This window comes from Nostoc sp. UHCC 0302 (genome assembly GCF_038096175.1).
Taxonomy (GTDB): domain Bacteria; phylum Cyanobacteriota; class Cyanobacteriia; order Cyanobacteriales; family Nostocaceae; genus UHCC-0302.
Genome location: NZ_CP151099.1, coordinates 7,558,810 through 7,616,480, shown reverse-complemented (window position 1 = coordinate 7,616,480; position 57,671 = coordinate 7,558,810). Strand labels below are relative to the sequence as shown.

General features: G+C 41.4%; 41 protein-coding genes, 4 tRNA genes and 3 pseudogenes (1 of these 48 running past the window's edge). 23 read left to right on the top strand and 25 right to left on the bottom strand.

Annotation, left to right across the window (positions count from 1 at the left end):
* Nucleotides 1-9: 9 nt before the first annotated feature.
* Both WKK05_RS32980 and WKK05_RS32975 read right to left on the bottom strand, forming a co-directional pair.
* A complete protein-coding gene (locus WKK05_RS32980; RefSeq protein ID WP_341527190.1) occupies nucleotides 10-1,896 on the bottom strand; it encodes a S9 family peptidase in 1,887 nt (628 codons plus the stop codon).
* Between the two features lie 159 nt (nucleotides 1,897-2,055).
* Nucleotides 2,056-3,498, bottom strand: coding sequence for an ATP-dependent DNA helicase RecQ (locus tag WKK05_RS32975; protein ID WP_341527189.1), 1,443 nt, complete (start codon nucleotides 3,496-3,498; stop codon nucleotides 2,056-2,058).
* A gap of 397 nt (nucleotides 3,499-3,895) precedes the next feature.
* Here WKK05_RS32975 and WKK05_RS32970 point away from each other — a divergent pair, with 397 nt between their 5' ends.
* Nucleotides 3,896-6,409, top strand: a complete 2,514-nt coding sequence (locus WKK05_RS32970) for a HEAT repeat domain-containing protein (RefSeq protein ID WP_341527188.1) — start codon at nucleotides 3,896-3,898, stop codon at nucleotides 6,407-6,409.
* Nucleotides 6,410-6,443: 34 nt separating this feature from the next.
* Here the strand turns inward: WKK05_RS32970 and WKK05_RS32965 are convergent, their stop codons facing one another.
* The 3 genes from WKK05_RS32965 to WKK05_RS32955 form a co-directional block, all read right to left on the bottom strand.
* Nucleotides 6,444-7,124, bottom strand: a complete 681-nt coding sequence (locus WKK05_RS32965; protein ID WP_341527187.1) for a SnoaL-like polyketide cyclase — start codon at nucleotides 7,122-7,124, stop codon at nucleotides 6,444-6,446.
* Nucleotides 7,125-7,591: 467 nt separating this feature from the next.
* Nucleotides 7,592-9,205, bottom strand: a complete 1,614-nt coding sequence (locus tag WKK05_RS32960; RefSeq protein WP_341527186.1) for a 2-isopropylmalate synthase — start codon at nucleotides 9,203-9,205, stop codon at nucleotides 7,592-7,594.
* Between the two features lie 101 nt (nucleotides 9,206-9,306).
* On the bottom strand, nucleotides 9,307-9,828 hold the full coding sequence (locus WKK05_RS32955) for an NYN domain-containing protein (protein WP_341527185.1): 522 nt from the start codon (nucleotides 9,826-9,828) through the stop codon (nucleotides 9,307-9,309).
* Nucleotides 9,829-10,568: 740 nt separating this feature from the next.
* Between WKK05_RS32955 and WKK05_RS32950 the strand changes: the two genes are divergently transcribed.
* Nucleotides 10,569-12,902: a CHASE2 domain-containing serine/threonine-protein kinase gene (locus WKK05_RS32950; protein WP_341527184.1), complete on the top strand. Its 2,334-nt coding sequence runs from the start codon at nucleotides 10,569-10,571 to the stop codon at nucleotides 12,900-12,902.
* A 116-nt stretch (nucleotides 12,903-13,018) separates the two neighbouring features.
* Here the strand turns inward: WKK05_RS32950 and WKK05_RS32945 are convergent, their stop codons facing one another.
* Together WKK05_RS32945 and gorA are read right to left on the bottom strand one after the other, a co-directional pair.
* Complete coding sequence (locus tag WKK05_RS32945) at nucleotides 13,019-13,450, bottom strand: pentapeptide repeat-containing protein (RefSeq protein ID WP_341527183.1); 432 nt, start codon at nucleotides 13,448-13,450, stop codon at nucleotides 13,019-13,021.
* 993 nt (nucleotides 13,451-14,443) lie between these two features.
* The gene (gene gorA / locus WKK05_RS32940; RefSeq protein ID WP_341527182.1) at nucleotides 14,444-15,790 is read right to left on the bottom strand and encodes a glutathione-disulfide reductase; all 1,347 of its coding nucleotides are present in this window, start codon (nucleotides 15,788-15,790) and stop codon (nucleotides 14,444-14,446) included.
* A 436-nt stretch (nucleotides 15,791-16,226) separates the two neighbouring features.
* On the opposite strand from gorA, the gene WKK05_RS32935 reads away from it, so the two are divergent.
* Nucleotides 16,227-16,406 (top strand): hypothetical protein, encoded by a 180-nt coding sequence (locus WKK05_RS32935; RefSeq protein WP_341527181.1) that lies wholly within the window; start codon nucleotides 16,227-16,229, stop codon nucleotides 16,404-16,406.
* Between the two features lie 73 nt (nucleotides 16,407-16,479).
* Here WKK05_RS32935 and WKK05_RS32930 read toward each other — a convergent pair.
* Nucleotides 16,480-16,588 (bottom strand) — tRNA-OTHER (locus WKK05_RS32930).
* A gap of 46 nt (nucleotides 16,589-16,634) precedes the next feature.
* A pseudogene (locus tag WKK05_RS32925) lies at nucleotides 16,635-17,003 on the bottom strand (TROVE domain-containing protein); the annotation flags it as partial.
* A gap of 50 nt (nucleotides 17,004-17,053) precedes the next feature.
* Here WKK05_RS32925 and WKK05_RS32920 point away from each other — a divergent pair.
* Together WKK05_RS32920 and WKK05_RS32915 are read left to right on the top strand one after the other, a co-directional pair.
* Nucleotides 17,054-17,554 (top strand): helix-turn-helix domain-containing protein, encoded by a 501-nt coding sequence (locus tag WKK05_RS32920; protein ID WP_341524716.1) that lies wholly within the window; start codon nucleotides 17,054-17,056, stop codon nucleotides 17,552-17,554.
* A gap of 2 nt (nucleotides 17,555-17,556) precedes the next feature.
* Nucleotides 17,557-18,123 (top strand): IS630 family transposase, encoded by a 567-nt coding sequence (locus tag WKK05_RS32915; RefSeq protein ID WP_341524715.1) that lies wholly within the window; start codon nucleotides 17,557-17,559, stop codon nucleotides 18,121-18,123.
* A gap of 10 nt (nucleotides 18,124-18,133) precedes the next feature.
* On the opposite strand, the pseudogene WKK05_RS32910 reads toward WKK05_RS32915, so the two are convergent.
* From WKK05_RS32910 to WKK05_RS32900, 3 genes and pseudogenes are all read right to left on the bottom strand, one after another.
* Nucleotides 18,134-19,384 (bottom strand): annotated as a pseudogene (locus WKK05_RS32910) (TROVE domain-containing protein); the annotation flags it as partial.
* A gap of 37 nt (nucleotides 19,385-19,421) precedes the next feature.
* Nucleotides 19,422-19,545, bottom strand: a tRNA-OTHER gene (locus tag WKK05_RS32905).
* Nucleotides 19,546-19,582: 37 nt separating this feature from the next.
* Nucleotides 19,583-19,707 (bottom strand) — tRNA-OTHER (locus WKK05_RS32900).
* A gap of 621 nt (nucleotides 19,708-20,328) precedes the next feature.
* On the opposite strand from WKK05_RS32900, the gene WKK05_RS32895 reads away from it, so the two are divergent.
* Nucleotides 20,329-21,054, top strand: a complete 726-nt coding sequence (locus tag WKK05_RS32895) for a hypothetical protein (RefSeq protein ID WP_341527180.1) — start codon at nucleotides 20,329-20,331, stop codon at nucleotides 21,052-21,054.
* Between the two features lie 5 nt (nucleotides 21,055-21,059).
* Here the strand turns inward: WKK05_RS32895 and WKK05_RS32890 are convergent, their stop codons facing one another.
* Nucleotides 21,060-22,196, bottom strand: a complete 1,137-nt coding sequence (locus tag WKK05_RS32890) for a quinone-dependent dihydroorotate dehydrogenase (RefSeq protein ID WP_341527179.1) — start codon at nucleotides 22,194-22,196, stop codon at nucleotides 21,060-21,062.
* 103 nt (nucleotides 22,197-22,299) lie between these two features.
* Here WKK05_RS32890 and WKK05_RS32885 point away from each other — a divergent pair, with 103 nt between their 5' ends.
* The 3 genes from WKK05_RS32885 to WKK05_RS32875 all read left to right on the top strand — a co-directional run bounded on the left by WKK05_RS32885 (nucleotide 22,300) and on the right by WKK05_RS32875 (nucleotide 26,597).
* On the top strand, nucleotides 22,300-25,164 hold the full coding sequence (locus WKK05_RS32885; protein WP_341527178.1) for a GAF domain-containing protein: 2,865 nt from the start codon (nucleotides 22,300-22,302) through the stop codon (nucleotides 25,162-25,164).
* 285 nt (nucleotides 25,165-25,449) lie between these two features.
* Entirely contained in the window at nucleotides 25,450-25,620 is a 171-nt protein-coding gene (locus WKK05_RS32880; protein ID WP_341527177.1) for a DUF2256 domain-containing protein, read from the top strand.
* A gap of 23 nt (nucleotides 25,621-25,643) precedes the next feature.
* Nucleotides 25,644-26,597, top strand: a complete 954-nt coding sequence (locus tag WKK05_RS32875; protein WP_341527176.1) for an isoaspartyl peptidase/L-asparaginase — start codon at nucleotides 25,644-25,646, stop codon at nucleotides 26,595-26,597.
* On the opposite strand, the gene WKK05_RS32870 is transcribed toward WKK05_RS32875, so the two are convergent.
* From WKK05_RS32870 to WKK05_RS32855, 4 genes and pseudogenes are all read right to left on the bottom strand, one after another.
* Entirely contained in the window at nucleotides 26,588-27,010 is a 423-nt protein-coding gene (locus tag WKK05_RS32870) for a DUF29 family protein (protein ID WP_341527175.1), read from the bottom strand. The two genes, WKK05_RS32875 and WKK05_RS32870, sit on opposite strands and share 10 nt — an antisense overlap.
* Before the next feature lie 59 nt (nucleotides 27,011-27,069).
* On the bottom strand, nucleotides 27,070-28,422 hold the full coding sequence (gene glmU, locus WKK05_RS32865; RefSeq protein ID WP_341527174.1) for a bifunctional UDP-N-acetylglucosamine diphosphorylase/glucosamine-1-phosphate N-acetyltransferase GlmU: 1,353 nt from the start codon (nucleotides 28,420-28,422) through the stop codon (nucleotides 27,070-27,072).
* A gap of 129 nt (nucleotides 28,423-28,551) precedes the next feature.
* Nucleotides 28,552-29,762, bottom strand: a pseudogene (locus tag WKK05_RS32860) (two-component system response regulator).
* Nucleotides 29,763-30,190: 428 nt separating this feature from the next.
* The gene (locus WKK05_RS32855; protein WP_341527173.1) at nucleotides 30,191-31,132 is read right to left on the bottom strand and encodes an MnmC family methyltransferase; all 942 of its coding nucleotides are present in this window, start codon (nucleotides 31,130-31,132) and stop codon (nucleotides 30,191-30,193) included.
* Between the two features lie 148 nt (nucleotides 31,133-31,280).
* Between WKK05_RS32855 and WKK05_RS32850 the strand changes: the two genes are divergently transcribed.
* Nucleotides 31,281-32,102, top strand: coding sequence for a sulfurtransferase (locus tag WKK05_RS32850; RefSeq protein WP_341527172.1), 822 nt, complete (start codon nucleotides 31,281-31,283; stop codon nucleotides 32,100-32,102).
* A 111-nt stretch (nucleotides 32,103-32,213) separates the two neighbouring features.
* Here the strand turns inward: WKK05_RS32850 and WKK05_RS32845 are convergent, their stop codons facing one another.
* Nucleotides 32,214-33,548, bottom strand: coding sequence for a hypothetical protein (locus WKK05_RS32845; RefSeq protein ID WP_341527171.1), 1,335 nt, complete (start codon nucleotides 33,546-33,548; stop codon nucleotides 32,214-32,216).
* Nucleotides 33,549-33,924: 376 nt separating this feature from the next.
* On the opposite strand from WKK05_RS32845, the gene WKK05_RS32840 reads away from it, so the two are divergent.
* The 4 genes from WKK05_RS32840 (at nucleotide 33,925) to WKK05_RS32825 (ending at nucleotide 39,302) form a co-directional block, all read left to right on the top strand.
* A complete protein-coding gene (locus WKK05_RS32840; protein ID WP_341527170.1) occupies nucleotides 33,925-35,388 on the top strand; it encodes a FecR domain-containing protein in 1,464 nt (487 codons plus the stop codon).
* Between the two features lie 348 nt (nucleotides 35,389-35,736).
* The gene (gene gor / locus WKK05_RS32835; RefSeq protein WP_341527169.1) at nucleotides 35,737-37,113 is read left to right on the top strand and encodes a glutathione-disulfide reductase; all 1,377 of its coding nucleotides are present in this window, start codon (nucleotides 35,737-35,739) and stop codon (nucleotides 37,111-37,113) included.
* 251 nt (nucleotides 37,114-37,364) lie between these two features.
* Entirely contained in the window at nucleotides 37,365-37,997 is a 633-nt protein-coding gene (locus WKK05_RS32830; RefSeq protein ID WP_341527168.1) for a YqiA/YcfP family alpha/beta fold hydrolase, read from the top strand.
* Nucleotides 37,998-38,153: 156 nt separating this feature from the next.
* Nucleotides 38,154-39,302: a histidinol-phosphate transaminase gene (locus WKK05_RS32825; RefSeq protein WP_341527167.1), complete on the top strand. Its 1,149-nt coding sequence runs from the start codon at nucleotides 38,154-38,156 to the stop codon at nucleotides 39,300-39,302.
* Nucleotides 39,303-39,311: 9 nt separating this feature from the next.
* On the opposite strand, the gene WKK05_RS32820 is transcribed toward WKK05_RS32825, so the two are convergent.
* Together WKK05_RS32820 and WKK05_RS32815 are read right to left on the bottom strand one after the other, a co-directional pair.
* Nucleotides 39,312-39,866 carry a hypothetical protein gene (locus tag WKK05_RS32820; protein ID WP_341527166.1) on the bottom strand — a complete coding sequence of 185 codons (555 nt, stop codon included), beginning with the start codon at nucleotides 39,864-39,866 and terminating at the stop codon, nucleotides 39,312-39,314.
* Nucleotides 39,867-40,894: 1,028 nt separating this feature from the next.
* Entirely contained in the window at nucleotides 40,895-41,512 is a 618-nt protein-coding gene (locus WKK05_RS32815) for a GNAT family N-acetyltransferase (RefSeq protein ID WP_341527165.1), read from the bottom strand.
* 1,058 nt (nucleotides 41,513-42,570) lie between these two features.
* On the opposite strand from WKK05_RS32815, the gene WKK05_RS32810 reads away from it, so the two are divergent.
* The 4 genes from WKK05_RS32810 (at nucleotide 42,571) to WKK05_RS32795 (ending at nucleotide 47,758) form a co-directional block, all read left to right on the top strand.
* Nucleotides 42,571-42,717 (top strand): hypothetical protein, encoded by a 147-nt coding sequence (locus WKK05_RS32810; RefSeq protein ID WP_341527164.1) that lies wholly within the window; start codon nucleotides 42,571-42,573, stop codon nucleotides 42,715-42,717.
* Nucleotides 42,714-46,313: a response regulator gene (locus tag WKK05_RS32805; protein WP_341527163.1), complete on the top strand. Its 3,600-nt coding sequence runs from the start codon at nucleotides 42,714-42,716 to the stop codon at nucleotides 46,311-46,313. Before WKK05_RS32810 ends, WKK05_RS32805 begins: the two co-directional genes overlap by 4 nt.
* Before the next feature lie 72 nt (nucleotides 46,314-46,385).
* A complete protein-coding gene (locus tag WKK05_RS32800) occupies nucleotides 46,386-47,630 on the top strand; it encodes a hypothetical protein (protein ID WP_341527162.1) in 1,245 nt (414 codons plus the stop codon).
* 57 nt (nucleotides 47,631-47,687) lie between these two features.
* A tRNA-Gly gene (locus WKK05_RS32795) sits at nucleotides 47,688-47,758 on the top strand.
* 70 nt (nucleotides 47,759-47,828) lie between these two features.
* On the opposite strand, the gene pepE is transcribed toward WKK05_RS32795, so the two are convergent.
* The 5 genes from pepE to pstS form a co-directional block, all read right to left on the bottom strand.
* On the bottom strand, nucleotides 47,829-48,545 hold the full coding sequence (gene pepE / locus WKK05_RS32790; protein ID WP_341527161.1) for a dipeptidase PepE: 717 nt from the start codon (nucleotides 48,543-48,545) through the stop codon (nucleotides 47,829-47,831).
* Between the two features lie 205 nt (nucleotides 48,546-48,750).
* Nucleotides 48,751-49,557: a phosphate ABC transporter ATP-binding protein PstB gene (gene pstB / locus WKK05_RS32785; protein ID WP_341527160.1), complete on the bottom strand. Its 807-nt coding sequence runs from the start codon at nucleotides 49,555-49,557 to the stop codon at nucleotides 48,751-48,753.
* 56 nt (nucleotides 49,558-49,613) lie between these two features.
* Nucleotides 49,614-50,495 (bottom strand): phosphate ABC transporter permease PstA, encoded by an 882-nt coding sequence (pstA, locus tag WKK05_RS32780; RefSeq protein ID WP_341527159.1) that lies wholly within the window; start codon nucleotides 50,493-50,495, stop codon nucleotides 49,614-49,616.
* Nucleotides 50,496-50,507: 12 nt separating this feature from the next.
* Nucleotides 50,508-51,458 (bottom strand): phosphate ABC transporter permease subunit PstC, encoded by a 951-nt coding sequence (gene pstC / locus WKK05_RS32775; RefSeq protein ID WP_341527158.1) that lies wholly within the window; start codon nucleotides 51,456-51,458, stop codon nucleotides 50,508-50,510.
* Nucleotides 51,459-51,646: 188 nt separating this feature from the next.
* The gene (gene pstS, locus WKK05_RS32770) at nucleotides 51,647-52,837 is read right to left on the bottom strand and encodes a phosphate ABC transporter substrate-binding protein PstS (protein WP_341527157.1); all 1,191 of its coding nucleotides are present in this window, start codon (nucleotides 52,835-52,837) and stop codon (nucleotides 51,647-51,649) included.
* Nucleotides 52,838-53,614: 777 nt separating this feature from the next.
* Between pstS and WKK05_RS32765 the strand changes: the two genes are divergently transcribed.
* The 5 genes from WKK05_RS32765 to WKK05_RS32745 form a co-directional block, all read left to right on the top strand.
* A complete protein-coding gene (locus WKK05_RS32765; RefSeq protein ID WP_341527156.1) occupies nucleotides 53,615-54,202 on the top strand; it encodes a biotin transporter BioY in 588 nt (195 codons plus the stop codon).
* 47 nt (nucleotides 54,203-54,249) lie between these two features.
* Nucleotides 54,250-54,384, top strand: a complete 135-nt coding sequence (locus tag WKK05_RS32760; RefSeq protein ID WP_341527155.1) for a hypothetical protein — start codon at nucleotides 54,250-54,252, stop codon at nucleotides 54,382-54,384.
* 24 nt (nucleotides 54,385-54,408) lie between these two features.
* Nucleotides 54,409-54,879, top strand: a complete 471-nt coding sequence (gene lspA, locus WKK05_RS32755; protein ID WP_341527154.1) for a signal peptidase II — start codon at nucleotides 54,409-54,411, stop codon at nucleotides 54,877-54,879.
* A 676-nt stretch (nucleotides 54,880-55,555) separates the two neighbouring features.
* Complete coding sequence (locus WKK05_RS32750; protein ID WP_341527153.1) at nucleotides 55,556-56,257, top strand: hypothetical protein; 702 nt, start codon at nucleotides 55,556-55,558, stop codon at nucleotides 56,255-56,257.
* A 498-nt stretch (nucleotides 56,258-56,755) separates the two neighbouring features.
* Nucleotides 56,756-57,671 carry the 5' end (the start) of a transglycosylase domain-containing protein gene (locus tag WKK05_RS32745; RefSeq protein ID WP_341527152.1) on the top strand. Its footprint extends 1,358 nt past the window's final position, so 916 of the gene's 2,274 nt are visible here — the first part of the coding sequence; its start codon is at nucleotides 56,756-56,758; its stop codon lies beyond the right edge, outside the window.

Genomic DNA, 57,671 nt, shown 5'->3' with positions numbered 1-57,671 from the left:
TTTGAAACTTTATTTAACTATTCCTGAATGACCAGGGATATCTGCCAAAGGTTCAAATCTGCCGCCTAAGTATTTGGCGAGAAACTCTTCAGCGATCGCAAAAAAATGTAACCGATTTTCTGGTCTAGCAAAACCATGTCCTTCATCGGGGTAAAGTACATATTGCACTGGTAAGCCAGCCTGCTGCATTGCGGTAACAATTTGGTCACTTTCTGATTGTTTTACTCTGGGGTCATTTGCGCCTTGACCGATGAGTAAAGGTTTTTGAATTCGGTCAACGAAAAATAAAGGCGATCGCGATTTCAAAAACTCTTCTTCTGTCTCTAAATTACCAACACGGTGATAAAGCATTGCCTTGAGTGGTTCCCAATAAGGCGGTATAGTTTCTATCAGAGTAATCAAGCTACTAGGCCCCACAATATCTACACCAGCAGCAAAAACTTTTGGTGTAAAAGTCAATCCCACCAAGGTTGCGTAACCGCCATAAGAACCGCCCATAATCGCAATCTTTTGCGGGTCAGAAATCCCTTGTTCTACTAACCAATTAACAGCATCAATCAAGTCATCGTGCATTTTGCCAGCCCATTCGCGGTTCCCAGCATTCACAAATGCTTTACCATAGCCAGTGGAACCCCGATAATTCACTTGCAGCACAGCATAACCCCGGTTAGCTAGCCATTGCGCTTCTGAATCTAAACCCCAAGTATCCCGCACCCAAGGGCCGCCGTGAACCAGTAGTATTGTTGGGAGATTTTCGCTAGGTATTCCTACAGGGGTTGTCAAATAACCGTGGATAATTAAACCATCCCGCGCTTCGTAAGAAATCGGTTGCATTGAAGCTAACTGCAACCCTTCTAGTTTGGGTTGGTTACTAAAGAGAAACGTGCTAGTTTTCGATTCTCGGTTGTAGGCATAGTAATAAACTGGAGCATCATCAGTGTTGTAAGCTACCAGCCAGGTTTTATCTTCCAAATCACGGCTAACTAAAAAGAACTCTCCTGAACGTACCTTAGCAAGTTCCTCAAAATCAGCTGCGATACTTTGGTCAATTACCTGCCATTCTTGTTTATCTTTGTAGAAAGAAACTGCTTGGATAACTCGCGTCACTGGCTGGAAAATTACCCCCACGACATCATACTGTTCATCTTCAGCGATGACGGTTTCTTGATGGGTTTCTAAGTCAACAGCTAGTAAACGCAGAGTGTTGGCGTCGTGATTGCCTTCAATATAAAGTGTTTTACCATCAGCCGAGAAGCTAACAGCGCTACCTTCTTCCTCTGACCCCCAATGGCGGAGAATTTCCCACTGTTGGTCTGGTGTTTTCAATAACAGGTCATAACCACCATCGGGGGTGCTAGCTGTGGCTGCACGTACTTGCAATTCGGCATCAGCTGTCCAACTGATAATATTGCCGGGATTGTCAGTATCGAACTCAACCGCGCCATTTTTTAAGTTGATGCGGTAAACGTCGAACTTTTGAGGATTATTTAAGTTCAATCCTACTAACAGTTGATCTGGATATTTAGGTTCTAGTCCGACTAATTCGGCTTTCACACCTTGGAATGGCGTTAGGTCACGCACAATCTTAGACTGAACATTAACTGAGTAGAGATGAAAGTTTTCGTCGCCGTCGGAGTCTTGCATATAAATCAACTCGTCGGCGTTATAAGTCCAGAAGAAAATGCGGACACCGCGTTTTTTATCCGCAGTTAGTATTTGATTGTCTTCTTCTCCCACTGTTTGCAACCACACTTGCAACACATTCTTTTCGTCTGGGGCGATATACGCCAAGTACTTGCCATCGGGTGATAGTTTTGGGCTAGTTTTTTCAGGATTCCCAAATAGAATTTCGCGCGGAATCAACGGTGGTAGTGCGGTTGCTTGTGCAGATGGCATATTTTCATCCTCTATTTGTCCTCCCTATTGTCACTTGAGTAGTGAAAGTGGTGATTCATCCTATTGGGGGATTGGGGATTGGGGATTGGGGACTAGGGATAATACAGGAAGGATGAGTCTTTAATACTCGTGCGAGAGTCTTTGATACTCGTTACAGATTTAGCGGCAATTGTCGCAGTGTCCACAACGCCAGTTAGCTGCTTCTTTGTCAAAACCAAAGGCATTTAACAAGAATTGCCAACGACACTGCTTGGTTGTCAAGTATTGATGCATTTGTTTGGCGGCGTGTAATTGCGTTGGTGATTGATTTCTTGGTTTTTGCTCAATACTGTAATGGAAAGGGTCAAGCCAATTTAGTTGACCGCTACTGTGGAGTAAAGCAAGCGCTGTAGCACCTTCGGGAAATTGTCGCGTCACTGCATTCACTTCTCCCTGTTTGGGTAGTTTTTTCACAAGTTGCTGCGCTGTTTGCTGTTGCGATCGCATTTTCTCCTGGAAAAACTGTTGTCTTTGCTTATCTTCAGAATCTAACCACCCCGTAGGTTCACTTACTAATGTCAGCGTCTCAGCTGGTTTTCCATCTCGTCCAGCGCGGCCAATTTCTTGCACATATTCAGACAGTAGGTGCGGTGCGTGAAAATGTATTACCCAACGGACATCTGATTTATTTATCCCCATGCCAAATGCACAGGTACAGACAACAAACGGCATTTTACCACTTAACCAACCAGCCTCTACTGCACGGCGTTCTGTTGCACCCAGCCCTGCATGATAACTAGCTGTGGCATAACCTATCTCTGCTAACCATGCAGCTAAATCTTCGCTATCGCGTCGAGTGCGAACGTAAATTAATCCAGATTGTTGTGGTCTGTTTTGAATGAATTTTAATAATTGCTGTTTCCTTCCTCGTGGCGTCCAAGCTATGCGGACGCTGGGATGCAAATTTGGACGGTAGGGATTCAAGCGAAAAATCTCTGGTTGCTGTAATTGTAAAACTGTTTGAATGATTTTTTGAGCTGATGGATCAGCGGTAGCAGTGAAAGCAGCAATGCTGATTTTTGTTCCTGGTGGTTTTGATGTGAGTAATGCTGGTCGCACTGCCCCCAGTCTGCGATAAGCTGGTCGAAATGTCTCTCCCCACTGCACTAAACAGTGTGCTTCATCCAAAATCAAAGCATTGATTTGCAATTGCGGATCAGTCAATCTTTCCCAAACTGGCGCACTCAACAAAGTTTCTGGCGATAAATAAAGTAATCTTAATTGTTGTTTTTCTAAAGCTTGCAGAGTTGCACGGCGTTGAGATGAAGATAATTCACTATGCAAAAGTGCAGCTTTTTGGTGGCTTTGTTGCAGTTCCTGTACTTGGTTTTCCATCAGTGCTACCAATGGTGAAACAACCAAAGTTAATCCTGTTTGTAGTAGTGCCGGCAGTTGAAAACAAATCGACTTTCCTCCACCTGTGGGCATGATAATCAGCACATCTTTTTGTGCTAATAAGCTGCTGACAATTTCTCCTTGTGGCGGACGAAAATCTTCATATCCCCAAATTTTTTGAAAGGCAGCGCGGACTTCTTGCCAAGATTTTGTTGTAGGCTGATGCATGAGCAGTGGTAGATAGGCGTGGTTTTGAATATAGGCGCTGTTACAAAACTAATGGTTCAGTAAATTTATCGGTTTCTGTTTTTGTGGTTCAAAATCTTTTACCACTAATACCAATCGTGTATGAAAATGGGTCAAACGATATGAGGAACGAACTGCAAAGAGCGCATACTCTACGGAGAAGCAAGCTACGCCTTGGTCTGTCTGCGACACGCTGCGCGAACGTAGAGAAGGACACAAAGAAACAAAGAAGGAAGAAGCCAAGAAAATTTGGTGCAGCCTCACAAAGAAATGGTGTGAGACACAAAGTTTTTTAAGACGAATGGTTATGAAGAGCGATCGCCTAGTTAACTAGTATAATCTTTAACCAAAGTAGAGCTACATTGACAGTCAGATTACAATGGGTATAGTTTCTCTGACTGGAGTTATTCATCGGATGATTCAATCCGATTCAATGACAAAGCACAGCAGGCAAATATTACTGGCTATGCTGAAGGTGTTTGTCTTATGCCTCACACTGTTTCTACTGTGGACAAACAACAGTTGGGCGCAAATTATCACCGACAGCAAAATTGCTCCTCTGATTGAGAAGCTGATAGATAATGATGCTCACATCAGTAGCATTGCAGCCGATACATTAGTTAATATCGGTTCCCCAGCAGTGCCATCTTTGATTGAGGCTTTGAAAAATCAAGATCATAATCTTCGCTGGCACGCTGCCTCTGTGCTTGGGGATTTGGGTGCAGAAGCAGCACCAGCCGTTCCCGCATTAACTACGGCGTTGCAAGATGAAGATGGACAAGTCCGGCTGTACGCCACTCTAGCTTTAGGAAATATTGGTACACCAGCAAAAGCAGCAGTTCCATCGTTGATGGCGGCTTTGCAAGATAAAGAGCAATATGTCCGCATTTATGTCCCCTCTGCACTCAGGAAAATTGGTGCAGAGGCAAAAGTAGCTGTTCCAGTATTAACTGCTGCCTTGAAAGATAAGAACCCCAGAGTACGTTACAATGCTGCCTACACTCTAGGAGCAATGGGTACAGAAGCAGCGTCATCTGTCCCTGATTTAATTGCCCTGTTGAATGATAGCCAATCTTATGTGCGTTTAGGTGCTGTCAAAGGTCTGGGGGGAATAGCGGCGGGCTTTCAAGACTCAGCAAATGTTCTACCTAGCTCAAAGTTGAGAAAAGTAATATCAGACTTTGATCAGGTTTTAGCAAAAATACAAGAACACAAAGATAAATTCACTGAGACGGACATTCGGCGGATACGTCGCCCTCTGAATGCTTTGAAATCTGAAAAAGAAACTCGTTTATCTGAGAGAGTTTTGGAATGGCTGTTTCAGCACAAATTACTTTTGGGAATTGCTGCTTACCTGATTCTATTACCTTCTGTGTGGTTAATTCTTTTGCGAGTAGCTCCTTTATGGTTGTTAAAAATTAACAATGCTCTCAAACCCTATACAGATTTTTCTTTACCATTTGTCAGTATCAATGTACCTCTGCGCTACGTATTATTTGTTGGCTGGTTTCATTACCATCCCAGAGTACTAGATGCGTGGGTAGCTAAATATATCAAAGCCGCCCGCGAACAATTCCCCAAAAAGGATACAGTTAGCAGTCGCGCCAGTTACATCCCGATTCCTGTTGTTCTTGATGGCACAACAGTTCCCCAACTTTCCGCAGAGAATTTGCGGTCAACCTTTGATAAACAACGTAGCTGCTTGGTAATTGGCGGGGAAGGAGGTTTAGGCAAAACCAGTTTAGCCTGTCAGATAGCTGGGTGGGCAATGGCAGAGACTGAGGAGAAACGACTCTGCAAACATTTGATGTTACCAGTACTGCTAGAAGAGGAGTTTCGGGTAACTGAAGGTAAATCGCCGTTACTGGAAGCCATCAGAGGACAGTTACAAGCTTTAATTGATGAGCCAGAACCGATTTGTCAAGAATTACTATTACGTTTGTTAAGAAAGAGACGCATTTTGGTGATTGTAGACCGCTTCTCAGAGATGAATGCCAGTACACGGGAGGCAATTCAGCCTGAGTCGCCTGAGTTTCCAGTGAATGCATTGGTGATTACTTCCCGAATTGAAGAGAAACTGGGGCGTGTTAATAAAACAGTAATTAAACCTCTGCGAATTGAGCCGAATAAGCTATCGTCTTTTATGGAAGCTTATTTGATGTTAAGAGGTAAACGCGATCGCTTTACCGATCAAGAATTTTTTGACGCTTGTAACCGCCTTTCTTTGATGGTCGGTCAACATAATATCACTGTGCTACTAGCTAAACTTTACGCTGAACAGCTAGTAACAAGTAGAGATGTTACTGCATCTAATGTTTCTACACTGCCGGAAAATGTTCCTAATTTGATGCTGGGTTATCTTAATGAACTCAATCGCGATGTCACAGATGATCAGCTTGATGACCGTACTGTTCACCAAGATGCAAAAACCATAGCTTGGGAATGTTTGCAGCAAAGTTATCAACCAGGAACGGCAAAGCGTGCAGATGCTGTTGCTGCATTAGCGGCTTTGGGAACTGATGACGCGGAAGCACACCTCGATTATTTGGAAAATCGCCTGCACTTAATTCAAACTATCGGTTCTGCCAAAGACCGCATCCGTTTCTGTCTTGACCCTTTAGCTGAGTATCTTGCAGCTTGGTACTTGGTAGATTTGCATGGTAATAATGATGGCAAATGGCGATCGCTTTTTTTCAAAAAGGCAGACGATTTAGTGAAAACAGGCGCACAGGATACTATCAAAGGCTTTTTATTGGCAGTGCAAGATTGCTATTTATCTGAAATTCAAGGCAGCAAAGTAACAGATTTTGTTCCCCAGAAATTGAGTAAGCTGACAGGGGTTACACCTTCACTCAACATATCAGCTACTCCTATACAAACAGTAATACCTTAAATATTCTCTCTGAGAGTATTTCTGCTGTGAAAATTTATTGATTATTCTGATTTGCAGAATGAAAAGGACAACCACCAGCAGTTAATTTTTGGAGAAAAGTATTATTATCAAAATAATGCTCCAAAGACTCAATCTTCAAATCATCAGTTACACGAGCAATACTCACACCCACAATTTCTATTGTTTCTCCTGTGGGTGCATAGTCTTTATAGGAACCGTTAAACGTTCCCCAATGCCGCCACTTAAAAGTCACATTAGGCGGGCCTGAAACTACTTCTGTTAATTCCCAAAGAAAACCATTCTGGAAAGCATTATGAAAAAGTTGAAATGAAGATTCAAAGGTTTCTGCTTTAGAGCTATACTCTGCACTTTCACCGATAAATAGGTTATAAGTTCCTTGTTCTGCTACATCCTGAGCAGTGTATTGCTGTCCGCCATTGCTACTCATTTTAAATTTATCAGTAACAATAGAAAGCCACTGTTGAGGATTAGATTTATTAGAGGCTTCCATCTCAAAAGTGCGGACTAAATTTTGAGCGATCGCTTCTAAAGAACCTTCTGGATGCTGAAATTTACTCTCTTGGTGGAGAAATTGATTTGTGTAAGAATAATCTGGGCGTGTTCCTTCTCGCCATTCTACATCCTGATCATGAGCAATCACCGTATCTCTATCTTGTACCCACAGTGGCAATTCTGTAGTTTTCTCGTTACTCATTGGAGCTTACGTAAGATAACATCACTGTTCAGAATAAAATACTAGGTATATATAGGTAAATGAGAAGCTTTAAAAAGTAAAAAATATTCATAATCAACTTAACGGCTGCCATTCAACTTACTAGCCGTTCAGATAATTTTTAGGTGTTGCCAATTCAAAATATAAATTTGTTTCACGCAGAGGCGCAGAGGCACAGAGAATTAAGAGTTGAGAATACCTGATTGCAGTTCTAAATTATTTGTAAAAACCTCTCTTTATTATTCTCTCTGCGCCTCTGCGTGACAACGGAGGGAACCTCCGCAATGCGCTGGCTCCTTTGCGTGAGATGAATTCCTAGTGTTGACTGAACAAATGCCCAACTTTCAGTTGTTCTATCGCTTTGCAATTAACTCAAATGCATATTTGCTTTCGGGTGAGCAAACAGCCCACCCTATTAGGTTCAACTGCAAAACACAACAGAGGTATTCTTACACTTTCTGTGCAGTCTGTGCAGATACTTCCTCTGGCTTCGCTTGACTTTGCAATGCTGCATAGAGCCTATTAAGCGCATTAATATATGCTTGAGCAGATGCAACTATGATATCTGTGTTCGCCGCATGACCAGAATACACTCTAGATTCATGTCGTAAACGAATCGTTACTTCTCCAATCGCATCAATCCCTGCGGTTACTGACTGCACAGAAAACTCAATCAACTGGTTAGGCACGTTTACCACACGGTTAATTGCTTTGTAAACTGCATCTACAGGCCCTGTACCAATCGCCGCATCGGTTAATTCTTCACCTTCTGGGTTGCGGATGGTGACTGTAGCGGTGGGACGGGCGTTACTGCCACAGGATACTTGCACCAATTCTACACGGAATAAATCGGGTGCTTGTTGGATTTCGTCATTAATGATTGCTTCCAAATCCCAATCAGAGATTTCTTTCTTTTTATCTGCTACATCTTTGAATTTGATAAAGGCTTTGTTTAATTCTGTTTCTGATAGCTCAAAACCCAATTCTTTCAAGCGAGTGCGGAAAGCATTTCTGCCGGAATGTTTACCCAATACTATTTGATTGTCTGCCAAGCCAATCAATTGGGCATCCATTATTTCGTAGGTGAGCTTATTTTTTAGCACACCATCTTGATGAATCCCAGACTCATGAGCAAAGGCATTTGCCCCAACGATTGCTTTATTTGGTTGCACTAGCATTCCTGTCAAATTAGAAACTAGGCGCGAGGTTCTATAAATTTGTTTAGTATCAATATTTGTCAGGGATTCTTGAGAATCAGCTGGTTTTCCAAAATAAGGATTAAAGTACTGCCGCCGGACGTGTAGTGCCATCACTAATTCTTCAAGTGCAGCATTTCCTGCTCGTTCACCAATACCATTAATTGTACATTCTAGTTGCCGTGCGCCATTTTTCACGGCTTCTAAGAAGTTGGCAACTGCTAAACCTAAATCATTATGTCCGTGAACAGAAATAATTGCTTGGTCAATGTTGGGGACATTTTCTTTAATCCCTTTAATTATTGCCCCAAATTCACTAGGGGTAGTGTAACCTACAGTGTCAGGAATATTAACTGTAGTTGCTCCAGCTGCGATCGCCCGTTCTAATACTTGATAAAGAAACTCTGGATCGGAACGTCCGGCATCTTCTGGTGAAAATTCTACATCATCTGTGAAACTTTTAGCATAAGCGACCATTTCTTCTGCGATCGCTACTACTTCTGCTTTTGTCTTTTTCAACTTGTACTTAAGATGAATATCAGAAGTGGCAATAAAAGTATGAATTCTGCCATGAGCAGCTGGTTTAATAGCTTCTGCTGCCGTTTTTATATCATCGTGCCGCGCTCTTGCCAAACTACAAATTATTGGGCCATTTTCTGTGCCGACAATTTGGGCAATCTTGCTAACTGCTTCAAAATCTCCAGGACTGGCAAAAGCAAAGCCTGCTTCTATTATATCTACACCCAGGCGGGCCAATTGTCTAGCTATAACTAGCTTTTCATCTATATTTAAAGTTGCTCCTGGACACTGTTCTCCATCACGAAGTGTCGTATCAAAAATAAGGATTCGATCTGTTGTGCTTGCCATTTGCTGCTTGTTCTTTATATAGTTAATTTTGAGTTCAAATATCTTACAGCTTAGTTTTTCTTTTACTCTTAACTTAAATTTGTAAATAATTACTAAGACTTTTAACCTTCTGTTTTTTCTATTTGATCTCTGATATCATTTAAATCTATATATCTGTCTGTAGCATTTCGTAATTCTCTAGCTATCATTCCTTCTGTAGAGACTACGGTAATATGTGTATTTTTTGAGCGTAATAGTTCAATTGCTCTTTCAAAATCTCCATCACCACTGAATAATACTACCCTGTCATACTGGTCAACGGTATTAAACATATCCACAACAATTTCAATATCTAAATTGGCTTTTTGTGAGTATCGACCGGAAGTATCATCATAATATTCTTTAAGAATTTTAGTTCGTACTGTATATCCTAAACTAATTAGAGCATCTCTGAAACCTCGCTGATCCTGTGGATCTTTTAAACCAGTGTACCAAAATGCATTGATTAATGTTGTTTCTGACTGCTCGTGTCTGAAATATTCTAAAACTCTCCGTGGGTCAAAAAACCAGCCATTTTTTTGTTGAGCATAGAACATATTGTTTCCGTCTACAAAAATAGACAGACGATTCATTGGAGAACCCATAGAAATTTACACCTAATATATAGAAATGAATTTAGATGGAACAATAGATTATAGCAATTCTCAAATGGCAAGTTTGCTAATATCTATAAAGTGGCTTTTTATCATATAGCTTTTATCTTACCTCTTTCAAAGCATAAAATTGGCTAATACATTGGAGTTGAGATCCTGGGATCTGAACCTTTTCCCCGCTGGTACTAGAAGAGCCACCCTGTGATCAAAATCTACCAATAAAATTGACTGAGTAACACCATTAGTAGCTGCATAACACTAAAGTTTACCCCTAAAGAGGTATGGCATAGGCTTATAGTAAGATATAGCTTGATGCTCATCTATAAGTTTTGCTGTCAATAGAATGACAGGCTTTGTGATGAGTACCAACATTATGCTGAACACAGAAGATGACCTTGGGACAGTTTCTAGTAGACCCCCAGTTAGGGATATACCTGTTGGCTAGGGTACGATAAAACCTTGCCGCAACCAAGTGCAGAGGCGGAACATCTTTGCCTCTAATCTGTGGAAGAATCACTACTTGGAACTCACTTACCAGAAAGAAAATAAGTTATGCAGTGCCTGAGTTGGGAACACCTGGATAATAGCTCTGCCAAGACAAATTTGTTGAAGAATAAAAGATAATTTACAAATGTATAAGATTCTCATTTAACTATAATTTCGAGGTGTTTACACTAAAACTTGGTTTGAATAAATAAAAATGTTGTTCCTAAATCAATCAATAACACGATATGGCAGAAGAGCCAGAGCCTACATCGACATTAGCCAAAAAATATTTTTCTAGTGCCAATAGAGTGTCAAGTAAACCTACGAAAACAAATTTGATAGTCTCAGCACATCAGTTTAAGCTGATGGCTCAGTTCGGCCATGTACTGACTGTTGCATTAGCCACTGGAGCAGCATTGCTAAGTGCTTCTAATTTGGGCTTTGTTCAATTGATAGAAAGTCAGGGGCTTTCCACTTTTTTTCAACTGCGTGGGCCAATTATGCCCCCAGAAGACATTGTGATTTTAGCAATAGACGATCAGTCAATTTCAGTTCCCGAACAGTACTATAAAACAGATCCGAAACAGTACACCTACTTAGAAACACTTAAATCTTTTCCTTACAAACGTGCAGCATACTCAAAGATAATAGCAAAGTTAGTCAATGCTGGTGTCCGCGCTATAGCAATAGATGTCATTTTTGACACACCGAGTAGTTACGGAATGAGCGACGATCGCCAACTCCAGGCAGTATTGCAAAAATATGGCAATAAAGTAACTATAGCCGCGCTTTACGAAAGTTTTGCGACACACCAAGGGACTTTCATGCAACTGACGGAACCGCAGCAAATGTTTCGTACGGGGTCAGTGTCTATTGGCTCGGTCAATTTTCCCTTAGAGGCGGATGGCAAAGTTCACCGATTAGCTAGTGAATTTCCCAAATTATTAGCTGAGGATGACATTTTAACAACGAAACTACCGTCGTTTGATGAGGCAGTACTAAGAGCAGCACAAGTCAATTATCCCCGTCCAAAAGGCGATCGCATTTATTTTTGGGGGTCTGCGGGTACATTTGAGACGATACCCTTGTGGTATGTATTCGAGCCGGAAAACTGGAACAATTATTTGCAGCAGGGAAAAGTTTTCAAAGATAAGATTGTCTTGATTGGTGCAACTAACAAACTAAGCAACGATTATTATCCAGTAGCTGCAACCAAGAGCATTGAGCGGATGTCAGGAGTGGAAATTCACGCCAATGCGATCGCAACTTTAATGAAAGGTAAAGCGATAGCTGAAGCAATTAAGAGTCCACCCTTGCGGGGTTTATTTGTACTAATTTTAGTTGGTGGTACAGCTTTTATAATTACCAGAAGCAGGCGTGGAATTAATAGATTTTTCTTGGGAGTTGCCTTCGCTAGCATTTGGGGAGGAATCAGCTATATATTATTTATCTATGGTCAGTTAATGTTTCCTACTAGTGTACCAATGGTAGCGATCGCTCTGAGTGGATTCTCATACCTGGGAACCGAAGTAGTTAGGGAAAAACTCAGAACACGTCAAATAGTAGACATTTTTCAAAAATATAAAACATCTCCCATTGTTCAAGAGATTATTAGCCAACAAGATGATCTACAAAAACTACTTCAGCAGAGGAATTTAGCCGTATCGGGGAGAGTCCTTACCGGACGCTACAAAATTGTTGAAGTTCTAGGTTCAGGCGGATTCAGCGAAACTTACATTGCCGAAGATACGCAGCGCCCAGGACAACCGCAATGTGTTGTCAAACAGTTAAAACCAGCCAACACAAAATCCCAAAGCTTAATACTTGCCAGACGCTTGTTTAACTCCGAGGCACAAACATTAGAAAAGTTGGGAACACATAATCAAATACCTCAGCTTTTGGCTTTTTTTGAAGAAAATAAAGAATTTTATTTAGTTCAAGAACATATAGTTGGACATTCTTTGAGCCAGGAACTGCCATCAGGCAAACCCCTCTTAGAAACCACAGTTATCGAAATTGTCAGGGACTTACTGCAAACATTAATATTTGTCCATAAAAATAACGTTATTCATCGGGATATCAAACCCAGCAATATTATCCGGCGATACGCAGATAACAAGCTGGTGCTGATTGACTTTGGTGCAGTCAAAGAAGTCACCACAAAACAATTTGATAATCAGGAGCCAACTTCCACCATTGGCATTGGTACTCAGGGTTATGCACCGACTGAGCAATATTTTGGATATCCAGAATACAGTAGTGATATCTATGCAGTGGGGATGATTGGAATTAAAGCCTTGACTGGTATTGCCCCTCATGAGCTACAAAGAGATACTAATGGAGAACTGCAATGGCGCAATCAAGCACAGGTTAGCTACTCCTTGGGTGAGATTCTGAATAAAATGGTGCAGAATGATTTTAAAAAGCGATATCAATCTGCGTCAGAAGCTCTCGAAGCCCTTAATGACTTGGCAAATTCTGAAGATAGACCTTTACCGGAAAAAGAGGACACAGCAAGAAATACTTTATCCTTAGATGATTCAGATACTCCTACCACACCTTGGCCAGGAGCATCCTAACTAAATTCCCTAATTACGAATTACGAACTTGTACTGAGCGTAGCCGTAAAGCCTGCGGCATAGCTGCGCTTAGGGCGCAGCCTCTCGTAGAGAAGTATTACGAATTACGAATTACCTTAGTCGTGAATAGTTCCGTTAGGCATTGTTGCTCCACAAAGAGATGCTTCAGCTAGGTTAGTCCTACGCAAGTATACTCCAAGTAAGTATGACCCATTCAGATTTGCTTTATACATATTTGCTCCAATTAGAAACGCCGAAATGTTAGCCTTACTAAGGTAAGCTCCACGAAGATCGGCTTCAACTAAGCTGGCATCACGCAGGTATGAGCCAGTCAAATCTGTTCCTCGCATACACGCCGAATTTAAGTTGGCTTGGCTCAAGTTTGTCAGACTCAAATCTGTACCAATTAAGTTAGCTCCACTCAAGTTGGCTTCGCACAAGTTAATTCCCGGTAAGGTTTTCCAACTTAAATCTGCTGCACTTAAGTCAACTCCAGAAAAATCTCGTTCTCCTGCACTATAACGGCGCATAAAGTCATTAACATTCATAGCATCTACCTCTTTATGTGTCTTTTTAGTACTTGGTACAATGAATATTCTCTACAACAAAGCAAAATTTTTATTATTAAAGCCTTGGATTAAATAATCAGGTTTTATATTTTTTGGTAAGTATGACAGCAGTTTGCTGATATGCTGAAAGTATACATTAAGCTTAGTTTAAGCTAGGCTAACTAAAAAAAACGTAACTAAGGTTAACTCAGGATATAAACAAAACTCAAATAACGAATGATATTAACCTTAATTATGAAGAATATTGAGTATAAAGTAAGCTAGTAAGTAATCCAAAATTAAAAACTTAGTATTGACAGCATTTAGACTGTTGACTGTATATAAATTAAATCTAGTACAGCTTACTTATATATGACATGTTTAGACGGTTTAGAGCGGCAAATTCTAGAAGTTTCATACAGACCAAACAAAATTAAAATTTGCATTAAAATACCGTAATTATCAAAAATTCCTTATTGGTAGCTACAAGTAGTTTTATATATTTATTTCCTTGTCTTATTGTGTTATTAATTCCACTTTAAAACTATTATTAAGTGTATAAATCTTTCTTACGTTAGATTATGACCAGCTATGCCAGATATTTGTGATCATGTAACTTGACAAAGCTAAATAAAAATGCACAATCCAGGCTGCCACTAGGTATTGTCATTTCTATTTTGCCATTTTTGATTCTTAATGACTTAAGTGAAACTGTACATTACAGTTAAAAATCCATCAACTTGTATAGTAAAAAAGTTTTTAAATTAGTACCAGAGAGAGTAGAAAAATGAAAATGCTTTAATAGGCGCTGAAAAAATTTCACTCAAAAGTAGTAGTTGATGTAAATGTTTAATTTTAGTAAGCAAGTAAAACAACTACCACAGATAAAAGGGTAACAGGCGCAACAGCAAAACTGCTCAAAATTTCTATTAGAGACGCCTGGCGAACAAGGCTGGACTCACCGCATCTTCTTCAGTGAATCCTACCCTTGATTTAATTTAGTGACAAAAATTCTTCTCCAACTGTAGGATGAATCCCTATTGTTTCATTAAGGTCTTGTTTGGTTATACCCTTGCGAATTGCAACGCCAAGACTTTGAATAATATCGCTAGCGTGTTCACCTACCATGTGAGCGCCCAAAATTCGTTGAGAATTGCCATCTACCACCAACTTTATCGTTATTGGTTCATCCTGTTCTGTGAGGCTATATAAAAGTGGCTGAAATTCTGTGCGATAGCATTCTACAGATTCACCGAATTTTTCACGTGCCTTCGCCTCTGTCATTCCGATACTAGCTGCTTCTGGACGGGAAAAAACAGCAGAAGGTATGTAATCATAATCCAATTTTTGCGGCTTGTTACCAAAAACCGTATTGGCAAAAGCAATTCCTTCTGCCTTCGCAACTGGTGTTAATTGTACGCGGTTAATACAGTCACCCAAAGCAAAAATGTTCTCTTGGGAGGTGCGATTGTGTTCATCTACTTTGATTGCACCTTGTTCAACAAGTTCCACTCCGGCTTTTTCTAAACCAAGATTCTGGGTATTTGGGGTGTACCCTATGGCAACTAAGATAGTGTCTGCAACAATAGTTTGTGGACGGTTGCCACTAGTCTTCAATAGTAAAGCATCTTCTGAAAGCTTGATTGTTTGAGCAGTGCTATTGGTGAAAAATCGAATTCCTCTTTTGCTCAAACCTTGTTGCACACTTGAGCGGATGTCATCATCAAAGCCAGATAAAATCATCTCATTTGATTCGATTACCGTGACTTGGCAGCCGAAAGCGTGCATGACGCTAGAGAATTCTGTACCGATATAACCGCCGCCAATAATTGCCAAACGTTTCGGTAGATAGGGTAAGTGAAACATTTCGCGGGATGTGATGCCGTATTCTATACCTGGAATTTTGGGCTTGTTGGGGCGTCCTCCTACAGCAATTAAGATTTTGTCTGCTGTAACTTTGCGTCCACCTAAATCTAAAGTATGGGCATCAATAAAAGTAGCTTGTTCCCGAACTAACTCAACTCCTGCTTTTTGTAACTCCTCAAAATGTGAGTAGTGAATTTGTTCGAGATGCTGATGTACCGACTTCATAAATAGCGTCCAGTCGAAATACCTTTTGCACTCGCTCCATCCGTAATAGTGCGCCATTTGATTGTCCTTGGCGAAGTCAGCAGCGTAGACAATCAGTTTTTTGGGAATACAGCCTCTATTTACACAAGTACCACCGATCGCTTCTTTTTCTGCGATCGCCACACGAACACCGTAGCTAGCTGCTTTTTTAGCTGCTGCCAATCCCCCAGGCCCAGCGCCAATGACAAACAAATCGTAATCAAATGTCATAAAATTCTGTTCCTTTTTTACTCTCTGGAAAGCAGAGCTATTTCATCCCTTATAGTTATTTCAGCAAAACTTCCACTACTGTCTTTGGGTGGACAAAGTAGTATGAAAGCGCTCTCATCTGTAGTAGAACGCTATTGTCTTCACAACTAGAGCCAACATGAACGGCGATGCCACGATTATTACTAAGTTATATTACATTTTATTGTGCTATGAGCAAGACGCCTATATTACAAGAGGCTGAAAAAATTAGGATGAAAGAGCGATCGCGCTTCTAGACAGCGACATTTAAGGTTATCCGCCAATTTGTACTGGGTTGAGGTTGTAAACTCGCCATTTATTTTTTCGCAAATGTAAAAAAACCAAAATTGAGGAACGCCAGAGGTAGGTTTACTTCTGATTTTGTAGGGGATTGGACTGGGTTAATTAACAAAGATATTTGCTCAACCAACTGTGCAATCTCAGCATTCTGTTAAAAAGCCACAAGCCGAAAAGCCATTTTCTCAAGTATCAATATCCAACAATTCTGATTTTGTGGGAAGTGAGGAAGCGATCGCACATCGAAGACACTTTACTCTTACCCATCGCCGAAATAGAAAAACGACCCTTCAAAAATTAAATTGCGTTCTTCTTTGCGTCTTTGCGCCTACCCTACGGGAAGCCGCTGGCGCGTCTATGCATGAGACAAAAAAAGGCGGGTGCGGGAATTGAACCCGCTAATCCCCAAAATGGTGGAGATGTTACCGATAACCCTAAATTCTCCGTCCCCAAAAGGCAAGTTGCAAACAAGGGTAACCCGCCATGAAGTAATGAAGGATAAAGTTTTTTCTTTATCCTCCAGCAATATCTACAACTCACCCGTAGCCAACATCTGGATAATGCGAGGTGTTCCCGGATCAAACCCTGCCAAATCCCAAGACAGCGAATCTTGAGGATCTACCAGCGTAATTTGGTAAGGTGCAAGAGTCACATACACCGCTTTAACATTCGGATTCACCTTTTTGCGGTACTCTGCCAATGCTTGACTAGGATGCTTATATCCAGCCCAACTTTCAGAATCAGTCCAGAAGCAGACTACATCAGCTTTGAACTTATTCTTAATCATCCAGTCGTAAGCGACAGACGCATCTGTTCCACCGAAGTTTTGGTTACTAGCTTTGCGAACCGCAGAACTAAAACTATCTTTAGCAGTGATGTCTAATACCAATTCTCTGAAATAAGGCTACAGATGAGATAATAAGATGAAACTAGATACAAAGATGAACAATGTCAGGGGTATATCAACTAGAAATTAAAGAGACTGTCGCAGAACTCAAAGATTTACTGGCAATACAAAAAACTGCGACGGCTAAAGAAAGAGTGCAGCTACTATATTTACTCAAAACAGGGCATGGTCAAACAATTTCTCAAACCGCAGAAATTATTGGTCGAAATCGAGTGACCCTACACAAGTGGATTCGACAGTACAAAGCAGGCGGTATTGAAGGACTATTAAAACAAAAATCTTCGCCAGGAAGACCAAGAACCATCCCAAACTGGGCAGAAAAAGCATTAGAGAAAAGATTGCAAGAACCACTTGGATTTAATGGTTATCAAGAAATTGTAGAGTGGCTAGAACAAAACTTGGGAGTCAATTCTTGCTACAAGACAGTTCACAAACTGGTTTATTACCGTTTGGAGTCATCGCCAAAAGTACCACGCCCCAAAAGCGTTGAACAAAAACAACCACAAGTAGAGGCATTTAAAAAAACCTTGCACACAACTTAGCAATGCTGTCTTGGTTTTGCTTAACAGTTTTATGCACAACGAAAACGATTCGTTTTTGGTGCGAGGACGAAACTCGAATTGGATTGAAAACAATCACAGGACGGAAAATCACAGGCAAGGGTGTCAAACCCGTTGGTGTACACCAGTGGCAGTTCAAAGCAACATATTTATATGGAATCATCGAACCACTGACTGGCGAAAGCTTTTTTTGGGAATTTTCACATCTTAATACTGACTGTTTTCAGATATTCCTCAATCTAATTTCTCAACATTTTACTGATTCAGTACTAATTATTCAACTGGATAATGGTGCCTTTCATAAAGCCAAACGTCTTCAAGTACCAGATAACATCATTTTATTATTTCAGCCTGCACATTCTCCCGAGTTAAACCCAATTGAGCAGGTTTGGCAATATATTAAGCGCCGACTGCGTTGGTTATTACCTAAAAAACTTGATGATTTACGTACTGCTCTCTACGCTGAAATTGGGAAATTAACCAAACAAATTATTGTATCTATTGCCCGAAGACAATATATTTTAGAGGCACTATCTGTAGCTAGCTTTTAGAGAATTGGTATAATTCACGGAATTGAGTAGCAAAACCGCGAATCATGTAGTTTTTCTCTGCCTTTGCTGTCACCAGCGCCATTGTGGTGGCAATTTCACAACAACTCAGACCCATATCTGCAACTAAGCTACCCATAGAACCAGAAACGTCTACGGCGTGCATGAACACTTTACCCGTGGGTTGCACAACATCAAAAGACAGTTCAACCGCCTTTTCTAAAATGTCCACAATCCGAGGAACTGGATTCCAAGTCTTCTGGCTGCGTCCTAATCTGCCACTAGATTGATAAGTTTTGAGAGCTTTCAAAACATCAATCGGATGAATGCGACCTTTACGCAGATGTTCTTTGTTGTTGAGAACTGCTTCTATCCGCAGCAAGTTGGGGCTTTCATCAGCTCGCAACACACCCAGTTCGGTTAAAGAACCCAAGTTACGCAGCATTGCGCCTATTGGCATTTCTTGAAATAGCAACTGCCAAGCTTGCTTATCCATTTTGCCCACAGGTGCAGCCATTTCATGAGTTAGGCGTCCTTGCAAAATAGCTTCATGGGTTTGAGTAGGATTTCTTTTGAGCCACTCATACCACCAAATCTGTGCCAACGCCTCTGAGGGGATATCTGCTGGTAAATCTTCCCAGCCTCTGACTACCCACTCAAATAGCTGTCGATGATTTTCTGTAGGTGGTTTAACGTGAAACAACCGCAATGCATCTCGATTTGAGAAGCCTTGACGCTGTTGATATTTCAACAGTTGATAAGCCAAACCCTTAATATCTTCTCGTGATAGCCAAGTTTTACCAGCTTCCCGCACCACTTTGCCAAATCCCCGCAGAGATTTGGTGTAGTTCAACCATTCGTAGAAGTGGCTACCAGTGCGGATAACTTGCCCAAAGATTTCACCAAAAGTCTGTTTTGCTTCTTGTGCCTCACCCATAGACAACAGTACCAAAGCAAGTATAGGCGCACTGTTGTTTATGGCGCGTCCATCGCTGGCATAGAGAATTTCTTCTGCAACACGACCAGGGTTTTCAGCAACAGCTTGTTTAACAACTGCCACAAAATCCTCAGTTAGTTCCTGCTTGCCAGCATAGTATGTGCTTTTTGCCGTGCCAATCAACAGACAACGACGCAGCATCTTCCAAATGCCAGCATCAAACATCCAACCGCCGGAACGTCCCTGAATCATCTCTGCTTCCCGTCCGGGGATAGGCTGAGATTGTGGTGTAGTTGTTTTCTTTTTAGTGAAAAAGTTGTAATTCATCGCTTCATCTCCCGGCCCTTGTGGGCAAAAATGAAAGGTGGCAGGGCAGGACTCGAACCTGCGACATCCCGCTTGGAAGGCGATAACCCTAATTCGTCGGCCTTTTCAGGCAAGGAGTGAACAAGGATGTTTTAGGCGTTCTACCACTGAACTACCTGCCACATAACAATTTAAAATTCAAAATTATGTTTTAAGTTTTGGGTGGCGGAGCAGGATTTGAACCTGCGACCTCTCGAACCCTATTCGATAACCCTAATTCGTCGGCCTTTTCAGGCAAGTTGTGAACAAGGATGTTTAGCGCTCTACCACTGAGCTACCCGCCACATAACAATTCAAAATTTAGGAACTCATATCATATCTGCTCAAATAACCGTCATGGCGACCAAAGGGAAGCAATCCCAAAAAATTGATGATTGCGTCGTTTCACTCGCAATCACACATTATGGATAATCTGCTGGACATGATATTTAGAGCTAAATTTTGTATAGCGGAGCAAGATTTTCACTTGCACTTCCAGAAGTTAGATCAAAGGTTTTTAATTTATATTCGATAACCTTCGATGTGTCGGCCCTTATGGGCAAGGTGGGCGCTCTGTTATTTAAGCTATCCGCTACGGCTAAAAGCTAACTTCTTTAGGAATATCAGCTTGTATTATTAATGTAGTGTGTGTAGTACGAAATGTCAAGTACTTGGGAAGCTAATTCTTTTTTATTGCTATATCCATGTGTTGTTGTTAGCAATGCTTACTTGATTGGCAAAAGTTTTTTGCCAGATTTATTATACCCGATGTATAAATTACAAAAATATGTCAAGTAGAATACTTAGTAAAATTGGTTTTTGCCGACAGATTTGCCACAACTTTGCCAAACGATACAAAAAAATGACCATATTTTTGCCAAGATATAATATATTATTTCCCAAAAATTCACTTGGCAAAAATCAGCATGAGTGAAAAACTAACAGAAGGTAGCGGGAAGGCTTTTCTCGTTCTACTTTTGCCTATCTCGTTTTTGATTATTTTCCTGGTTTCAACTTGGAGAATTTTGCTGGCGATCGCAGTGTTGCTCATTGGCTTCAATATTTGGCAGTTGTATCAATGGCAACAATGGAGCCAGGGAGTTAACCCCATTTTCCATCAGCTAGTTCGAGAAAACCAGGGCAGACTGACGCCAATGGACTTGGCTATTAAGGGTAATTTTTCTGGGACTAAGGCAAAACGCTACTTAGATAGTAAAGCCTCAGAATTTGGTGCGAGTATATTGAACTCTGAAGATGGGAATCAGTCCTATTACTTCATAACTGCCAGCGTTCTGGGCAACATACTCGACAGTAGTGAACCAGTCAAAGAACTTCCTGCTCAACCAGTTACTACAACTGCGCGATCGCTCTTGGCAGCACCGCTACCAAAGCAACAGCAAGAAGAACCAGAAACTGAATCACTCCCACAGCCAACTCATGCAGAAACTAAACTATCACTGGAAAAACAGTTAGTATTTGGCTCTCTGATTCAATCAGAACTTGCCAAGCGGCTAAATGTTTATTCCAGCACAGTTTATAAACGGCGAAACGATCCAGATTTTCCTGAGTGGAGCCGTAGCCGTGACCCTGATGGCATTGCTTGGACATTCTCCGAAAAAGCTAAGGAGTTTTTTCCAGTCGAAGAAAGCTAAACAATCTAAATTTTTGTTTGTAAACCTACGGCTTCGCTGATGGAATTTAAACCGTTTTGTTCTAGCTGGGAAAGTAAACCCGCCAGAATTCGGCGTACCATCAGTGGGCCTTCGTAAATCCAGCCTGTATAAACCTGGATTAAGCTAGCACCAGCAGTAATTTTTTCCCAAGCATCTTCAGGGGAAAAAATGCCACCAACGCCAATGATTGGTATTTGCCCCTGAGTTTGCTGCCAAATAAACCGAATTACTTCAGTGGAGCGATCGCGTAATGGCTTACCGCTAATTCCGCCAGCTTCTTCTTGGGGTGATTTGCCAGTTTGTTGAATTACTTGGGTTTTCAGTCCATCACGGCGGATAGTGGTGTTAGTGGCAATAATTCCCGCCAGTTTATAAGTTTTAGCCAAAGAAATAATGTCAGCGATCGCTTCCCATTCCAAATCAGGCGCTATCTTGACAAAAATAGGTTTTTGTGAATTATTTTCCTGCTGCAATAATTCTAAGATGGCGCTGAGCATCGAGGCATCTTGGAGCGATCGTAACCCAGGCGTATTGGGAGAAGATACATTAACAACAAAATAGTCTCCCAATTCCTTAAGTAAACGAAAACTATTGAGATAATCTTCTGCGGCTGCTTCTAGGGGTGTAACCTTAGATTTACCCAAATTTATCCCTATGGGAATTGTTGGGGTTAACTGCTGCTTTTCTTGTGTCAATCGAGCCGCCATTGCCGCAGCACCATTGTTATTAAAGCCCATCCGGTTGAGAGCAGCTTGATCTAAAGGTAAGCGAAACAAACGAGGGCGGGGATTTCCAGGCTGGGCGTGAAAAGTTACAGTTCCCAGTTCTGCAAAACCGAAACCTAAGCTAGACCAGATGTTAGCAGCAACACCATCCTTGTCAAACCCAGCTGCTAACCCCAGAGGATTAGGAAAGTCTAAACCAAACAGACTTTGTTCCAAACGTTCATCTTCCAAACACAAAGACTGCTGTAGGCGGCGATTGACCCAACTAGCAAGAGGGTGAGAACCTGTTGACGATATCCAGTTAAAACTGCGAATTGTCTGCTGGTGTAACCACTCTGGGTCTGTTTTTACTAAATTGAACAATACTGGACTAATTGCAACTTGATAAATATCCATTTCTATCTACCCAGAACTTTCAGCAAACATCCGTGACAACATTTAGTCGCGATGCTTTTCTGGGCATCTTATATATTACAAGCTATGTTAACCGATAAATCAGATGGGGCAGCCGCAAAAACCTATAGCCGCCGAACAGCAAATCCTTTCCTTGGGGCGTGTCCTCCAGAGTCTCAGAGAAGAAGATAATGTTGACGTTCTGATTGAAACTACTATTTCTTATCTCCAAGAGCAGTTTGACTACAAACTCATTTGGATTGCTCTTTATGACCGCCTAAATCACGTACTCTTGGGCAAAGGGGGCATCACACCTGCTAGGGACACTAATTTACATAAACGAGTTATTCTCAATTCTGGCGATTTATTAGAGCAAGTGGTGATTGAACAGCGTCCCTTGGGCGTAGCCGATTTGCGAGTTGAAATCCGCGCCGCAGAATGGCAAAAAGTTGCAGAAAAATGCCACATCCAAGGAACCATTTTTTTGCCAATACGTTACAAAGACCGCTGTTTAGGTTTGCTGTTAATGGGTTCAGAGCGCTGGGGCTACTTAGTGCCAGGCGAAGCTAAAGCCAGGCTGATGATGGTTTTAGGCGAATTGGGGGCAATGCTTTATCAACATGAGATGGCTTTGCAGCAAAAGCAAAATAAGCGAATCGATGAACCATTGTTAGGATTGCTGGAAAATTTACGCACCCTCAATAATTTAGACCAAAGACTAGAAGCAGTAGTGCAGGAAACTCATAAATTTGTCTCACCCAACCGGACAAATATTTACTGGTTTGAGCGGGAAGGGCGGTACTTTTGGTGTCGGATGAGCAGTCAACTTGTCAAAATCAATCGTGATTCCAGCAATCTGCAAGCAGCAGCAGGAATGACGGTACAAGAGTTAAGCGACTTTTATTATGCTTTGTCAGTTAATCAAATTGTCTCAATTGGTGATGCACGTAGTTCCTTAAAGAGCCACTTTACAGCAAAATTGCTGGAACGCTTGAGAGTGCGATCGCTTTTAGCAGCTCCTATCATGTGGCAAAAAGACCTGCTAGGCTTTCTGACAATCGAAAGCAATGAACCTCGAATTTGGACGGAGACAGACAAAAATTTTGTCCAGGGTGCTGCTGGTTTAATTTCTCTAGTTGCTCCTACCGAAGGCATGGAAAATACGATCAAACAGATTCAAGAGGATGCCCAATTAACTAGCGTAGTTGCTCAAAATGTATATAGCGAGTATGACCTTCACGATACTTTACATATCTGCGCTAAAAAAGTTTTGGCTCGACTAGGTGGTAGTCGCTTTTTACTGTTGGAATATGACCATGAGCAAAAGAATTATCAAATTACTTACCAAAGCCAACCTCATAACCGCCGAGCATTGATATTTGCTCTTGCTGGTCTGAAAGAATTGGATGGGCAGCTTTTAGAGCGTTCAACTCAGGCAATAGAGATTGAGAACTTAGATGAAGATTTGCGCTTTTTTAACTGGCGTTCTCCTTTACTAGAAAATGGTGTGCGATCGCTACTGATTTGTAAATGCGCTCCAGGTTCTACACCAACAACACTTTTAGTCGTCACTCACGAAACCCATCGCTGTTGGACAACTTTAGAAAGGGAATTGCTATCAACTGTCGGTCAACAAATTGGCGTAATGTTGCATCAGTCGCAGTTACACATTCATAGCCAACAGCAGCAAAAAATTTTCCAGACATTTGAGCAATGCTTACACAGCTTGACGCAAGCTCAGCACGGCAATCAAGCAGGAGAAAAATATTTAGAACGCACAGCACTTGAACAAATAGCAGCTATTATGAACTGTCCGCTAGCAGTACTGCTATCTTGGTCGCCGGGTGAAAGTTGGGTGGAAGTTATACCAGGGGTGACTGCTAATAGCCAGTTTGGAATTGTTACAGATACATCTATTCACGTCAAAGCTGAGGCCCTAATACAGTGGGCGCTTGCTCAAGAGGGCTACCTGACTCTGAAAGTGGATGATTTACCCTTCGAAACCCGGAAATGGCTGAATGGCCCTGGCATTGGTCAAATTTTCGTGATGGCATTACATACCACGGCTGATTATCAACCAACTGGTGTAGTTTTGTTAGCAGACCATCATAAGCATCGTTGGTCAGAACAAAGCCTCAATGCTACAGCAACTCTAATTTCGCAATTAGCTTGGTGGCGTCGTCAAAAGCAAATTAACCAACTTCTAGAGTCCACAACAGAGGAATTACGACAACTCAATTGGTATAAAAATCGTCGTTTAGAGGAAATGCAAAGAACAGCGGCGCTGTCGCTTAGTCAAATACATAGTCTAGGAATTCCTACTAACGAGCTTACTCAGATGCGCTACCAGCTATTGCTGCGACAATTAGACCAGACAACCACTTCTATGAATGGTCTACTAAAACTTGAGCAGTGGCAGCTACATATTAGCTGGGAAACTATGCCCATAGCGAGTTTGCTGAAGCGATCGCTCGAACGAGTAGAAAATTTACTCAAACAGCAAAAGCTCTGGATTGGTGTACATGGATTGGGACAACCAATTGATGATGAAGAGTCGCCAAAAAACTCTGCATTAATCAGAGGGGTTCCTAGCTCAAGCACTCAATCTGCAATGGCGATCGCTGGTGACATTGTAAAAATTGAATTAGTTCTCCATGAACTATTGGTTGCAGCCTGTCTCCGTTCTTACAGGAGCAGAATTGACATCTGGTGTCGCCGCTTAGATGAGCGATTGCTAGAACTGTCAATTACAGACAACGGTGCGATCGAACCGCAGCTAATGGCAACTTTACATCACAATACACCCAAGGATGTGCTTGCTTCCTCCAGCTTTAGCCAACCACCTGGTTTACATCTAGTGATCTGCCAAAATCTCATGCAGCAACTAGGAGGAGAATTACATTTCTATGAATTACCAGATAATCGAGTAGTTAGCCGTTTACTATTGCCGTTAGCTAGTAGCAATCCTTAGCCAGTTTCATATTTTCGCGCTCAATATTATTGCTATATTTATGTGTTTTTTTAACTACACATACAATATTATGTCTAATATTATCCCAGTATCCTTATTAAGGATGTATGGTTTAAGTCAAGACAACAGATTATAGCCATATCTCTTAAATAGGTAGGTTAGGAATAAGTCTATAGAGGGATTGATTCACATTTGTTCATTAAAAGTATCCTCCCTTCGTAACAATCTGGTTATAATTGTTTTCCATCTCTCTCAGAAATCAAACTCAAATCTGCACAGTTTTTTATGGGACGCGCTCGTTCTAAATCTGACTTGCCTACAAAAATCTGTCCGGTATGTCAACGTCCTTTCACATGGCGCAAGAAATGGCAAGATTGCTGGGACGAGGTGAAATACTGCTCAGAACGTTGCCGCCGTCGCCGTTCTGAGGCTAACAATGAAACCAACAGCAACTGAGACGCAAATAGCGCAAGGGTTACATGAAGCTACAGGTGCAACCTAAATTAATTATTCACGGGGGGGCTGGTAGTTCTCTCCACGGCAAAGGGGGAGTGGAAGTAGTGCGCCGATCGCTCCATACAATAGTAGAGGAAGTTTATTCTCTTCTATTGTGTGGAGCAACTGCCTCCGAGGCAGCGGTACAGGGGTGCCTAATGTTGGAAGATGACCCTCGCTTTAATTCTGGCACTGGTTCAGTACTACAATCTGATGGGCAAATCCGCATGAGTGCTTCCTTAATGGATGGTGCTTTGGGGCGCTTTAGTGGAGTGATTAATGTCTCACGAGTAAAAAACCCCATTGAGTTGGCGCAATTTTTACAAAATTCACCAGACCGAGTGCTGTCAGACTTAGGGTCAGCTGAGTTGGCGCGGGAATTACAAATTCCCATCTATAACGCTTTAACTGAGTTGCGGTTGCAAGAGTGGATACAGGAACGTCAAGATAACTTTAAAAGCACGATGGCTAACGTCGTAGCTGAACCCGAACTGGTCGAAACCAGCAATGCTCGACGTGGCACTATAGGTGTAGTAGTTTTAGATACTTATGGAAATTTAGCTGCTGGTACATCTACCGGAGGAAAAGGCTTTGAACGCATTGGGCGAGTCAGTGATTCTGCGATGCCAGCAGGTAATTATGCTACTAGTAATGCTGCTGTTAGCTGTACTGGAATTGGAGAAGACATCATCGATGAATGTTTAGCAGCCAGAATTGTGGTGCGTGTCACTGATGGTATGCCCTTAAAAGATGCTATGCAGCGCTCATTTGCAGAAGCGCATCAGAACAAACGGGATTTGGGAGCGATCGCTCTAGATACTAATGGGGCGATCGCTTGGGGTAAAACCAGTGAAATATTACTCGCCGCCTACCACAACGGCGAAAAAATTGGTGATACGTTGGAATGGTCTGGTAACGAACTGATAGGCTATTCCTGAATCAGTTTCAGTGCCTCAGCTAAAGTTTCTGGCTGATTGACCATCGCTGCTAATTCTTCAGTTTCATAGCGTCCCTCAAAAGCTTCTAGCGCCGCTCTTTTGAGGGCAATTTCATATCCTTGTTGCAGAATATTCTTTAATTCTGCCTCATTCAGGTAAAAACCACCGGATTTGCGACGCTTGTTAGTTTTATTAATTTCACGCACCGCATTTTCTATAGAAATTTCCCAAGAACGAGTAGAACGTCTTTCGGCCTTCTGTTTAATCAAATGGATGAGCAGAATCACACCATAACTATCAATTTTATTGATTTTGTCACTGAGGCTCATTTCTTCCAACTCATCCACCAATAGCAGCGCCTCATGGACTTTACCTTGTTCTAGAAGTTGCCTAATTTCTAGTAGTTCTTCCATGTTGAATCGGAAATTTTAGTTTGACGAAAAAGTAGGCGTTTAATGATTTGATTATGGCTTTATTGGCTCTTCTTGCGCCAACCTCGCTTGACTACTTGACGGCTACGGGCAATCACTAAAGAATCATCAGGAACATCTTCTGTGACAGTGGAACCAGCTGCCACGTAGACATTATCCCCCAAGGTTAGTGGGGCAACTAAAACACTATTAGAACCAGTTTTAGTACCATCACCTATCTTAGTGCGGTGTTTCTTCTCACCATCATAGTTAGCAGTAATCGTACCCGCACCGATATTGACATGATTGCCGACAATGCTATCGCCTATATATGATAAATGTGCCGCATTAGTGCGATCGCCTAACTGCGTATTTTTCAACTCTACAAAATTACCCACACGGCAACCAGTACCTACTTGTGCATGACCACGTAAATGGGCATAAGGGCCAATCTTACTTCGAGCTTGCACAATGCTATCTGTCACCACAGAATACTGTACTGTGACATTTTCCCCTACCTGACTATTTTCGATTAAACTTCCAGGCCCGATGCGACTTCCTGCTTGAATTACGGTTTTTCCCCGCAGGTGAGTTTGAGGTTCAATAATCACATCCGGCTGTAATTCCACTGTTTCATCAATGGTGATGCTTGTAGGGTCGATGAGAGTGACACCCGCAAGCAACCATTTTTCTTTGACTCGCCTTTGCAAAATATCGTATGCCGTTGCCAGTTGCAGGCGATCGTTAATGCCGAGAATTTCTTGATAATCTTCCACATCGACTGCCATGACTTTTCCTACTTGAGTCACAGCATCAGTGAGGTAGTATTCTTTTTGGGCATTGTTTGTCTGTAGGTAAGGTAGCACCTCTGCTAAATTCTGCCAGCGGAAGCAGTAAATTCCGGCATTAACACGGGAATTTTGTCTTTGCACAGCTGTACAATCCTTGTGTTCAATCATTTGCTGCACAATATCTTCATCATTACAAAAAACGCGTCCGTAGCCTGTAGGATTGCTGAGATAGGCAGTGAGAATGGTGGCAGCGTTCTGATTTTCTTGATGAGTTTGTAAAAGCTGCTTGAGGGTTTCAGTACGTAATAACGGCACATCACCATTTAGCACCAGCAAATCCCCCGTGTAACCTTCTAAGTGGGGAAGTAATTGCTGGATGGCATGACCTGTTCCCAGTTGCACAGTCTGTTCGACAAATTCCAAAGTGGGGATTGAATGCATCGCGGCTTTGACTTCTTCGGCCTGATACCCCACAATTACTATCCGTCGTGAGGGCGAAAGTGGTTCTACACTTTCGACAACTCTCTCTACTAGCGATCGCCCACCCAAAGAATGTAATACTTTGGGTAAGTTTGATTTCATCCGTGTGCCGCGTCCCGCCGCTAGAATTGCTACAACTACCATAATTAGCTATCAGCTATCAGTTAACTTGCGATGAATGCTGTTGGTACTTTGAGATTTAGGCTCAAATCATACCAGCTAATCATATTAGACAGGAATATGGAAGTAGTCAGAATTCAGAACACAGGAGAACTACTCTTCTTGCTTGCGGGAACGGATAAACTCCGCAAACTGCTCTATTAGCTGGGGATTGCGCCAACCAGAATTAGTTTCTTCTAGCATCACACAAAGTGCTTCTTCTGAAGTAAAAGCTTTTTTATAGGGTCGTTCGCTAGTTAGGGCATCATAAATATCAATTAACTGAAATACTTGCGCGAGGTAAGGAATGTCATCTCCCTTGAGCCTATCGGGGTAACCTGAGCCATCCCAGCGTTCATGATGATGGCGGATAATAGGAATCACACCCTGCATACTACGTAATGGCTTGCAAATTTTTTCCCCAATCAAAACGTGCTGCTTCATAATTTCCCAATCTTCGGGAGTGAGTTTGCCTTTTTTGAGCAGTACTGCGTCGGGAATACCCACTTTGCCGATGTCATGGAGATAACCACCCCACATCAAATCTCGAATTTGGTTGCGTGAGAGGTTGAGGTATCCACCAAAAGCTTCTCCCAATTTTATTAACCGATCGCAGTGGTCACCTGTATTAGGATCGCGACTTTCAATCGCCATACCGATAGAAAACAGTACTTGTTCTGCGTGATCTAAGTCTTCATTTAAGCGCTTCTGCCGCACCAAGGATTTAACACGTGCCGCCAATTCTACACGGTCAAAGGGTTTGGTGAGAAAATCATCCGCCCCAACTTCAATTCCGCGGATGCGCGATCGCCGATCATTTAATGCTGTAATAAAAATTACTGGTATTAGCCTCGTGTCTTCATCCTGCTTCAGCAACTGACACACTTCAAACCCATCCATTCCTGGCATCATCACATCCAGCAAAATCAGATCGGGTTGTCTTTGTGTGACTATTTCTACAACAATGGAACCACTGTCCGCCTCAATTACCTCGTACCCTTCCATCCCCAACAGAGCAACAGCAGTCATCCGGCTAGCGGGATGGTCGTCAACCACTAAAACCTTCGGTGGATCTGAATCAAAGCCATTCACTTTAGAACCTTTAGCTTGTAGCGTTCTAGAGACCAAAGAATCATTACCACAATCAACATGAGGTTTCATCCAAGAAGACGCTGCTTGGATCTCTTCAAGCATAAGATTTCCTCTAGATAAGCCCAACGAAGTAACCCATTTTGCAATCCTACGGCATGATTTAACGCAATACTCTTTACTTTGCTTAGGGTGTTTGACCTACTAACAATTTTTTTGGTAGACCTTGTATCGATGAATTTGCGTTGAATCACAGAGAAACTCCAATTTTGTTAAAAAGTTTACAATCTCAGATTTCAACAACAAATCATTTGTTTGTACTGGAGTCATCATTTCCATAAAAGTTATGTATTTTATTAAGCTACTTAACTGATTTGGTTACAGTATGTGTTATTCATGTTACATGAAGTAGGACAATATTACTAGTAAGTTTTTTAACTTTAATTACAGTATGAGAAATTCGCGCAAATCTTAAATCAGGTTCCTTACGGTTATTGATTAGGATGACAACACCAGAAACCGTTGTGATAGCAAGCTTTACATTTCCTACAAGGATTTGGATTTGAACATATTATGCTGTTCATACATAGATACACACTTATGCTTAGCCTCTCATATAATTAATAAATGCTAACAATAATTATGTAAAATCGGCTACTTGCTACTACCCTAAGTTATTTTCCGATGACCACCTTTTTCGCCAACGAGAGCTACTCTCTAGGGAAGAAGCTTGCTGCTCTTGTTGTCGCCGCATCACTATGGTTTCGGCAGAATCGCTCAATTGAGGATCACGGTAGGGAATTGCAGCACGAGTTAGCAAATGCTCTTTTTCAGCCTGAGAGAGGGGAGAATAGAGGGATGGAGGGGAGAATTGCAAAAATGCTCCCTCTTTCCGACTCTCCGACTCTCCGACTCCTCTAGCGTGTGCGGCGACAGTGCCAGGCGTTCGCCTTCCAACTGGTGGGGTAGAAGCTATAACTAAGCCAGCTGCCAAAAGTGCTGTACGTACAGCAGCAGCACAAGAATAGGTTGCTAGTAAACCGTCTTTGTGTAAGCACGATGCCAATTGTTTTATAAATTCAATAGTCCATAATTGAGGACATTGAGGTGGTGAAAACGGATCAAGAAAAATAGCATCTGCTTGGAAACTCGACTGATGTACCAATGCAATTGAGGTTCTAGCATCACCAATTAGTAGCTTTGCGTTTAAGCAAGGGGTTTGTACTTGCTGCTCAAAAGCTAACTGGGTCAAAATTTCGGTATAATTGCAGTTCCAGTCGTCAAATAAGTGATGAGCGATCGCAGCTTGTGGTACAGATGGATTTAGTTCTAAACCGATTATCTCTACATAACAACTAGGATTAACTGCCCAAATCGTTTGTAAAGCAGCTGCTGTGTTATATCCTAGACCATAACAAACATCTAACAGATGCAAGACGGGTTTTTGAGCAACTGTAGCTAGTTGAGTAGGACTTACAAACTTGAGAAAACTCTCTTGCTTAGCTCCATAATGGCTATGAAAAGATTCGCCGAACTCTTTCGAGGTGAAGGTAAAAGAACCATCTGCTGTTAACTTAGGTGTAAAATTATTTTCTAAGCCTGACATTGGGCAAATAAAGCTGATAAGTAAGTAGATATAAATAAATTCAAGTTTGTAGTTTGCGCTTTATCGAAGACAGCACAAACTACACACCACAAAGTATCTTAAGTTTAATTATGTCTACTTACTTAATTACCTATATGAATAATAGCTAATGACTAATACCCAATTTGTCGTTTCCCCAGCTTGGCTGTTAGAACATCTTGAAGATCCGCAAGTAGTCATTATAGATTGTCGCTTCTCTCTAGCCGATCCACTGTTAGGAAAACAACAGTACCAAGAGAGTCACATTCAGGGGGCTTATTATTTAGATTTAAATCAGGATATTTCCAGTCCCGTAGGAAAGCATGGTGGGAGACATCCTTTACCTAACCCTGATGATATAGCTAACAAATTATCTGCGATTGGAGTAAATTCTCAAAAAACTCTGGTAGTAGCTTATGATGATTCTCGTTTCGCCTTTGCTGCTCGTTTGTGGTGGCTGTTGCGCTATCTGGGACATGAACAAGTAGCGGTACTAGATGGAGGTTTTGCCGGATGGCAAAAATCTGAGTATCCCGTTACAGATGTGATTCCTCAACCCCGAAGCGGTAAATTTATACCTCAAGTGCAAACAGACAGGATAGTAGATATTACAGTTGTAAAAAATTACAAAGATAGCCCAGATGTCGTTTTGGTAGATTCAAGAGAAAGCGATCGCTACCGAGGTGAACGAGAGCCAATTGATAAAATTGCTGGTCATATTCCCAGTGCAGTTAACTATCCTTGGCAAGAAATTACAGACTCTTCTGGTTATCTACTTCCCCAATCAGCACAACGCCACCGATGGGAAAAACTAAAAAACTCTAAGGAAATATTAGTTTATTGCGGTTCTGGTGTTACTGCTTGTGTAAATTTACTTTCTTTGGAACTAGCTGGTATTAACAAGGGTAAACTTTATCCTGGTAGCTGGAGTGATTGGATTTCTTATTTATAGTTAGGAGTAGAGACGCTAATTATACTCTTACGAGAAGCCGCTCTTCGAGCGTCTACGCGTCTGTACAGGAGTTAGGAGTTAAGAATTAAAACTTCTAACTCCTAATTTTTATTAAAATCGACCTAGCTCTAAATTGTAATTAACACTAAAAAACCAGCCATCAAAATCAATGTTTTGGGCTGTAGAACTACCTAAATTAACTCCAGCTTGCACATTCATGCTGCTAGAGTTAGATATTCGGTAATTTAAGTTTCCAAACAGGCGATGAAGTTGGTCTTCTCGGTCGCGTTCAGCAAAATCTGAAAAGTTGAACTGATAGTTTAGACCAACTTGGAGAGGTTTTTCCAAGTAGTAGTTTAAAGCAACCCAAAAGAAATTGATTACTCGATTACGACTTTGAGGATCAGCAAAATTAACGCTCAATTCATAAAAGCTATCTAGCGTCAATCTTGGAGCTAAAGGGTCTCGTCGTCCCAAAGATAGTTGCAGAGAATTCTCGCCTAAGAAGCGATCGCCAGATTTAAAGCTATTGGAGCGATCGCTATTATTAGCGTAGAATAATTGCTGATTGCTCCAACTAATCTCGCCATACATTCTAGATGATAATTGTTGGTAAATACTCAGGTTAAATCTCACCTGATTATAATTATATTTTGATTGATCTATATAACGAATTAAGTTGCCATCAATTGACCCGTTTAAAAAAGTTGTAGTTCCCAATGGAAAATAGGCAGAAGCTAACGTCAGCCCAGAAACAAATAAACCATCTTCTATGGGATTATCACTTGAGGAAAAAATGTTACTTGTTTGGAGGTAGCCAACACGGGCTTTGAGATAACCTATAGGTTTAAATTGAGCCACAGGTAGTTCTGTCTGTGGGGGTGGTAGTTGTTCTAGAGGTCGTGGTCGCAGACGCAACCCTAATTCGCGATCGCTATCAGGCTCAAGAGATGGCTGTTTTTGCTCTTGCAACTGCTGCCAAAGCTTATCTAGTGTTTCAGAGTCATTTATTTGAGGCGTATTTAACAGTTCCTCAACAGGTACGCCTGGAGAAGAGTTAGGAAAATCGCTTGGCTGCACTTCTAGCGGTGGCTGATCATTCTGGTTTTGAGTATCTTCAATATCTTCAGCTGATTCTGCTGAATTAGTTTCGGGAGTTGTTGATGTTTGCTGTGTTAGAGTTAACGGCATCTGGGAATGTAAACTTGGCGACTCCCCGGGCTGCTTGTAAAAAGACTTAATTTCTTCTGATGTCAACTTTTGATACAGCTGATGAGTTGTGTGTATACTTCCTAAAAATGTTCTTTTTGATGCTAGCTCATCCTTACAAACTTTTATGTCTGAAGTTGCAGCAGAAACTGCAACTACCCGGATGCAACACCAGTTTCCACCACTGAAGGCTAACAAAATCCAAAATAATAAACTTATTAAGCCTTTCTGTTGCATCTTTGATGGCGTTGATTGCATTTGGCAAACGTAGACCTAAAAACTACCTTAACCCTATAAGTTCCGATTCGTAAAACAAAATTTCAGCTTCGCTCTGGTGAAATTCAGTCAGCAAGACAGCTTATAAAAATCCTCAAAAATCTATTGTCACACACAGTTCTTTACTTTTTAAGCTTAAATAGTGACAAGCTACTTTAAAATCTCTCACTGGCTTGGTTTCATCCAATATCATTTTCAACAGAGAAAATTAAATAAACTAAATGTATAGATTTATAGACTATTTCATTTATTAAACTGGCACTATGTACAGATAAATTTACTAAAAAAAATCATTTTTAATCAGCATAAATCAGTTTAATTGATTGACTAAACAATTATGTTTCATAAATATTTTCCACTATTAGTAATTGGTTTATGGGGGATAATGGTGCTGCCTTGCCCAAATCGGGCAAGTGCCATAGTTCCGCTAACTCGCGCCCAGATTCAAAATCTCCGCAACTTGGTACAATTTATTCCTAAAAATAGCGCTAAAAAGCGACCAGCACGTAAATTAGATGCCATGATTCCTGGAGATGGGTTGTCTACTGGTCGAGCTTCCCTAGCAGATTTGCGTTTCAATGATGGCTCTTTGGCGCGGGTTGGAGAACAAGCGGTATTTCAATTTTTACCGAAGACTCGCAACTTTAGACTATCAAGTGGAACTGTGCTGCTTCTCATCCCACCTGGAAGGGGACAAACACACATACAAACTCCTAGTGCAGCAGCAGCAATTCGTGGTTCAGCATTGTTTGTGCGCTACAACCAACAAACAGACACAACGATTGTGGGTGCGCTGACAAATAGCGGCATTGAAGTTTTTAACAAAGAAGCTTCTCAATCTCGAAGACTGGAAGCAGGGCAGCTAATAGTTATAGTTAAAGGTGAATTTCAGAGCTTATATGATTTTGACCTAAGAAATTTTTATGAAACTAGTGATCTGGTTCGTGAACTTGATTTGAATAGGCAAAATCCAATACCTACACCTGATCCTGCAATTACTAGTGTTCAAGCTGAAACTGCTGCGGCTTTGAAAGCACAACCGCCGATAACAGGCGAGGGAGTAATTGAAAACCCCTCTTTTGTGCAGCTAACTACTAGTCCTTCAAATTCGCCCAGTAATAATGTGATCACAGGTAATTCCTCAACAAGCTCTTCAGAGAAAACAGGACACAACTCGACAAATACTCAGCAGCAAAGTGCAACGAATGGTAACAACAGTAACGTAAATAGCCAAAACAATAATACTGGCGTTGATTCTAGTAAAACTCCTGCAAAGACTCAACAGTCCTCAGAGCAGTCAAACCCTGATAAGTCTGGAACAACGACAACTCCAGACCCCGCACCAACTGAGCCAGTAACAAAAACTCCAGACCCCGCACCAACTGAGCCAGTAACAAAAACTCCAGACCCCGCACCAACTGAGCCAGTAACAAAAACTCCAGACCCTGCACCAACTGAGCCAGTAACAAAAACTCCAAACCCCGCACCGACTGAGCCAGTAACACAAACTCCAAACCCCGCACCAACTGAGCCAGTAACACAAACTCCAAACCCCGCACCGACTGAGCCAGTAACACAAACTCCAAACCCCGCACCAACTGAGCCAGTAACACAAACTCCAAACCCCGCACCAACTGAGCCAGTAACACAAACTCCAAACCCCGCACCAACTGAGCCAGTAACACAAACTCCAGACCCCGCACCGACTGAGCCAGTAACACAAACTCCAGACCCCGCACCGACTGAGCCAGTAACACAAACTCCAAACCCCGCACCAACTGAGCCAGTACCCAGTAAATAAAATTGCTGAGGTTAGCCTACACTCAGCGCCTCGTAAGTTAATTGCTCTTTGCTAAATATAGGCGAGTCAAGCGGAGCTGACTTTCTGTGCTAGAACTTAGTTTCTCTAAAGCAGTAGCATAGATTTATACGCGATACCAGATACAAAATTATGACAACAGTTAGCTACCACCTCTACTGTCGTCATGGCAAAAAGTGATATTCCCTACGACCAGACAACATCTGCTAACGCTAGATTAAATCAAGGACAGGATTTACGCAGGGTTCGTTGGAAATCCTCAGCATTATAATCAGGTTCTTTGTGTGAGTTTTCAGGAGCTAATTTGTTGCTAACGAGATATATAAATTTATGACTTTTGATTACGATCTGTTTGTAATTGGTGCGGGTTCTGGAGGTTTGGCAGCTTCCAAACGGGTGGCTAGCTATGGGGCGAAAGTAGCGATCGCAGAAAATGATTTAGTTGGCGGTACTTGCGTGATTCGTGGTTGTGTGCCTAAAAAACTTATGGTCTATGCGTCTCACTTTCCCGCACTATTTGATGATGCCGCAGGCTACGGCTGGAAAGTAGGTAATGCAGAATTGGACTGGGAACATTTCATTACATCTATAGATAAAGAAGTTCGGCGGCTATCGCAGCTACATATCAGCTTCTTAGAAAAAGCAGGAGTCGAACTAATTCCTGGTCGCGCCACGTTGATAGATTCTCACACCATAGAAATTGATGGACGCAAAGTTACAGCAGACAAAATTTTAATTGCTGTTGGCGGGCGTCCTGTTAAACCAGATTTAGCAGGAATGGAGTATGGCATTACCTCCAACGAAATTTTTCATCTGAAAACGCAACCAAAACACATCGCCATTATTGGCTCTGGTTATATCGGTACAGAATTTGCTTGTATTATGCGTGGTTTGGGTTCTCAGGTAACGCAAATTACCAGAGGTGAAAAGATTTTAAAGGGGTTTGATGAGGACATCCGCACAGAAATCGAAGAGGGGATGACGAACCACGGAATTCGGCTAATCAAGAATAATGTCGTAAAAGCAGTTGAAAAAGTCTCGGAAGGGTTAAAACTTACTTTATCTGGAGAAGATCAAGAACCTGTAATTGCCGACGTATTTTTAGTAGCAACTGGTAGAACCCCCAATGTAGATGGGCTAGGTTTAGAAAATGCTGGTGTTGATCTCGTTGCTAGTTCTGTAGAAGGGCCAGGATACAGCACCACAAATGCGATCGCAGTTAATGAATATAGCCAAACAAGTCAACCGAATATCTATGCTGTGGGCGATGTTACCGACCGCCTTAATTTAACTCCTGTCGCAATTGGTGAAGGTCGCGCCTTTGCTGATAGTGAATTTGGTAACAACCGCCGAGAATTTAGTCATCAAACTGTAGCAACAGCAGTATTTTCCAACCCTGAAGCCGCTACTGTCGGCTGGACAGAAGCCGAAGCACGCGAAAAATTCGGTGATGCGGTAACAATTTACCGCACTCGTTTCCGCCCGATGTATCATAGCTTGACTGGTAAGCAAGAGCGGACAATGATGAAGTTGGTAGTTGATAGCAATACCGACAAAGTGCTTGGCGCTCACATGGTGGGAGAAAGCGCAGCTGAAATTATTCAAGGTGTAGCGATCGCTGTCAAAATGGGAGCTACTAAAAAAGACTTTGACGCTACCGTCGGTATTCATCCCTCAGCCGCAGAAGAATTCGTCACAATGCGCTAATAAAAGTTAGTAGTGAGGAGTTGTGAGTGATGAGTTGTAAGTAAGTCGCAACAAATTATAAATAAAGAATTATTAACATCAATAATTCTTAAACTGCTAACTCTTGTATGGACGCTCGAAGAGCGGCTTCTCATAAGAGTATAATCGCGTCTCTCGCAACTCCTGTACAGACACGTAGACGCTCAAAAAGCGGCTTCTCGTAAGAGTATAATCGCGTCTCTCCTAACTTCTAACTATTAATATTTACAACCTTGCAGTACATATATCTTCATGGTTTTGCCTCAAGTCCTAAATCCGCTAAAGCACGGGATATAGGCGATCGCTTTGCCAAAATTCAGACTAAGCTAAAAATCCCCGATTTGAATGCTGGGGACTTTTCCCAGCTGACAATCACTCGGCAAATAGCTCAAGTTGCCGCAGAATTTAGTAATGATTCGCCAGTAACGCTGATTGGTTCAAGTTTGGGCGGTTTAGTTTCTGCCTATTTGGGACAGCAATATTTACAGGTGAAACGTTTAGTTCTACTTGCTCCAGCTTTTGGGTTTTTATCTCATTGGCTACCCAAATTAGGAGATGAAGAGGTGGAGCGTTGGCAACAAGAAAAGTATCTCATGGTCTACCACTATGGAGAGGCGCGATCGCTTCCTCTGAGTTACGATTTCGTTACAGATGCCGTCCAATACCAAGAGAGCCTCTTACAGCGTCCAATTCCCACCTTAATTTTGCATGGAAAAAAAGATGAAGTTATCTCCATTGAAGCTAGTCGCGACTTCGGGCGAATACGTCCTTGGGTAGAGTTAGTAGAACTCGACAGCGACCACGGCTTGGGTGATGTTATGGAAGAAATTTGGCAGGCAATTCGCCTCTTTTGCCAGTTACCTTAAAGCTGTAAAATATAAAACTCCTACATAAGTATTTTCTTAATTATTTGTCCACTGCTTTGCAGTGTCCAGAGTCAACAGTACACAGTCCAAAGTAATTGATTTTGACTCTTGACTCTTGACTTTTGACTTTTGATTTTTGACTCTAGACTAAAAATTATGCTTCCATTTATCAGGTCAGATTTAGCCCAATTTACCGCTTACAAACCCCATCCCAGTAGCGATACAGGCGGATCTGTCCCCGCGCAGTTCGATCGGCTAGATACAAACGAGAGTCCTTATGATTTGCCAGCAGAGTTAAAAGAAAAGCTGGCTTGGACGTATCAACAAGTAATTGAAACAAATCGTTATCCTGATGGCGGACATGAGACACTCAAGGATGCGATCGCTGAGTATGTTAATGAGTCAGCTAACCTCTCGCCATCCCTGTTTACTGCTGGCAATATTTCTGTAGGGAATGGTTCAGATGAACTGATTCGCTCTTTATTAATCGCTACCTGTTTAGGAGGAGAAGGTTCTATTCTAATTGCCAATCCTACTTTCTCTATGTACGGAATTTTGGCACAAACTTTAGGCATTCCTGTGGTGGCGGTGGCAAGAAATGAAACAAATTTTGAAATTGATTTAAAAGCTGCACAATCTGCTATCGAACAAACTCAAAACCCCTCGATTCGGGTCGTTTTTGTAGTGCATCCCAATTCCCCGACAGCCAATCCTTTAACTGCGGCTGAGTTGGTTTGGTTGAGAAGTTTGCCAGAAGAGATTTTAGTAGTAATTGATGAAGCTTACTTTGAATTTAGTCAGACTACTGTAGTGGGTGAATTAGCACAACGCCCCAACTGGCTTATATTAAGGACTTTTTCTAAAGCTTTCCGATTGGCAGCTCTTCGTGTCGGCTATTGTGTCGCGCATCCGGAAGCGATCGCTATCTTAGAAAAAGTCCGCTTACCTTACAATCTTCCTAGCTTCTCTATAACAGCAGGATTAGTTGCTTTACAATATCGCACACTTTTACTTAAGTCCGTTGCCCAAACCCTAAGTGAGCGAGCCAAATTAATTGAGGCTTTCTCTCAAGATCCTAGATTACAAATTGCAGAAAGTGCTGCTAACTTTATTTACCTGCGCCTAAAACCAAACTACTTTCATCCACAAGACTCTGTTTTAAAAAGTCTCCACCAGGAACTCAGAAATTCTGGGACTCTTGTAAGGCAAATTAGCGGAGGATTACGAATTACTGTAGGAACAACCCAGGAAAATATTCGTACTCTAAATCGACTACAAGCTGCTCTGGCGAATGTTGAATTTTAGCAATTCACTTTAGTAGTTAAACCTGCTATCCATATCACTGCCCAAACGCCTTACTGTTCCCACCGTTTGCGGCAATACACCCACTAAAAGAGCAAAAGCAACATCTGGCAGATGAGCCACTATCTCTGGTGGAAAATATTGTTCAAACTGATCAAGAATCTTCTGGACTCGCTGCTGGGGTACTGGATTTTCGGTAATTTGTTTGATTAATCTAATCCACTGCCGCCTAATCAAATAAGCTTTCTGGCGCTCTTCATTAGATTCGGGAGTTAATAAAGACAAATTACCTATGGGCAATGCCCTTTGACAATCACAATCATACTCCCCACCTACTGCGGCTCCAGGCCCAGCAAACTCCGCATGATAGCGTTTAAATAGTATTAATCCGTTTCGCCTACGACTATTAACGATGAAAACTTCTCCGCTGTGTAAACGTGTAAGGATATCCGAGCCTTGAGATTGCTCAGTTCCATCTGGCATGACAATACAGTCAAGGAAACTAGTTTCAGGATAATAAGTTGATACCATAGTGGATTGATAGCGTCGACGCTTTTCGCTATCCATGTTTTCTCAAACTTTTAACGAACTTGGTAGTATTATGCACTTCAAAACAGAACTAGCTTTTACATCAAATTAGGTTTTCGAATTTTCGTAATTATGCAAGAATTTATTGGTCAATTAAACTAAGATAGAAATAAATAGCCATTGTTCAGTAATTGAGTAATCATATTTTATGAGATTTAACTAAATTTGTCTCTAACCCAAGGAGTGTTTTTTTAAAGTTTTTATAAAGATGAATATCTAATTACAAAGTTACTATGAGGAGTTAACGGTTTGTTAAGTGTGTTTTTATGGATGTATCTATTATAAACAATTTATGTATATATTGAAATGAAATATTTATTAGATAGAAATTTAAAAACTCAAACCCAATATATTTTTTAAATAAGCAATAATCCCTAAATTTTTCCATATCATTATTCTTGATACAGTTTTTAACTGTAAACAAAATGCTTTCTAAGAGTTTAGATAAGTTAGAAAAGCTGAACTATAAGCTTTTTCAAAATCCCCATATCTAATATAATATAGCTGTTTGAGGACTAGCAAAATTCTTATTTACATAACATAAATTTCGGCATACCTCAAAGTTAGTGAAGTTGAGGCTAGCTAATATTAGGAACGTATGACAATGAAATACTTTGTCGAATAAAAACAACTTTCAAAATTAAATATTCTAGCTAATTTTTATAGTCAGCTAAAAGGTAAGTCAAAGGGGCAACTCATTAATCACAGCTTTTGAATTTACCTTACAATAGCTTCTTTAAGTAGGTTGTCAGGAATAAACATAACAAAAAATAACTATCATCATAGTAATCTTTAAAGTATGGCATAGGTAAAACATTTAATGTTAATTGTGTCTGCTTATTCGTTCTTGAGCTTAGAACGCATAAATATATAGACAAAATAAAGTACGTTTATTTGATATAGATTAAATATTAAATTAAGTTAATTTTAATTGGATTGCGGATATTTAGTATAGCTCTTTTCTGTCCGCTATTACATGGTTATATTTACTATTACCAAAGGAAAATTCAGTTAGTAGAGTCAGCGCTCAGTTGCTTGTGTAATAATATTTGACGTGCGCTTCTTAGAAGATATGTATTCCAATTTGATTCGACTTTCTGTACCTGATATTCCAGCTTGAAATAAAGCTGCCTAGCTTGATGGTTGTTTTCCAAAACATGGAGATATAAGTCTTGGAAGCCCCACTCCCGGCAGACTTTTTCACAGTTAATCAATAACCCAGAAGCCACCCCATGCCTACGGTATTTCGGGTGAACAGCTAAATTAGATAAGTAAGGAAAACTCCTACCACCTTGGGTACATGAATCACTCAAACGTACGCCCAGTTCCACAGTTCCTATTAAGTTATTAGCCTGTCCATTAATAGCTTCAACAGCAACTAAACAAACTTGATGGGGGGGAGGTGATGCTAAGCGATGCCTTAAGTCTTCATAAATACCCAAACGTAACAACGGAAAAGCCCATCCCCATAGACCTTTGGGAGAGTGAAAGCTTTCAGTAATGATTTGGGCAACAGTAGCTAAATCAGTAGGTGTAGCCGCACGAATTTGAAATTGGCAGGAAGCTGACTCGGTGCTAGCTTCAATTGGCTGTTGTTGGTATGGATCAAAAAACCAGGATGTCAAGGCTAGTTTATTACTGAATTTTATTCAACAAACATCTTCTCAAATATCCTAAAACAACATCCCATTTGGATAACAACTTAAGAGTCATCCAAGGGATAAAACTGAGTAAAAAGGAGTCTTGAGTTTTCAGGATGAGGATTAATCTAGGAAAATTCAATTTTCGTTAGTGGTAAAATCCTAAACTGCTTGACGCCTGTTACTACAATGAGACACTTTGGTATCCCCAAAAAAGAGCCAGCTTATTGGTTTGGTTAGCAAAGTTACGTCGACTGTTACTGGGTTTGGGTAGAGAAACCCTCAAGTTATGGCTAGCGTTACTCCTTCAGTTGGCCATAAAGCCTTTTGGGCATAAATGAACTCCTCCAAATACGCGGTAAGCAATGCCTAGCGCCTTTGTCTAAGGAAGGGTAGAGTGTTTGGAGGAAACCTCGCAACAGACTTCTTTTGGCAACACACCGCCTCTTTTATACTCCTAAAATTATTATCTATGGAGCTTAATTTAGTCTCTAGCACATAGTGAGCAATATCTAATTCATTGTATAAACCTAAGCGTCTTACGGTTCGAGTAGTGCTTTAACTTTTTTATTTAACTACCGCAACACCAACACCAGTTAGCTACTAAGCAATAAAAAGAGGCTATATGGACGCTGGATGAAGAATCGGCAAGGTTTTTAATCCTATTTTTCGACTTCCCTGCCACTAATACTTGTCTTAGGGATAGTTTTGATTGCTAAATTGGTAAGAGATATTTGTCTAATAGTATACGTTACTTTTAGATTTTGTTGTTCTGATATTGCTGACTCTACCATGACTACCATAAATAAAATTTACCTGCAAGTGTTAGCGCAACTCTTACTAAGGGAAAACTTAATAAGCAGCTTCATCTGGATTATCGAGCCAGCTTTGACTGCTGTATATAGTCTCAGACATTTCCTAAAGGAGGTGAGGGAAAATTTGGCAAGCAAGCATCAACTCTGTAACACTAAAACTGACGATAAAAAAAGTTACGCTGCACTAAAGCGAATAGCAATCGGCACAAGCCATTGAGACAAATTACTGTGAGTAAACGCTACCACACTCAGCAGTCATGTAGCCAAACAGCTTTATTGGTCGAAATGCTCTGCTCTTACCTGACTCAGAAACATCCTTACCTGATCAGATTATTCTTTACCCGACTGCCATTGCAGCAGGAAAGCGGTGCATGAAATCCCCAGCAAACAGTAAGCCTAAAATTTTGGTTGTCGATGACGAACCAGACAACCTTGACTTGCTTTACCGCACTTTCTATCGCGACTATAAGGTGCTAAGGGCAACCTCTGGGCCGGCGGCACTGGATTTGCTCTCTCAAGAGGGAGAAGTCGCAGTGATCATCTCCGATCAGCGGATGCCGATGATGAGCGGTACGGAATTTTTGAGCCTGACAGCAACTCAATATCCTGATATCATCCGGATTATCTTAACTGGTTACACCGATGTCGAAGATTTGGTGGAAGCAATTAACGCTGGTAAGGTATTTAAATATGTTACTAAACCGTGGGAAGCAGAGGAACTCAAAGCAGTGGTACGCCAAGCTTTGGATACCCACAATGTTCTCAAAGCTCGTACCCGCGAACTTACCCGCACACTCCGTCAAGAATCGCTACTGAACACTGTCACAAATACTATTCGTAGTGCTTTAGACTATCGGCAAATTTTGCAAGCAATTGTGGATACAGTGGGTCATATGCTGGAAGTGGATGTCTGTCTTTTACGTCCCTTTCAAGATGAGCAATTAGTGGATCAAGGATTCATTTATCAGAAAGCAGTTAGTGAGAGTAGAAGAGGGGGAGACTGGGAGACTGGGAGAGAAAATGATTCTTCTTTCCCCCTACTCAACCCCAATTCCAAAGGTGAATCTCTAGCTCTTCCTATCCCTTCTCCCTCCTTATTAGCTCAGACAGTGTGGGAAACCCGTGAAGTACAGGTAATTCACGATGTAATTGATGATGAGCGGATTCAAGGAGATACTCCCGAATTGCGCCAACGCAGTGCTGCTTTTACTGCTGCGGAAATTTCTTCCAGTTTAGTAGTGCCACTAATTTGTCAGCAAGAACTGATGGCGGTATTAGCACTACACCAATGCTATCAACCCCGCGTTTGGGGAGAAGAGGAGGTACAACTGGTGTTGATGGTAGCCGATCAAGCAGCCTTAGCTTTGTCTCAAGCTTATGCTTACGAGCAAGTGCGTGCGCTTGCTAAACGAGAATCCCTAATTAACACGATTACCAGCGCGATTCGCTCTAGTTTAGATCCTCAAGATATATTTGCAGCTATCACCCAACAGTTAGGACAAGCTCTGCAAGTTAATGCCTGTGTCTTGTCTTTATGGACAGAGGAAGAAGAGTTTGTTCAATATGTCGGCTTGTATGATAGCTCTGAAAATCTCAAGGATTCCCTCAAAACAGCGGAGGCTCAGCACAAAATTAATAATATTGGCAAATCAAACCAGCAATTACCCGATTCGCAAGCACTAGTTAAGGATAATCCAATTCTGCAAGAAATGTTGCAGACACACCAACCAGTGGTCATTGCTGATACAAGGCATTCTCCTTTAGAAATTCAGGGTTTTAATTTGCCTTTGAAAATGCCAGCCCGATCGCTCATGGTTGTACCATTATTGGCTGATGGTAAATGTATCGGTAGTATTACCCTGGGTGAAGCTAGTAAAGCACGTCGGTGGTTGCCATCTGATATTGATTTGGCCAAAGCAGTAGCAGCTCAAGCAGCTATTGCTGTGCAGCAATCACGGCTATACGAAAAAACCCGCCAGCAAGCTGAACGTTTGTTGGAATTAGACAAACAAAAAACCGAATTTTTTCAAAATATCTCCCATGAGTTTCGTACTCCCATAACTTTGATTCAAGGGCCTTTAGAGTCAGCGATAGGAGCTGGTGAGGGGTTATCTTACTCGCAAAGTGCGATCGCTTTGCGTAACTCCCGCCGCCTTCTACGACTGGTAAATCAACTACTAGATTTGCAACGCTTGGATGCTGGGAGGATGCAGCCTAGTTTCCGCCCTTGCGATTTAGTTGAGTTTGTCAGCCAAATTGTTGAATCGTTTCGTCCTTACTGTGAGAAAAAAGGGTTACATCTCCTAACCGAGTTGGATAAATGTCCAACCGTGTACTTGGACATGGAAAAATTTGACAAGGTGATTTACAACCTGCTGTCAAATGCCATGAAGTTTACTCCTGAAGGAGGAACAATCAGTGTTAAGCTACAGCCTGAAGATGACCGTTGCATAGTGCAAGTACAAGATACCGGAATAGGTATTGTTCAAGAACAAATTCCTCACCTATTTGAGCGCTTCCGCCAAGCTGAAGGCTCAGAAAATCGCTCCTATGAAGGCAGTGGCTTAGGTTTAGCTTTAGTTAAAGAATTAGTGGAACTGCATGGTGGTAGTATTTCTCTGGAATCAGTTTACGGTCAAGGTACTACTTTTCCCTTATCGCTGATTACAGGCAATGCTCACTTACCTGCACAGCAAGTACTAGCAACGCCAGTTGAACTCAACACAAGCCGCGCTAGCGTAGAATTGGCTGATTTAGAACTGGTAGAGTCAACAACAGACAATAATATTGAAAATATTGAAAATATTGAAAGTATTACAAAAGATTTATCGCTTAGTTCTCACACTCAGGACTCAGGACTTAGTACTAAAGACTTAGCACTCAAAACGCAGCATTGTATTTTAGTCGTAGACGATAATCAGGATTTGCGAGCTTATGTATCTGAGATTCTCCGTCGCAATGGTTATCAAGTGCAAACCGCTCGAAACGGTTATGAAGGTTACAGTCTAGCTCAGAAAATAACACCCAGCTTAATTGTGACTGACTTAATGATGCCCTTAGTGACTGGATTAGAGATGATTCAGATGATCCGCAGTGAGGAGAAACTCAAAGGTACACCAATCATCCTGCTCACAGCGAAAGTTGACGAAGAAACCCGCATCGAAAGTACAGAACATGGTGCAGATGCTTATTTAGCTAAACCATTTAATGACCGGGAACTTCTGGCAGAGGTTCGGAATCTTTTAGCTTTGAAGGAAAATGAACGGCGAGTTTTGGAGCTAAATACTTACCTCACAGAATCGGTGCTAAAGCGTTTTTTACCAGCTGTATTGGTACAAAAAGCCGCCGCTGGAACTTTGACGCTAGATTTACGCCCTGAACCACGTTTGATTACAGTTTTGTTTAGTGACATTGTGGGTTTTACTCAGCTAGCAAATACCCTTAGATCCCGACGAGTGGCAGAGTTACTGAATGAATATTTAGAAGCTATGACTAAGGTTGTATTTGAGAATGGCGGGACTGTAGATAAATTTATGGGAGACGCTATTTTAGCTTTATACGGAGCGCCGGAAGAACTAACCCCTAATGAACAGGTACGTCGTGCCATTAATACAGCAAAAGCAATGCATCGCTCACTAGCTCTGTTAAACGAGCGTTGGCGATCGCAAGGTATATTCGATAGTGACAGACTTACTGGTGTACAGTTTCGCTGTGGCATTCACCAAGGTACGGCGGTTGTGGGGATGTTTGGTAGCGCTGAACGTGCTGATTACACCGCTATTGGCCCAAGTGTGAATATTGCTGCTAGGTTGCAATCTGCCGCTGTTCCCGGTACTATTCTGGTTTCTGCTGCCGTCGCTGATTATTTGCTGGAAGAAGAAATTACTAAAGGTAAGCCGCTAGAACTAAAAGGAGTCGATGAAACAGTTCTAACCTTCGCTGTTAGACCAGAGCTAATGGCTAATCGCTAAAATTCATACTGGATTTTGAAGCATTAGCAATGAGTAACAGTGCCTAATCATAATCCAGTTTTAAATTATAGTATGACATCATCGGTTGCAGACAAAACTCCAATTTCAGCCAAGGTCTGGAGGCGACACACAGATCCACCAGGGTTTTGGATTGCTGTAGTTGTAGGTTCAGTTTCACTGCACTTGTTGGCATTCTGGCTAATACGCTCAACTGGATTTAGCCGCTTGATGCAACAGCAAAACAAAGCCGCTATTCCGATTGAAGTTGTAGAGATTTCTTCTCAGACAAAACCAAGAGCAAGAAAAGTTGGGTCTAAACCAAGAGCCTTATCAGCCAAGCCACGATATCGAAATCAAAATAAACAAGCAACTAATTCACCGAAGCAAGTAGTTCGACAAGATAAGTTAACAGCAAAACCTGCTCCTGATGCTCAAGATAGGAGTGCTATGGGTTTTGCAGAACAACGGCAACGTGAGCAGGCTGAACAAGTCCAGCGTCAACAGGCCGAACAATTGCAACGCGAACTGGCTGAGCAACGCCAGCGTGAACAATCTCAACAACTTCAACGCGAACAGGATGAGCAACTCCAGGCTGAACAACTTCAGCGCGAACAGGCTGAGCAACGTCAGCGTGAACAATTACAGCGCGAACAGGATGAGCAACTCCAGGCTGAACAATTACAGCGCGAACAGGACGAGCAACGTCAGCGTGAACAATTGCAGCGCGAACAGGATGAGCAACTCCAGGCTGAACAATTACAGCGCGAACAGGACGAGCAACTCCAGCGTGAACAATCTGAACAACTTCAACGTGAACAGGACGAGCAACGCCAGCGTGAACAAGCTCAACAAACTAATATCCAAGCGTCATCGCCGCCAACATCTGGCGATGTACCAGCCAGTACTAATACCCAAGAGCCGTCCTCACAAATATCCAATGCTCCTATTGGAAGACTATTAGCCAGTTTGGTGGGAGAACCTCAGCAGTTAGAAAGAGATAGACATACTCATCCAGCTGTAATTAAACCAAGCGATGAGCCATTTTCTAAGGGTCTTGAGTATGTAAAGTTTATCGAAGGAAAACCTGGCCAACCTGTAGAATTTACTGCAATATTAACAATTTCTGAGAAAGGCAAACTTGAGAAGATTGCTATTCAAGATGATGCAGTACCAGTAGAGGAAAGAAGCTATTATGAAGATTTCGTTGCCGATGAAGTTTTCAAAGGCTGGGAATTTCAACCTGCATATGACAATGATCCGAATGATCCAAAGCCTAGTAATCTTATAGTACGTATTAAAATACAGCCCCTCCCCTGATAACTAAATGCTTGAATTTTAGTAGAATCTGTGTTAAATTTATAAAGTTGGAAATTTGCGGGCGTAGTTTAGTGGTAAAACTATAGCCTTCCAAGCTATTAATGCGGGTTCGATTCCCGCCGCCCGCTTTAGTTTGTATTAATTAAGGTCGACGAGAACCCTTATAATGAACACCCGTTTAATCAATTAAACGGGTTTTTACGCTTTTAAAAGAAAATCAAGATTAGCACTAGAATCATATTCAACAATTGGTTCACCAAATTTGAATAAATGTAATGGTTTTTTGCCGATTAACTTTACAGATGAACCTTCAATATTTAATATGGTTCCCTCTTCTAAACCAACTACATAAATAGCAGGATTTAAAACTAAAAATTCTCGGATTCTTTGCTCTCTCGCTTCTCCATTATGATTGGGTATAGCGGCATCTGTATAGTGAGGATTTATTTGAAAAGGTACTAAATCTAATCCGTTAAAACTTACAGGTTCAATGATTGGCATATCATTGGTTGTTTTTAATGTCGGGCAAGCTGCGTTTGAGCCTGCACTCCAGCCAATATAAGGAATTCCCTTATTTACTTGTTCTCTAATAGTTGCAATAATTCCCGTTTTATGTAACCAGTCAAACAAATGAAAAGTGTTGCCACCACCAACTACTATAGCTTCGGCTTGTTTGATTGATTCGTGAGAATTTGTAGATAAATGAATAGGTTCAATACCATAACCTATATCTTGAAAGACTTGAGTTACTTTAGCAGTGTATTCATCAAAAGAAAAAGTCACACCAGCAAAAGGAATAAATATTATTTTCTTGATTGAGTTACCTAAAAAACTTTTAATTACTTGACGTGGATAAAATAAATAATCTTCACCGAAATTAGTGGAATTACTAAGTAATAATAATCTTTTTGTCATCAGGGTAAATCCAACTATGACAATCCTAATTGATGCGTGAATGTGCTGCGGTTGCCAACTCTTACCACTTACACTTAAGATTTTTCACATATCAATTGAGATTGCTATGTGACAGCTTCTAAATACTTTCAAGCAGCAGCTTGGGTAAATAAATGTTTAGGTATTGTGTGTACCTAATTGCTGCAACATAAGCAATGTAAACAATTTAACCAAATCTGCCGCTAACGTAATCTCGCGTATCTTCTTGTTTGGGATTGTTGAAAATTACTTCTGTCGAGTCGTATTCTACTAGAAAACCGTTACGGCCTCCAGTTTCTGTAGTCCGAACATTAAAAAAGGCCGTCTTATCAGAAACCCGTGCTGCTTGTTGCATATTGTGGGTGACGATGACGATAGTATATTGCTCTTTAAGTTCGTGAATTAGTTCTTCTACACGTAGAGTAGAAATTGGATCAAGAGCTGAGCAGGGTTCGTCCATTAGTATAACTTCAGGTTGTACTGCGATCGCTCGCGCAATACACAACCGCTGTTGTTGTCCACCAGATAAAGACGAGCCACTTTGTCTTAGTTTGTCTTTAACTTCATCCCACAAAGCTGCTTGCCGCAAACTCCGTTCCACTAGGTCATCCATATTACCTTTGTAGCCATTGATTTTAGCTCCAAAAGCAATATTGTCATAAATGGATTTTGGAAACGGGTTTGGTCTTTGAAACACCATGCCAATTCTCCGACGCACCTCTACAGGATCGATGTCGGATGCATATAAGTTTTTATCGTAGAAAAATATCTTACCTTCTGCACGAAATGTTTCAATTAGGTCGTTGAGACGGTTATAGCATCGCAGCAACGTACTTTTACCACAACCTGAAGGGCCAATAAAAGCTGTTACTTTATTTTTCGGTATATCTAGCCAAATATTCTGTAATGCCAGAAACTTCCCGTAGTAAACGTTAAGATTTTCTGTGCGTAAAACTGTATCAGTATGATTCACTGTGCTAGTGTTAGTAGCCATAAAGTAAGTCTATTGTTAGTTTGAGTGACGGTAATGTGTTCTGTAGAGCTATTTCACTAAGCTCTTTTGCGAGTTGCCCAGCGAGCGATGATACTTGTGATTAAAACCATCAAGACCAAAATTAAAGAGGCGGCCCAAGCTAGTGACTGCCAATTCGGAAACGGAGAAATTGCGTACTTATAAACTAAAACAGCAAGGGAAGCTGTGGGTTGAAATATACTATCTGGCCAAAAGTTGGAAAACAGAGCAGTAAACAGTAAGGGTGCAGTTTCTCCCGCTGCTCGTGCTATTGATAATGTTGCTCCAGTTACAATTGCAGGTAGAGCAGCTGGCAAAACCACTTGAGTTACTGTTTGAAAGTTAGTTGCTCCTAAACCCACAGACGCTTGTCGTAAATCTTGGGAGACTAACTGTAACGCTTCATCAGTGGTTCGCAAAATAATTGGCAACATCAAAATTGCTAGTGCAAAGCCACCACCGAGAGCTGAATATGAGCCTAGATTCAGCTTTACCAGTGTCAAAACTACAATTCCATAAGCAAATACCCCAGCAATAATTGAGGGGACTCCACTTAGGACGTTAGCCGCAAAACGTACCCATCTGGCTACTTGGTTAGAGCTGAATTCTGTAATATAAATCGCTCCCAATACGCCAAAGGGAATACTAATCAACGCACCAATTCCTACCATTAATAGTGTTCCCAAAATGGCGTTACCAAAACCTCCTCCCTTTTGTAAAGCTTTGGGTGGCAATTCAAAAAATATACTGGGATTTAAGCTGCCAAATCCTCTGATAATGACGTAAGAAAGCACTGCTAATAAAGGCAAAAGTGCCAATAATCCGCAAAAAAATGCTACTCCTGTCATCACTGTATTAAACAGCGTTCTCTGAGACATGGGGGAGCGAGTTAGACTGCGCTCTGGAAAATTAAGAGTCATAATTCAACTCAACTACACTCGCTTGACTCGGAGAACGATAAATTCAGCCATAATATTGACCGCTAGCGTCAAGAAAAATAGCACTAAAGCAGCGTACATTAAAGCTGCAACTTGTAAACCACTAGCTTCTGAGAATTGATTTGCCAATAGAGAAGAAATCGTATTGGCAGGTGCTAAAAGAGAAATACTAATGTTGTTGGAGTTACCAATCAACATTGTTACAGCCATTGTTTCTCCCATTGCCCGACCGAGTGCCAACATTACAGCACTAACTATGCCCGAAAAAGCTGCTGGGATGAGAACTTTCAAAATGGTTTCCCAACGGGTCGCTCCTAGTCCTACAGCTGCTTGGCGCAAACTGGGGGGTATTGAAATTAAAGCATCGCGGGATATGGCTGTGATGATAGGCAAGGTCATAATCGCTAAGATGATTCCCGCGGGTAACATTCCTGGCCCTGTAGGAGAGGTGCTAAAAATTGGCAACCAACCAAAGTAACTGTTAAGCCATTTTCCCAAGTTGTTTAAAATCGGAATCAAAACAAAAATACCCCATACTCCGTAAACAACACTGGGAATAGCTGCCAGCAGTTCTACCAAGAATACAAGCACAAGTCGCACTTGTGAGGGAAGGAAATTCTCGCTCAGTAAAACAGCCGTGCCAACACCAATGGGTACAGCAATCAAAAGACCGATAAAAGAACTTACAATAGTTCCGTAAACTTGGGGCAGTACCCCATACTGATCGTTTACTGGATTCCAGGTGCTTTTGGTTAAAAAGCTGGCGCCAAATTCTTGAATAGCAGGCCAAGCCCCAATTGCAACTTGTAACCCAATCCATAATAAGGTAGCAGCGATCGCAAAAGCAAAAACCCGTGTCAGTAAAATAAAACCCCGATCCAGTGACTTTTCTGCCTCAGAACGAGTTTTGATTCCTGATGAGATGCTAGAAGAATTTGTAGCCATGACTACCGACAATAATAATTAAATCAGAGAAAAATGTTCGAGGCAACTAGATTTAGTAAAATCGTCGCCTCATCATTTCTTTTACTTAAGCCATGAGTAAATTACGCTTGCAAGTGGCAAATCCCAACAAAACCATAAGTTCATCAATTTATGAACTAAATGTGTCTTATGTTTTACTCTCAAGCTCATTACTTGCTAGCACTTGTACCACCGCTAACAGCAATTTTATACTCTGGACTGATTTGGTCAGCAGCAGTAGCCACCTTTGTGATCACGTTTTGCGGTAGAGGTACATATCCTAGTTGGGCAGCCTGCTTCTGCCCATCGGTTAAAGCGTATTCAATAGCAGCTTCAACTGCTTTGGCTTTTGCTGCATCGGGATATTTTTTGTAAGCCAGAATCCATGTGTAGGTGACGATAGGATAAGAATCAGCCCCTTCTGGATCGGAAATAAAGACACGGAGATCCGCTGGTAGAGTTACTGATTCCAAAGTTTTAGATGCCGATTCTTCGCTAGCCACAACAAATTTACCGCCTTTGTTTTCTAAAGCAGCAAACTTGAGATTGTTTTGTTTGGCATAGCCGTACTCAACATAGCCAATGGAACCTTGAGTTTGCAGGACTTGGGCTGTTACACCCTCATTACCTTTTGCACCAACTCCCACAGGCCAGTTGACAGTTTTGCCTTCACCAACTTTACTTTTCCACTCTGGGCTGATGGCGCTCAGGTGTTTTGTGAATACACCTGTGGTTCCGCTACCATCAGAACGATAAATGACTGCGATCGGCTGGCTAGGAAGCTTAGCACCAGGGTTAGCCGCAGCTATTTTCGGGTCATTCCAGGTTTTGATTTTGCCTAACAAGATATCGCTATAAACTGCCCGTGGTAATTTCAATTCTGGAACATCTGGTAAGTTGTAAGCTAGTACAATGCTTCCAGCTGTTACGGGTAACAAAATGACACCCTTATCCGGTGCAACTTTTTTGATTTCCTCATCCTTCATCGCAACATCGCTAGCACCAAAGTCTACAGTGCCTTTGATAAATTGCTCAACTCCAGCACCGCTACCAACTGATTCATAGTTGACTTGCAGATTTGGATACTTTTTATTCAAATCACTGAACCACGTGTCGTATAGTGGTGCTGGAAAAGACGCACCAGCTCCTGTTAACCTAACGTTTCCACCAAGGTCTAATTTGGTGGAGCTAGAGGCAGTGGTATCTTTAGCAGTACCAGTGGTATCTTTCCCAGTACCAGTCGTAGCTGTATTATCTGAAGCTTGCTGTCCGCCACAAGCAGCTAGGCTAAGTGCCAGTGCTAGTAATGGAATTGAAGCTATTAAAGGGGAATTTTTTATCACAGTTAAATTAGAGAGCATCGCTGCCAATTTTTTAGTAAATTTCCAAGGGAAGCGCTTCTAAGATACCCTTAAAGGGTAGGGGTAAAGGTAAACAAAAGGTTAACAAAATCAAAAATCCATATTTTTTTTAGATAAAGTTCAAGTTCTCATCTTGAGTCTGCAATGACACAATTTATACTTTTATCTCCAGAGATTAACTAGTAAACAATACGGATATAATTTATTATTATTTTTACAAAAGTTAATTGACAGTACAGTTTTATTAAAAATAAAAAATATAATTGCAAGTGCGTTTGTATACAGCAATTAACTTAATTATTTTAAATAATATAATATTGGTAAAAGTTAAATTGTATTTTTTAAGTTTAGCATATATAGAATAAGTATCTAAATAAACAGTAAGTGGAACTATTGCTTAAAATACGCATAATTTTATACTTGTAAAAGTATAGTTTGCGATCGCGTAAATATAAATATCAGATCAACAAACTGTATTAAATAGTTTGCAGTCAAATCTTGTGTTGTGCTAAATAAATTCGATATATACTATAAGCTTACTGATATTTTTTACTAGATTTAATTGTAGCAACCAGTAAAATTAAAACTACGCCTTTGTTAAAACAATTAGACTATATACCCCTGAGCCAAAATGGCTAAAAATGAAAAGTTAAATACAAAACAGTCAAAAAGAAATATGTTAGTTCTTAATGTCTCTGTACAGATTTTATTTAAAACCTAATGCCTATAGTGCTTATTGTTAGTTTTTCCTTGTGCTTTTCCCCTTTTATCTGATAAATGTTTGCTGTTTCCAATCAACTACTATGGTCTATGATTGGCTTACTCCTCACAATGGGTGGTACCTTCCTAGAAGTTTACGGTATCACCTTACCTTGGAGTTGGAGTAAGCACGGAATTCAGACTTTTTCTTTAGGAGTCACTTTTCAAATTGGTGCAGTCTTGCTCGTAGGTTGTTTAGGGGGCAAAAATGCTGGTGCGCTCTCGCAAATTGCGTACTTAGTTATGGGTTTAACTTCACTATCGGTATTTGCTGATGGTGGCGGTATTGATTATATTAAGCTATCTCAGTTTGGCTATCTGCTAGGTTTTATCCCAGGAGCTTGGATTTGTGGCTTTTTAGCTTTTAAAGCTAGACCTAAATTGGAGACTTTAGCTTTTAGTTGCGTTTGTGGCTTGTTAACTCTCCACGTATGCGGTATTACTTATTTGATTATTAGCTATCTTTTTCAGTGGAAAGGCACAGAAAATTTACCCTTGACACAAGCAATCCTCAAATATTCCTGGTTTGCCCTACCAGGCCAACTAGCCGTAGTCTGCGCTGTCACTGTAATTGCATATATATTGCGTCACTTAATGTTTTATTAGTCATTACTCCATTGTCATTTGTCCTTTGCCAAAAGCTAATGACCCTTATGGGTTTGCCATATATTCCATTTGGTGAGACTCCAGACAGGATTGTACTGCCTTATCGCGCTGGTTCACCAATGGCTAATAATCAATATTTCGACTTCTCTGCGAGACGCTACGCCAACACTCAGTACAAGTGACCAATAACCAATGACTAATTCGCCATGCCTTTAAAAAATCACCTTTTCTGGCTTGCTGCCTTCATAGCTTTTTTCTTAGACCAACTAACAAAATACTGGGTGGTACAAACGTTCAGTTTGGGCCAAACACTACCACTCTTGCCAAAAATATTTCATCTGACTTATGTTACTAACACTGGTGCAGCTTTTAGTCTGTTAAGTGGCAAAGTAGAGTGGTTACGTTGGTTATCTCTAGGAGTAAGTTTAGTATTGATAACGCTGGCGTTGTTGGGCCCAGTGTTAAATCGTTGGGATCAGCTAGGCTATGGCTTAATTTTAGGTGGAGCTATGGGCAATGGTATTGATCGCTTTGCCTTAGGCTACGTCGTTGATTTTCTCGATTTCCGTCTAATTAACTTTGCTGTATTTAATGTGGCAGATTCATTTATTAGTATAGGTATAATTTGCTTGTTAATTGCTTCCTTGCAAAAAACACCAACATCTAATCAGCGATAACTGTAATACGTTTAAGATAAACTTAAAGTTAGCCCCAGTAAGGATAGGACAATTAGAGAAAAGATAATAAGTAATAGTAAAATTTTTTCTTAGTGTTACTTCTTATCTTTTCTCTGTTAGCTTTTTTTCTTAATTTAATTGTATAAAAATACAGTTAAATAAAAATACAGTCTTATTAACCTTTAGTGTTTGATGATGGTAAGTTAGGCTTCACTGTAACCCACACCACAAGAGATCCAAAGTTATGATTTAGCAGATGTACGCCCCTACTTATGTATTTACAGCAGATTTCAAGTTGATGAAGTATACAACATAGGTCTCAAAGTCAGGTATAAAGCCTTCTTGCCTTCTGCATTCTGAATTCTGCTGGTCAGGTATTTAGTAAAAAGGTAGTGGAAAGCTTCTGTATTAAGGAGTAAGGTTTTTGCTGCCACTATTAATGAATAATTACAAATTTAGCATCACCTTATCTTAAGACAACAAAGCCTAGGGTTATTAACCCCAGGCTTTTGATTTAGTCAATTTCCACTCACTTACTTCTAAGTGTGAAGACTTGACTTATTGGTTTGAGTGATTTTTATTGCACACCAACTAGTACAAATAGTACTAGATTTTAGATGCACCGATTATTATAAACACCAAGTTGGCATTAAATAAATTACGCCTCAGTTTTTAATTGCTCGTACCAGGAGTTGTTGGGGAACCAGAGCCTGGAACTGAACTTGGAGAACTGCTGCCAGGAGTACCAGATTCAGGCGATGTCGGAGCGCCTGGTGCTGGAGTAATGTTGCTGGGGCTGCCAGGCTCAGGTGATGTCGGAGCGCCTGGTGCTGGAGTAATGTTGCTGGGGCTGCCAGGCTCAGGTGATGTCGGAGTCTCTGGTGCTGGAGTAATGTTGCTGGGGCTGCCAGGCTCAGGCGATGCCGGAGCGCCTGGTGCTGGAGTGATGTTGCTGGGGCTGCCAGGCTCAGGTGAGGTTGGAGCGCCTGGTGCTGGAGTGATGTTGCTTGGGCTACCAGGCTCAGGTGATGTCGGAGTCTCTGGTGCTGGAGTGATGTTGCTGGGGCTGCCAGGCTCAGGCGATGTCGGAGCGCCTGGTGCTGGAGTAGTGTTGCTGGGGCTGCCAGGCTCAGGTGATGTCGGAGCGCCTGGTGCTGGAGTAATGTTGCTGGGGGTGGTGTTGCTCTCAGATGGTGCGGTTTCTGGTGCTGTAGTGCTACCAGGGGTAGTGGGTGTAACTGCTGTACCGCCAGGGCAACGGGAATTAAGCGGGGATTTCTCGCATAAAATTTTGAAACCTTCTGGCGACAACTTAATTTCCGTTGGTGAACTGGTGGAGTTGCTGCTGGATTGTGCTATTGGGGATTTACTGGATTGAGCAACAGCAATATTAGTGGTGAATGCCAAAGTTAGAGCTGCACCAATCAGGGTCAGAGATTTTCCCATCATTCTTGAAATTAACCTCAACGGAACACTCGGCCTATTAAACCAAATAATAAAATTTATAAAATCTTCCTAAAAGTAGATGTTTAAGTTTATTACAGAATATGTGGATATATTAAAGCAGTAAAAATTAAATCCTTTATGTTTTATTAAGATGTATTCTTATATACCTTAAAAAATGCAGTTTCTCGTCTTCAACCAGTAATTGTTCATAAAATAGGCATTTTAGAAATATCTAAAAATTAATATTTCCGAAATGAGTAATAAATAAAACTTAAATAAGTGCAATTTTACTTAAAGCATTGGTATAAAAGATATTCAAAGAGCCTTATATTAAATTTCTTCTTTAGCTTATGAGTAAAATGGTGAAATACCTGCATTCAAAAAGTGCAATTCGCCCACTATTCACTAACAAGTGTGATGTAGACAGCCGATGAGTTCCCCCCGCCAACCACCTCAAAAGCCACAAACTTTACTTGGTCAACTGACTCAAGCAGTACATACTATTCAAGCTAGGGTCGATTTTTCCAAATTGGCGCTTAAGCCTAATGCTAAAGTACCAGAACTCTGGGTGCAGGATGCGGGAGCAGATAAAGCGGAGATATATCCACTATTAGGCGATCGCTATATTCTAGGTCGTAGTTCTAAATCCAGTGATATTGTCATTCGTAACCCAGTTGTCAGCCAAATTCATCTGTCACTGTCGCGAGATTCTACTCAACGTACACCTGTCTTTGTCATCAAAGACGAAAACTCCACCAATGGTATCTATCGTGGTAAGCGCCGAGTCAGTTCCTTAGAACTGCGTCACGGTGACATCCTCACTTTGGGGCCGCCAGAACTTGCTGCTTCTGTACGACTGCAATACGTTGATCCTCCTGCTTGGTATGTCAAAGGAGCAACTTGGGCAGTTTATGGTGTCGGTGGTGTTAGCGCTCTATTGGCTCTAGTTATTGGTGTCGAATGGCTAAAATTTAGAGTCAGGCCTCTACCAACAGCGACTCGCGCCCCAGTGGTAGTTTATGCCCGTGATGGAAGTACTCCCCTGCGAGCGCCTCGCACGACTTCTCATGTAGATATGAAGCGCTTAGAGGACTTCGGCCCCTATTTACCTGCTGCCGTCGTAGCCTCTGAGGATAGCCGTTACTACTGGCATTTTGGGGTTGACCCACTGGGAATTTTACGAGCCGTATTGATAAATAGCCGCAGCGGAGATGTGCAGCAAGGGGCTAGCACAGTGACTCAGCAAGTTGCCCGCAGTTTGTTCCGTGACTATGTAGGTAGGCAAGACTCCTTGGGGCGCAAATTGCGAGAGGCAATTGTCTCATTAAAGCTAGAGACGTTTTACA

Excerpts from the sequence above, each read along its gene's own strand:
- WKK05_RS32980 (WP_341527190.1), bottom strand. The coding sequence starts at position 1,896 with ATGCCATCTGCACAAGCAACCGCACTACCACCGTTGATTCCGCGCGAA.
- WKK05_RS32975 (WP_341527189.1), bottom strand. The coding sequence starts at position 3,498 with ATGCATCAGCCTACAACAAAATCTTGGCAAGAAGTCCGCGCTGCCTTT.
- WKK05_RS32970 (WP_341527188.1), top strand. The coding sequence starts at position 3,896 with ATGGGTATAGTTTCTCTGACTGGAGTTATTCATCGGATGATTCAATCC.
- WKK05_RS32965 (WP_341527187.1), bottom strand. The coding sequence starts at position 7,124 with ATGAGTAACGAGAAAACTACAGAATTGCCACTGTGGGTACAAGATAGA.
- WKK05_RS32960 (WP_341527186.1), bottom strand. The coding sequence starts at position 9,205 with ATGGCAAGCACAACAGATCGAATCCTTATTTTTGATACGACACTTCGT.
- WKK05_RS32955 (WP_341527185.1), bottom strand. The coding sequence starts at position 9,828 with ATGGGTTCTCCAATGAATCGTCTGTCTATTTTTGTAGACGGAAACAAT.
- WKK05_RS32950 (WP_341527184.1), top strand. The coding sequence starts at position 10,569 with ATGGCAGAAGAGCCAGAGCCTACATCGACATTAGCCAAAAAATATTTT.
- WKK05_RS32945 (WP_341527183.1), bottom strand. The coding sequence starts at position 13,450 with ATGAATGTTAATGACTTTATGCGCCGTTATAGTGCAGGAGAACGAGAT.
- gorA (WP_341527182.1), bottom strand. The coding sequence starts at position 15,790 with ATGACATTTGATTACGATTTGTTTGTCATTGGCGCTGGGCCTGGGGGA.
- WKK05_RS32920 (WP_341524716.1), top strand. The coding sequence starts at position 17,054 with ATGTCAGGGGTATATCAACTAGAAATTAAAGAGACTGTCGCAGAACTC.
- WKK05_RS32915 (WP_341524715.1), top strand. The coding sequence starts at position 17,557 with ATGCTGTCTTGGTTTTGCTTAACAGTTTTATGCACAACGAAAACGATT.
- WKK05_RS32895 (WP_341527180.1), top strand. The coding sequence starts at position 20,329 with ATGAGTGAAAAACTAACAGAAGGTAGCGGGAAGGCTTTTCTCGTTCTA.
- WKK05_RS32890 (WP_341527179.1), bottom strand. The coding sequence starts at position 22,196 with ATGGATATTTATCAAGTTGCAATTAGTCCAGTATTGTTCAATTTAGTA.
- WKK05_RS32885 (WP_341527178.1), top strand. The coding sequence starts at position 22,300 with ATGGGGCAGCCGCAAAAACCTATAGCCGCCGAACAGCAAATCCTTTCC.
- WKK05_RS32880 (WP_341527177.1), top strand. The coding sequence starts at position 25,450 with ATGGGACGCGCTCGTTCTAAATCTGACTTGCCTACAAAAATCTGTCCG.
- WKK05_RS32875 (WP_341527176.1), top strand. The coding sequence starts at position 25,644 with ATGAAGCTACAGGTGCAACCTAAATTAATTATTCACGGGGGGGCTGGT.
- WKK05_RS32870 (WP_341527175.1), bottom strand. The coding sequence starts at position 27,010 with ATGGAAGAACTACTAGAAATTAGGCAACTTCTAGAACAAGGTAAAGTC.
- glmU (WP_341527174.1), bottom strand. The coding sequence starts at position 28,422 with ATGGTAGTTGTAGCAATTCTAGCGGCGGGACGCGGCACACGGATGAAA.
- WKK05_RS32855 (WP_341527173.1), bottom strand. The coding sequence starts at position 31,132 with ATGTCAGGCTTAGAAAATAATTTTACACCTAAGTTAACAGCAGATGGT.
- WKK05_RS32850 (WP_341527172.1), top strand. The coding sequence starts at position 31,281 with ATGACTAATACCCAATTTGTCGTTTCCCCAGCTTGGCTGTTAGAACAT.
- WKK05_RS32845 (WP_341527171.1), bottom strand. The coding sequence starts at position 33,548 with ATGCAACAGAAAGGCTTAATAAGTTTATTATTTTGGATTTTGTTAGCC.
- WKK05_RS32840 (WP_341527170.1), top strand. The coding sequence starts at position 33,925 with ATGTTTCATAAATATTTTCCACTATTAGTAATTGGTTTATGGGGGATA.
- gor (WP_341527169.1), top strand. The coding sequence starts at position 35,737 with ATGACTTTTGATTACGATCTGTTTGTAATTGGTGCGGGTTCTGGAGGT.
- WKK05_RS32825 (WP_341527167.1), top strand. The coding sequence starts at position 38,154 with ATGCTTCCATTTATCAGGTCAGATTTAGCCCAATTTACCGCTTACAAA.
- WKK05_RS32820 (WP_341527166.1), bottom strand. The coding sequence starts at position 39,866 with ATGGATAGCGAAAAGCGTCGACGCTATCAATCCACTATGGTATCAACT.
- WKK05_RS32805 (WP_341527163.1), top strand. The coding sequence starts at position 42,714 with ATGAAATCCCCAGCAAACAGTAAGCCTAAAATTTTGGTTGTCGATGAC.
- WKK05_RS32800 (WP_341527162.1), top strand. The coding sequence starts at position 46,386 with ATGACATCATCGGTTGCAGACAAAACTCCAATTTCAGCCAAGGTCTGG.
- pepE (WP_341527161.1), bottom strand. The coding sequence starts at position 48,545 with ATGACAAAAAGATTATTATTACTTAGTAATTCCACTAATTTCGGTGAA.
- pstB (WP_341527160.1), bottom strand. The coding sequence starts at position 49,557 with ATGGCTACTAACACTAGCACAGTGAATCATACTGATACAGTTTTACGC.
- pstA (WP_341527159.1), bottom strand. The coding sequence starts at position 50,495 with ATGACTCTTAATTTTCCAGAGCGCAGTCTAACTCGCTCCCCCATGTCT.
- pstC (WP_341527158.1), bottom strand. The coding sequence starts at position 51,458 with ATGGCTACAAATTCTTCTAGCATCTCATCAGGAATCAAAACTCGTTCT.
- pstS (WP_341527157.1), bottom strand. The coding sequence starts at position 52,837 with ATGCTCTCTAATTTAACTGTGATAAAAAATTCCCCTTTAATAGCTTCA.
- WKK05_RS32765 (WP_341527156.1), top strand. The coding sequence starts at position 53,615 with ATGTTTGCTGTTTCCAATCAACTACTATGGTCTATGATTGGCTTACTC.
- WKK05_RS32760 (WP_341527155.1), top strand. The coding sequence starts at position 54,250 with ATGGGTTTGCCATATATTCCATTTGGTGAGACTCCAGACAGGATTGTA.
- lspA (WP_341527154.1), top strand. The coding sequence starts at position 54,409 with ATGCCTTTAAAAAATCACCTTTTCTGGCTTGCTGCCTTCATAGCTTTT.